The following is a 54824-nucleotide window of genomic DNA, read 5'->3' on the forward strand; positions in this document are numbered from 1 at the left end:
AAGAGCATCTTGAGCGTGCTGGCGGGCGGCAGCGGGAGGTGGGCGTTGCGGGCCGCGAGCACCTCGCCGGTCGTGGCGTCGGCGATCAGCCAGGACCGTCCGGTCAGTCCGGCGGGCAGCTCGGGCGCGCCGGTCCGGGGCGCCACCTGGACGGCCGGCCGGGCCAGCCGCTCGCCGCCGACCACGGTGCTCGCGTCCTGCGCGGCACCGGCCACGGCCGTCGCGGTGGCGGTGCTGCTGGCCGAGGGTGACGGGGTCGCGGTCAGGAGTCCGGCCGACGAGGCGGCGGGCGCACCGGCCACGAGGACCAGCACGGCGACGGCGCCGGCCGCCGCCGGTCTCCCGGCCCGGGCGTGCCTTCTGACGTGGGGTGACCTCTGCTGCACACCGCGAACGTACCCGGGTGGCCGCCGACCCGCCCTGCCCGTTGCTCCGTCCGGGGCCGCTCCGGGCCCCGCCCGGGCCGGTGGACGCTGCTCCGCACGCGCGACTTTGGTGGCCCCGGTCGCTCCGAAAGTCGGATCCCGGCGGCCACGGCAGTGGCGGCGGGCCGGGACGGGGGAACGAACCCTCGGACGCCGGCCGTTCCGCCGGTTGACGAGTCGTCGACGAGGAGGGCCGCATGACCAAGCAGGCGTACGGACGGATCGCGCACCGTCATGTCGAGGTGAACGGTGTCCGGCTGCACGTCGCCGAGCAGGGGGAGGGGCCGCTGGTCCTGCTGCTGCACGGCTTCCCGGAGAGCTGGTACTCCTGGCGGCACCAGGTCGCGCCGCTCGCGGAGGCCGGCTACCGGGTGGTCGCGGTCGACCAGCGCGGCTACGCCCGCAGCGAGCAGCCCGCGTCGGTCGACGCCTACACCCTGCTGCACCTGGTCGGCGACGTCACCGGGCTGATCCACGCCCTCGGCGAGGAGAGCGCCGTCCTGGTCGGCCACGACTGGGGCGCCCCGGTCGCGTGGACCACCGCGACCCTGCGCCCCGACCTGGTGCGCGGGGTGGCCGGGCTGAGCGTGCCGCCGCTGCCCACCCTCGGCCCGCCGCCGCTGGCCCAGGGCCGGGAGCGGTACGGCGACGGCTTCTACCAGAACTACTTCCAGCGCCCCGGTGTCGCGGACGCCGAGCTCGGCCACGACCTGCACGCGACGTTCCGCCGGATCCTCCGCGGCGTCTCCGGCGACCGTCCGCGGGGCGGCGGCGCGGGGCCGCGCGTCTGGGTGGTCCGCGAGGGGCAGACGCTGCTGGAGAGCATCCCCGAGCCGGAGAAGCTGCCCCACTGGCTCTCGGAGGCGGACGTCGAGGCCTTCGTCGCCGACTACGCCGAGCACGGCGAGCGGGCGTTCACCGGGGGGCTCAACTGGTACCGCAACATCGACCGGAACAACGAGCTGCTCGCCGGGCTGGCCGGCCGGCCCGTGGACGTCCCCGCGCTCTACGTGGCCGGGGACCAGGACATGGTCACGGCGCTGATCCCGGAGGAGGCGCTGCGCCGGCTGCTGGAGCGCCTGACACCGAAGCTGTACCGGCGTGTCACCCTCCCGGGCGTCGGCCACTGGACCCAGCAGGAGAGCCCGGCCGAGGTCAACGCGGCGCTGCTCGACTTCCTCGGGCACCTGGACGGCTGAGCCGGCGGGCGGGTGGCGGGCGGGGCCTTGTCGTCGGCCCGCCGCCGCGCCGCTCAGACCGGCAGGAGCCGGGCGATGAACTCGCCCAGCAGGCGGGCGTTGCGGCAGCAGTGCATCTCCACCGCCCGGGCGTAGGCGGGCGCGGCGGAGTCGCCGGTACCCCAGAGGGCGGGCTGCTCCGGGTTGAGCCAGTGCACCTGGCGGGCGCGGGCCGCGATCCGCAGGAGGGCGGGGACGTTGGCATCCCGGTAGTTGTTCCGGGCGTCGCCGAGGATCAGCACGCTGGTCCGCGGGCCCACGGCGTCCAGGTGGTGGTCGGCGAACTCGCCGAGGGCCGAGCCGTAGTCGCTGTTGCCGTGGTAGCCCATCACCTTGGCTTCGGTGAGGATCCGCCGGGCGAGCGCGGCCGGGTCGCCGCCGCCGCGGGTGAGCAGGTCCGTCACCTCGGCGGTGCGGTTGACGAAGGCGAACACCCGGACCTTGCTGAACTGGTCGCGCATCGCCTGGACCAGCAGCAGGGTGAAGTCGGAGAAGCCCGCCACCGAGCCGGACACGTCGCAGACCAGGACCAGTTCCGGCCGGGCGGGGCGGCGCAGCCGGTAGGCCGGGCGCAGCGGGACGCCGCCGGTGGAGAGGGAGCGGCGCAGGGTGCGGCGCAGGTCGATCCGCCCGCGGGCCGCCCGGCGCCGGCGGGCGGCCAGCCGGGTGGCCAGTTTGCGGGCCAAGGGGTGGACGGTGCGCCGTAGTTCGGCGAGCTGGTCGCGGCCGGCGGCGAGGAAGTCGATCCGGTCGGGGCTCGGGGCGACGGCCCGTTCGGCGAGGCGTTCGGTGCCGCGCAGTTCGGCCGCCCGTCGGCGTGCCTCGGTGGCGACGAGGGCGCGGAAGTCCTGGATGCGGCGGCGGATCTCGTCGGGGAGCAGCTGGTCGGCGAGGTCGGCGGCGAGGTCGTCTGCGGCGGTGCCGGCGCGCAGGGCCGCGAGGACGCGGGCCAGTAGGGTCTCGGGCGCGAGCCGGCCGAGGGTCTGGTAGGCCGACCAGCCGTCGGAGCCGGGTGTGCCGGCGGCGCCGGCGGTGCCGTACCGGCCGAAGGCGGCCACCGCCTCACCGGCGAGCCGGACCTGGGCGGCCCGGTCGTCGGCGGCGAGTGCGGCCGCGAGCCGCGCCCGGAGGTCCTCGCGCAGGGCGGCCGGGTCCATGGCGGCGGGGTTCGCGGCGGCGGGGTCGAGCGAGCCGCTCCCGGGGCCGGCCAGGTCGGCCGGGTCCGGCGCGGCGGCTCGGCGGACGGCCTCCGGATCGCCGACGCCGAGCGGGAAGAAGAGGTCGAAGGTCGCGTCGAAGACGCCGCGCTGCCCGTCCGTGCGCAGCAGCGCGGCGGCGAGGCCGGCCCGGACCTGCTCGCGTTCGGCGAGGCCGAGGACGTCCAGGACGGCCGCCGCGTCGACCGTCTCGGCGGGCCCGATCCGCAGGCCGTGGGTGCGCAGGGCGCGGACGAAGCCGGTCAGCCGGGCGGCGAGGTCCGCCGGGACGGTGCCGTGCCTGGGTCCAGGCCCGTCTCCGGGAGCGGACGGCGGCGGGACGGTCATGCGACGGTGAGCTTCTGCGCGGCCTTCAGCACGTCGTCCTGGTGCTTGAGGACGACGCCGAGGGTGGCCCGGACGACCGTCTCGTCCAGGGTGTCGGCGCCGAGCGCGAGCAGGGTGCGGGCCCAGTCGACGGTCTCGGCGACCGACGGTGCCTTGCGCAGCTCCAGCGCCCGCAGCGCGCCGACCACCCGGACCAGCGAGTCGGCCAGCGTCGCGTCCAGCCCGGGGACCCGCAGCCGGACGATCCGGCGCTCCAACTCGGCCTCCGGGTAGTCGAGGTGGAGGAAGAGGCAGCGCCGGCGCAGCGCCTCGGAGAGCTCCCGGGTGGCGTTGGAGGTGAGCAGCACGAACGGGCGGCGGCTCGCGGTGATGGTGCCCAGTTCGGGCACGGTGACCTGGAAGTCGCTGAGCACTTCGAGCAGCAGCGCCTCCACCTCGACGTCGGCCTTGTCCATCTCGTCGATCAGCAGGACGGTCGGCTCGTCGCCGCGGATGGCGGTGAGCAGCGGCCGGGTGAGCAGGAACTCCTCGCCGAAGATGTCGGTGCGGGTGGCGTCCCAGCCCTCGTCCCGCCCGGCGGTGATCCGCAGCAACTGCTTGGCGTGGTTCCACTCGTAGAGGGCGCGGGCCTCGTCGATGCCCTCGTAGCACTGGAGCCGGACGAGCCGGGCCCGGCCGATCGCGGCGACGGCCTTGGCGAGTTCGGTCTTGCCGACGCCGGCCGGGCCCTCGACGAGCAGCGGCTTGCCGAGCCGGTCGGCGAGGAAGACGGTGGTGGCGACCTCCGTGGAGGCCAGGTAGCCGGCCTCGGCCAGTCGGGCGGCCGTGTCGGCCACCGACTCGAAGAACTGCGTGCCCTCGCCGCCCATGTGTGCCCCGCATCCCCGTGGTCCGGTGTCTGTCGCCAGCACCCTACCCGCGGGTCACTTCAGCCGTGGGTGACTTCGCTGCCCCGGGCAATGCCGCACCCGGCGCCGGGTGCGGCATTGCCCGGAGGCGGGAGCGGTCAGTTGACGTAGACGTGCGGGCTTCCGGCCACCGAGCTGTCCTTCACCGGGCCGTAGGTGGCGCTGAAGTACCCGGTGGAGAAGCAGGTGCTGGGGCCGGAGACCTTCGGGAGCGCCTGGGCGTTGAAGCCGATGGTCTGGCCGACGTTGCCGGTGGTGCCGCTGATCCCGGCGGAGGCCCGGTAGACGCAGGTGATGGTGCCGAGGATGGTCTTCAGCACCACGGTGGTCTGGAGCGGCCCGGCGGCGGTGGGGTCGAGCGAGACCGGGTTGCCCGGCGCGTCACTGACCGAGTTGGTGTAGGGGAGGTTGTTGACGGTGATGCTCTGCACGCTGGTCACGCCGATCACGTTGGCGGTACAGGAGCCGAAGGTCTGGGTGTTGAGCTGCTCGGTCGCCACGCCGGGCGCGGCCGGGTTGCTGGTCACGGTGGCGGAGAAGGAGGAGGCGGCGCACTTGATGCCGCTCGTCCCGGTGGCGCTGGAGTAGAAGGTGGCGTAGCCGCCGGCCACCAGGTCGGCGGTGAGCACGTCGCCGACGGCGATGTCCGGTCCGCCGACGGCGGTGTGGGTGAGCACGGCGGAGCCGGCGGCCTGGGCGGGGGTCATGGTGCCGGGGGCCAGCACCGCGGCGGCGGCGAGGGCGGTGGCTCCGAGGGTACGGCGGATGCGCATGAGGGTGTGCCTCTCCGGGCGAATCGGGTGGGGGAGTCGCTGCGGTCGGTGTGGGGGAGCGCGCGGCGTCGTCGGCCGCGGCCCGACCGGGACGGGGGCGGGGCGGGGCGGTACGGAGTGGGGCTGGGTGGGGCGTCGCGAACGGCGACTCGGCGGGCCCGGCGCCACGGGCCCGCCCGTACCGTGTGCGGTGCCGGGTGCACGTCGGCGGCTGCCACCGTCGGGGATGCGTTCGCCATACTGAGCGGTCGGAACGCGTGCGGGCTTCCGGGGGACTCGGCCGCAGATTGGAAACCCGCCAGTGTTGTAAACCGGATGCCGCGTCAATGTCAAGACAAAGCACGGGAGTTGGTGGCGGAGGATGGCGATGGAGCCGGAGGTCCGGGCGAACGCGGACGTGGTCCTGATCCCCGGTGCGCGCACCGGGCGCGACCCGGCCCGCTCGATCAAACGCGGCCCGAGCCGGCTGCCGCCGGGGGTGGTCGCCGCGACCCAGCGGGAGCGCCTGCTCGACGGTCTGGTGCACACCGTGGCGCAACACGGCTACCAGCGCGCCACGGTGAGCGACATCTGTCGCGCCGCCGGGGTGACCAGGCCGGTCTTCTACGAGCTGTTCACCGGCAAGGAGGACGCCTTCCTGGCCGCCCACCGGCACGGCACCGGGGTGGTGATCCGGCGGATGGCGAGGGCGTTCGCGGCCTCGCCGGACTGGTGCACCGGCATCCGCGAGGCGCTGCGCGCGATGCTCGTCCTGCTGGCCGGGGTCCCCGCGTTCGCGACCATGGCGGTCATCGAACTGGACGCGGTCGGCCCGGCCGGACGCCAGGAGCGCGATCAACTCCTCACCCGCTTCCGGGCGTTCTTCGCGGAGATCCCCGAACTCCCGGACGGGGTGGCGGCCGAGGCGATGATCGACGCGGTGGTCGGCGGCGTCTACTGCACCCTGCAGCGCTGTATCGACACCGACCGGACCGCCGAACTCCCTGACCTGCTAGCGACCTTGAGCCTGTTCTGCCTGGCGCCCTTCCTCGGCCCGGCCGAGGCGGCGCGCCGTCTGGCCTAGGACGTACCCGGGTCGGGATGCCGTTCAGGACGCCGTGCCCGAGCGGACGATGATCCTTCGTGCACCCGTATTGACCCGCCCAATACTCGGCAGTAGCTTCCCAGTTACCCACCGTGGTCCGACCGGTCCGCCCCGCTGCCACGGGGCGGACCAGTCCGGTCGTGCCGCGGAACGCTGTCCGCGCCAGGACAACGTGCCAGTGCCTGCCCGTCCCCACCACCCGAGGGAGCACACATGGCCACGTCCGAGGACGCCGCCCACCCGACCGGGAGCACCGCGACTCCCGAGTCACCCGCCCAGGCGCGAGGCCGGGTCCGGCTGAAGCGCACCGCGCTGATGGCCGTACCCGCCGTCGTCGCCGGCGCCGTACTGATGACCCTGACCGCCCAGGGCGTGCTCGCCGCCCAGTTCGCCATCTCCGGCATGCCGTTCGTCGTCACCGCCGACAGCCTGGACGGCGTCGGCTTCGAGCAGTTCGGCAGCCTGGACCACATGATCGAGGGCAGCCCCAACAGCGGCGACACCGGCGGCCAGGTGCTCGTCGCGGTCTCCGCGATCAAGGAGGCCTCGCTCACCAAGCTGTGCCAGAGCGTCGATCTCGGCGGCATCAACCTGCTGATCAAGGCCGGCGACGCCGGGACGCCCGTCACCGCCACCGACCTCACCACCGACTCCGATCTGCTCTCCGGCGACGCGGAGTTCAAGAACATCGAGATCGGCGGCGACGCGAGCACCTACACCAAGGCCGGTGTCCAGGGCCTGCCCGGGGTCTTCGGCCAGCAGGCCGACACGGTCAAGATCCGCAACCTCCGGCAGCACAACTACGCCACCACCGCCGGGGCCTTCAAACTGCCCAACCTCCGGCTGAGCTTCAGCTCCGAGGGCTGCTGACGGTGGCCGCGCCCGAGACCGAGACCGAGCCCGAGCCCGCGCCCGAGTCGAAGCCGGATGCGGCCGGCGAGGCTGCCCGGACCCGGGGGTCCTGGCGCGGCTGGCGGGGCCGGCGGCCGTTCTGGGGCGGCACGCTCGTCCTGTTCGGCGGCGCGGAGATCCTCTTCACGCTGCGCGCCCCGTTGCCCGTCGTCCTGCACATCGGGATCCAGGGGCTGGCCGGCTACCTCGTCCCGTCGGTCATGGTGATCTGCGGCCTGCTGATCCTCTTCAACCCGGCCCAGCGGCTGTTCTACTCGATCATCGCCGTGCTGGCGTCGCTGGGCAGTTGGCTCACCTCCAATCTCGGCGGCTTCCTACTCGGGATGCTGTTCGGCGTGGTCGGCAGCTGCCTCGCCTTCGGCTGGCTGCCCGACCAGCCCCCGCGCCGCCGGTGGCTGCGCCGGGGCCGGGCCCGGCACAAGGCCGCCGACCCGGCCGGCGTCTGAGGCCCGGTCCGACACCGAGACCGGCACCGAGAGACCGGCACCGGCACCAGCACCGGCCCCGAAGCCGGCGCCCCGCCCCCGGCGTTGGGAGAGCACCGGGGACGGGGCGTCGCACCGGCCGGGGGGCCGGCGCCCGGCGACCGTGCGTCGCACGGGCACCGGGTCAGATGGTCGCCGCGTCGATGACGAAGCGGTAGCGCACATCGCTCTTCAGCACCCGCGCGTAGGCCTCGTTGATCCGGTCGGCGGAGATCAGCTCGATCTCCGCGCCGATCCCGTGCTCGGCGCAGAAGTCCAGCATCTCCTGGGTCTCCGGCAGGCCACCGATCATCGAGCCCGCGATCGACTTCCGACCGTTGAGCAGCGAGTGCGCGCCCACGGTGACGGGCTTCTCCGGCGCGCCGAGCTGGACCATCGTGCCGTCGGTGCGCAGCAGCCCCAGGTAGGCGCTGAGGTCGAGGTCCGCCGAGACGGTGTTCACGACGAGGTCGAACCGGCCGGCCAGCTCCGTGAACGTCGCCGGGTCGGAGGTGGCGCGGTAGTCGTGGGCGCCGAGCCGCAGCCCGTCCTCGCGCTTGCTCAGCGACTGGCTGAGCACGGTGACCTCGGCCCCCTTGGCCCGGGCGATCTTCACGCCCAGGTGGCCGAGCCCGCCGAGCCCGACGACGGCGACCTTCCGGCCCGGACCGGCCCCCCAGTGGGTGAGCGGCGAGTACAGCGTGATGCCCGCGCAGAGCAGCGGCGCCGCGACGTCCAGCGGCAGCGCGTCGGGGATGCGCAGGGCGTAGCCCTCGTCCACCACCAGCTGTCGGGCGTACCCGCCGTACGTCGGCGTGCCGTCCCGGCCGACGGAGTTGTAGGTGAACACCACCCCGCCCTCGCCCGTGCAGTACTGCTGGAGCCCCGCGCGGCAGTTGTCGCACGTCCGGCAGGTGTCGACGAAGCAGCCGACGCCGACCCGGTCGCCGGCCGACCACCGGGAGACCTCGGAGCCGACGGCCGCGACCACCCCGGCGATCTCGTGGCCCGGCACCATCGGGAAGATCCCCGGGCCCCAGTCCTCGCCGACCTGGTGGATGTCGGAGTGGCAGATGCCCGCGTACTTGACGTCGATCAGCACGTCGTGCGGGCCGAGCGCCCGGCGGGGCACGGTGGTCCGCTCCAGCGGGGCACCCGGGGTGGCGGCGGCGTACACCGCGATCCGGCCGGCGGCGGTGGAGTCGGCAGTGTCGGTGGTGTCGGTGGTGTCGGTGATGTCAGCGATGTCGGTGAGCGTCGTGTTCGTCATGGCTCAAGGCTCGGCGCTGCGGGCACGGCCAGCCAGGTCAGCAACGGTCGTACGTTTCCCGTTCCTACTACACGCAGTATCACCCTCGGCGCCGGTCCGCCCCGGAGCGCGGGCCCATACTGCTGGTATGGATCAGCGCACCGAGCTCAGCGAATTCCTGCGCTCCCGGCGGGCCCGGCTGCGGCCGGCCGACGTCGGGCTGCCCGACTACGGCGGACGGCGGCGGGTGCCCGGGCTGCGCCGCGAGGAACTGGCCCAACTGGCCGGGGTGAGCACCGCGTACTACGTCCGGCTGGAACAGGGGCACGGCGAGAGCGTCTCGTCGGCCGTGCTGGACGCCGTCGCCCGCGCCCTGCGGCTCGACGCCGCCGAGCACGAGCACCTGCGCCGCCTCACCGGACCCGTGCGCCGCCGCCCCGGACGGGTCCGTGCGGTGCGTCCGCAGCAGGTCCGGCCCGAGCTGCAGCAGCTGTTGGACGTGATGGAGGGCGTCCCGGCCTACGTCCTCGGGCGGCGGCTCGACGTGCTCGCCTGGAACCGTCTCGGGAACTCCGTGATCGGCGACATCGCCGCGCTGCCGCCGGAGCAGCGGAACATCGCCTGGCAGGTCTTCCTCGACCCGGCCGCCCGGGAGCTGTACCAGGACTGGGAGGGCAAGGCGAACGATCTGGTGGGGATGCTCCGGCTCGACGCGGGCCGCGATCCCGACGACCCCCGGCTGGCCTCGCTGATCGGTGAACTCTCGGTCAAGAGCGCGGACTTCCGGCGGCTGTGGGCCGCGCACGACGTCCTCGACAAGGGCCACGGTGTCAAGGAACTGCACCATCCGGTGGTCGGTGGGCTGACTCTTCGCTACGAGACCTTCCGTCCGTCCGGCGACCCGGACCAGGTCCTGGTCACCTACCACGCCGCGCCGGGCTCGTCCTCGGCCGAGTCGCTGCGCCTGCTGGCCAGTTGGATCGCCACCGGTCCCACCGTCCCCACCGGCCCCGCCGGCGACGGGGAGCCGTCGGCCGTACCGGAGTCCGCGCCCCAGCCGGACTTCGGGTCCTGAGCACACCCCCGACCACCAGCGCCCCCGACCACCCGAGCCCCGCGCCCCGGGCCGCCCGCGGCGACCGCCGCCGGGCGGCCCGGACCGTCCCGACTACCGGTAGCAGTACGAGTCCGAGGACGCGTCACCGCCCGCCAGGTGCGTCTGGTGCACCCGCAGCCCCCGGAAGTCCGCGCCGTGCGGGAAGAACCGCGGGTCGACGGTCATCCCGCCCGCCTCCGGATCGGCGTCCAGCTTGACGATCCACGGCTCGATGCCGTCCGGGTAGAACTGGTCGTCCCACGCCCCGTACAGCGAGTTGGTCAGGTAGAGCCGCCGCCCGTCCCGGCTGATCTCGACCATCTGCGGCGCGCCGCTCAGCGGACGGCCCGGCTCCGCCGGGTGCGGCGTCCGGGCCGCCACCCCGCCGAGCCGCACCGAGGCGGTGAGCAGCGGGCGGAACGGGTCCGACACGTCGTACTGGAGCAACTCGCCGGTGCCCCAGGCCGAGACGTACAGCCAGCGGTCGTCCACCGACAGGTTGATGTCGGTGATCAGCGGCGGCACGGCGCCGAACGGCTGGAGGACGGGCGGCAGGTCCTCGGCCTTCGCCGGTTCGGCGGGTATCTCGATCACCTTGCGCGCGGTGAACGCCTCGCCCTGCCGGTACCAGAGCCAGACCGAGGCCGAGAGGTCCTCCACATTGGTGACCACCCCGGCGAAGCCCCACTCGGCCTCCGGGTCGTGGGCCGGGCGCAGCTCCAGCACCATCTGGTACTGGTCGCCGAGGTCGATCCGCTGCAGGTGCCGCCCCGAGTCCAGCTCCCAGAAGTGCAGCGCGTGCCCGTACTTGCGGCCGAGCAGCAGCTCCGGCACCACACCGTCCTCGACCATCCACGGGGTGCCCCACTCGCTGGTCACGCCCACGTTGCTGCCCAGGTGCCACCACACGTCGTAGGAGAAGTTCTGCGACCCGCGCTCGGTCTCCCAGGGGCGCAGCACGTCGAAGGTGGTGTGGTCGAGCAGGGCGACCCCGCCGGGGCCGTCGCCGCCCGTCGCCGCGCCCAGGCAGGAGAGGAAGACGCCCTCCGGCCCGCAGTGCAGGGTGTGCGGGCGCGAGTACCCGGACCGCGCCGCCAGCTCCGCCGCCTCCACGGTCTTCACCAGTCTGGGCCGGACCGGGTCGGGCCGGGTGTCCAGGACGTGCAGCCGGGACGACCGCAGGCCGGGCAGCAGCAGGTAGCGCCGTTCGGGGCTGTCGTGGCAGGCGTGGGCGAGGGCGCTGGAGCAGGCGTTCCAGCCGAAGTGGTGCAACTCGTCGCCCAGGCCGGGCATGTCGGTGAAGTTGAGCACGCGCCCGTAGCTCGGCGACGCCGGGTCGGTGTCGACGGTGATCAGCGCGTCCGGCCGCCGCGCCGACCGGTCGAACCCGGCGACGTACGCGAGCTTCTCCGGCGGGGCGGCGATCGCCTCGGCGGGCGTGCGGTACAGCGAGGGATCGCTGTGGCCGGACTGCCGGTCGGTCTGCGGGCCGTGTCCGTGCGGCATGCTGGCTCCTCAACTCGCCTGTTCGGCAAGGTAAGTGACAAGGGCCCGGGTAGCCTTCCACAGACTCGCGGGCGCACAGCAGGCGCACGGGGAGCGGGCAGGGCGCCGGGGGCGGTGCGCCCCCGGCCCCCTGAAGAGAAGGTCTAGCTCACCGTGAGCGGGAAGTACGCGCCGATCCAGCGGTCGAGTTCGGCGAACACCTGGGTGCGGGCGGTCTCGCCGGACAGGACGAGGTCGTGCATGCCGCCCTTGATCCGGACGATCGTCACATGGCGGCCCAGGTGCGGCCCGGCGGCCGCGATGTCGTCGGCGCGCAGGACGGCGTCCGCGTGGTGCAGGGCGGCCTGCCAGCGGGTGGTGGAGATCGAGGCGGTGGAGGCCATCAGCAGCACCGGCACGTCGATGCCGAGCCCGCGCCGGACCTGCCGGTGCCCGCGCTGGACGGCGGCCAGCCAGCCGGCGAACAGCGGCACACCCTCGGCGGGCTTGAGCTTGAGGTCGAAGTCCCACTCGCCGCGGAAGTCCCGGTGGATGCTGTGCACGTAGTGCGGGTTGAGCGCGGACGGCAGGACGCGGGTGGGCGCGAGCCGGGCGATCGCCTCCAGGGCCGGGGCGCCGAGGGTGCGTACGGCGGGGGCGGCCGGCATGGTGAGGAACGGGCTGTTGAGGAACAGGGCGTCGATCAGGCCCCGCCCGGTGCGGCGGCCCGCCCACAGGGCGGCGATCAGCCCGCCGGTGGAGTGGCCGTTGACCAGCAGCTTGGTGTGGCCGTCCTCCTCGCGGATGATCCGGACCGCCTCGTCCAGCTCCTCGTCGTGGGCCGAGAGGTCGCGGACGAAGTTCGGCGAGTGGTGCGGGCGCAGCGAGCGGCCGTACTTGCGCAGGTCGACGGCGTAGAAGGAGAAGCCGGCGGCGACGTAGTGGTCGGCGAGGTGGGTCTGGAACCAGTAGTCGTTGTAGCCGTGGATGTAGAGGACGGCCCGGTCCGACCCGGGGACCAGCCGGCGGACCAGCGTCGCCGAGACCTCGCCCTCCTCGTCCGGACGGAGCGGCAGCTCGGCCGCCTCGTAGGGGGCACCCAGGATGTCTTCGCGGAACTCCATGGCCACTCGCACCCAATCTCTGCTCGGATTCCCGGATCCTCGGGACCTCACCGGCCCGGACCTCACCGGCCCGGACCCCACCGGCCCGGACCTCTGACCATACCGGCCAGTAGCCTAGGGCGTGACGGCGACTCGGGCCGGGCGCCTATGCTGCCGACATGCCCGAGATGCCCGACCCGGCTACCCCGCCCACGCCTTCTACCGCACCCGAGGACCACCCGGTCGACGAACCCGTCCCGGTGCTGCGGCAGACCGACCTCGGGCGGGCGAAGCTGCTCCCCGACGTCGACCACGACGGCGGCTGGCTGCTGACCCTGGACGACACCCCGCAGTCCTACGTCGACCTCGGCGACCCGACCCACCTGGAGTTCGAGTACGTCCAGCGCCTCGGCCACCTCGTCGACGCGCTCGACGGGCCCGGCCGCCCGGTCGACGCCCTTCACCTCGGCGGCGGCGCGCTGACCGTGCCCCGCTACCTGGCCGCCACCCGCCCCGGCTCGCGCCAGCGGGTGGTCGAGGTGGACGGCCCGCTGCTCGACCTGGTCGAGCAGCACCTCCCCTGGCAGGGGCCCGGCGTCGACATCACCGCCGAGGTGGGGGACGCCCGTGACGCCCTCGCCGCCGTCGCGCGGACCGCGCCCGGCACCCTCGACCTCGTCGTCGCGGACGTCTTCCACGGCTCGCGCACCCCCGGGCACCTGACCTCGGTGGAGTTCCTGCGACTGGCCGCGGCGGCGCTGCGCCCCGGCGGCTGCTACGCGGCGAACCTCGCCGACGGTCCGCCGCTCGCCTTCGCCCGCGCCCAGGCGGCGACGCTGCGCGCGGTCTTCCCGCAGACCTGTCTGATCGCCGAGGCGCCGGTGCTGCGCGGACGGCGGTACGGGAACATCCTGCTGGTCGGCTCGGCCGGCCCGCTGCCGGTGGCGGACCTCGCCCGGCGGCTGGCCGGGGACATCTTCCCGGCCCGGCTGACCGAGGGCGCCGACCTCGCCGCCTTCACCGCCCGCACCGCGCCGGTCACCGACGCCACCGCCACCGACTCCCCGCCCCCGCCGGACGGCGCGTTCAGCGTCGGCTGATCCTCGGCTGAGGCGGGCGTGACCCGCCCGCGGCCCTCGCGTGACCCGCGCGCGGGAGCGCGCCTCGGCGCGCCGGGCCGCCACGCGCCCGGTTCACGCCCCCGGCGGTGTCAGAATCGGCGGGTCCCTGCGGGACGCCCACCACCGAGGGAGTGAACGAGAGATGAGCAGCGCGGCGCGACCGGACCTGGCGGCGGTGCCCGAGACAATGCTGTGGACCCTCTGGCAGCGGGCCGTCGAGGCCCGCCGGCCGGACGCGCTGCTCCACGACCCCAAGGCCGTCGAGCTGGTCGACCGGATCGACTACCCCTTCGCCGAGCGTTTCGGCACGAGCGGCTTCCAGTCTCAGCTCCAGGCGCTGCGGGTGGGCTGCTTCGACCGCGAGGTGTCCGACTTCCTGGCCCGCGAGCCCCGCGGCACGGTCGTCTGCCTCGGCGAGGGCCTGGAGACGCAGTACTGGCGGGTCGACAACGGCCGGGCCCACTGGCTCACCGTCGACCTCCCCGAGGCGGTGGCCCTGCGCGAGGAGCTCCTGCCGCCCGGCCCCCGGCAGCGCTACCTGGCCGCCGACGCCACCGACCTGGCCGCCTGGGCCGACGAGGTGGACCGCGACCGCGCCGTGCTGATCACCGCCGAGGGCCTGCTGATGTACCTCCCGCCGGACCGGGTGAAGGCCCTGATCGCGGACTGCGCGGACCGCTTCCCGGGCGGCTCGCTGGTCCTGGACGCCGTGCCGCGCTGGTTCGCCCGCCTCACCCGGACCGGGAGGATGCGCACCGCCACCTACCAGGCACCCGCCATGCCGTGGGCGATGGACGCCCGCGAGCGCGACAAGCTCCGCACCGCGAGCCCGGCGGTCGCCGCCGTCCGCGACGTCCGCCCCGCCGCCGCCCGCGGCCTGCTGGGCGCCCTGCTGCCGTTCGCCCTGACCGCCCCGCCCCTCGCCACCCGCCGCCCGTCGGTCACCGTCCTGGACTTCGCCGCACCGGCGCGCTGAACGACGGCGCGCTGAACGACGACAGCGGCAGGGAGAACCGGTCCGCCGGCGGGTGACGGACGGATGTCGGCGGCGCCCGGAACCACCGGATGCCGCCACACGTCGTAAGCAGGGGTGATCGGCCGGGGGGACAGGCCGCCCGGCACGTTAGGCTGCCCTCTCGGGGAGCGGCCTGGTGCCGCCATTCGGACGACTGTCGAGACCGGGCGCGCCGGCCACGGGGACCTGATCGGGGACCTGAGCGGGCCTGCCGCGAGTCTCGTCCTGCCACGGAGGTACTGGCCTTGCTGCACATCGACGCCTGGATCGAGGGCGTGCCGCCGGTGGCGGTGTACGCCCTGGTTGCGCTGATCATCGGACTGGAGTCGCTGGGTATACCGCTCCCCGGCGAGATCGCCCTGGTCTCCGCCGCGCTGCTGGCCGCGCGCGGCGTGGTGAGCCCGCTCTGGGTGGCGGTCTGCGCGATCCTCGGCGCGATCATCGGTGACTCGATCGGCTACTCGATCGGCCGCAAGGGCGGCAAGCCGCTCTTCGAGAAGCTGGGGCGGAAGTTCCCCAAGCACTTCGGCCCCAGCCACCTGGCCAGCGCCGAGCGCTCCTTCCAGAAGTGGGGCATGTGGGCGGTCTTCTTCGGCCGCTTCATCGCGCTGCTGCGCATCTTCGCCGGCCCGCTGGCGGGCGCCCTGAAGATGCCGTACTGGAAGTTCCTGATCGCCAACGTGCTCGGCGGCGTCGTCTGGGCCGGCGGTACGACGCTGCTGGTCTACCAGGTGGGCAAGGTCGCCGAGCAGTGGCTGTCGAAGTTCTCCTGGATCGGCCTGCTCGTCGCCGTCGCGGGTGGCGCGTTCTCGGCCTGGTTCATGAAGCGCCGGGCCGCCAAGGCCGCGGAGGCCCACGAGGCGGCGGAGGCGGCCGCCCCGACCCCGACGGTCACCGCGCCCGCCGCGGACTGACCCCGCCGGGGTCCCGCCGGACCCCTCCGTGCCCGCCGCTGCCCGGACCTCGCTCCGGGCAGCGGCGTTCGCACTCGTACCGCACTCGTACCGTTCACCGGAACACACGCACACCGAACCACCACGCAGAGAAGAAGTAGGAGCACCATGCGGATCGGACTCCTGGGCACCGGCCCCTGGGCGGAGCGGGTGCACGCGCCCGTCCTGGCGAAGCACCCCGGCTTCGAGTTCGCGGGCGTCTGGGGCCGACGCCCCGAGGCGGCCGCCGCGCTCGGCGCGCAGCACGGCGTCCCCGGCCACGACGACCTCGACCGGCTGCTCGGCGAGGTCGACGCCGTCTCGATCGCCCTGCCCCCGACCGTGCAGGCGGACCTCGCGGTGCGCGCCGCCGAGGCCGGCTGCCACCTGCTGCTCGACAAGCCCGTCGCGCTCACCGTCCCCGACGCCCGCCGGGTGGTCGAGGCGGCGGAGGCGCACCGGATGGCCTCCGTGGTCTTCTTCACCGTCCGCTTCGGCGGTGAACAGCTGCCGTGGATCGAGGAGCAGGCCGCCGTCGGCGGCTGGTTCACCGGCCGCTCGGACTGGCTCGGCTCGGTGTTCGCCCCCGGCTCCACCAGCGCGTACGCGTCCTCGCAGTGGCGCAAGGACAAGGGCGCGCTCTGGGACGTCGGCCCGCACGCGCTCTCGGTGCTGCTCCCCGTCCTCGGCGACGCGACCGCCGTCACCGCCGTGCCCGGCCCGCTGGACACCGTCCACCTGGTGCTGCGCCACGCCGGCGGGGCCTCCAGCACCCTGGCGCTGAGCCTGACCACCCCGGTCTCCGGCGGCGGCACCGGCATGGAGCTGCGCGGCGAGGCCGGCACCGTCCACCTGCCGGAGCGCGGCGAGGGCCCGATCGCGGCCTTCCACCGCGCGCTGGACGCCCTGGCCACCGCCGCCCGCACCGGCGAGCCCCACCCCTGCTCGGCCGCCTTCGGCCTGCGCACCGTCGAGATCCTGGCCGCCGCCGAGCGCTCCCTCGCCACCGGCACCGCCGTCGAACTCTGAGCGCGATCGGGCGGCTGACGGCCCGGCCCGGCCGTCAGCTGCCCAGCAACTGCTCCGCGAAGGCGCGCACCCGCGCCTCGGTGATGCCCTCTCGCTGCTCCACGGCGAGCGGGTGGTCGGTGGGCTCCAGTTCGATCAAGGGGCGCAGGCCGACGGCCCGGGTGCGCACGTGCGTCTTGAGCAGCAGCGTGGACTGCGGGTAGACCGGCAGCTCGGTGACCAGCCAGCCGAAGTACGGCGGCTCCTGCTCCCGCGCCGGGTCCTCCCACAGCTCGTGCATCCGCGCGAAGTTCGGCTCGCTCAGCGACACCCAGACACCCCAGGAGAAGGTCTCGCCGAGCTCCGGCACCGGGATCTCGATCAGGCCGTGGACGTAGAACTCCCGGTCCTTGATCACGCACTGGTCGGGGGTGAGCTCGCTGTCCCTGCGCCGGGCGTAGCGCGGCTTCCAGTTCACCGGCGCCGGGGCGCCGTAGGAGAGCGGCGGGCCGTCGTGCGGCTCGGAGCAGCAGGCGCAGGTGTGGGCGTGGGCATCGGCGTGGGGGTGTGCGGCAGACATGGCGATGAGCATAAACGAGCTGGTGAGGTCCTCTGTCGCCGCCCTGTGCGAGGGTGGAGGGGTGAACCTGGAGGACCTCGTCCGGCTGCGCAGGGCCCGTGACGCGGTGGACCGCGACTACGCGCTGCCGCTGGACGTGCCGGCGCTGGCGCGGGTGGCGCTGATGTCGCCGGGCCACTTCTCGCGCAGCTTCCGGGCCGCCTTCGGGGAGACGCCCTACAGCTACCTCATGACCCGGCGGATCGAGCGGGCCAAGGCGCTGCTGCGGCGCGGCGACCTGTCGGTCACGGAGGTGTGCTTCGCGGTGGGCTGCACCTCGCTGGGGTCGTTCAGTTCGCGCTTCACCGAGCTGGTCGGGGAGAGCCCGAGCGCCTACCGGGCCCGCTGCCACGAGGACGGAGCGGCGATCCCGGCCTGCTACGCGAAGCTCTACACCAGACCGGTCAGGAACCGAGAAGCAGAACTCCCGCCCCGGTCGTAGCGTGAGGCGCATGGACATCACGCTTTCACAGTGCTTCATCGCCGTCGACGACCACGACAAGGCGATCGCCTTCTACCGGGACGTCCTCGGTCTGGAGGTGCGCAACGACGTCGGCTTCGAGGGGATGCGCTGGGTGACGGTCGGCGCCCCGTCGCAGCCCGACGTGAACATCGTGCTCGAACCCCCGCTGGCGGACCCGAACGCCTCGGCCGCCGACCGCCAGGCCATGGCGGAACTGCTGGCGAAGGGCCTCCTCCGGGCGGTCATCTTCGCCACCGAGGACTGCGACGCGACCTTCGAGCGGATCCGCGCGGCGGGCGGCGAGGTCCTGCAGGAGCCGATCGACCAGCCCTACGGGGTACGCGACTGCGCCTTCCGCGACCCGGCCGGCAACATGCTGCGCTTCACCCAGCGGAGGGCCGGCTAGATCCTGACACGGGTCAGCTCACGGACTGCGCGCTGTCGTGAGCCAACCGATCCAGTTCGGCGCCGATCGCCTCCCTCAGCTCGTCATGCTGCGACCCGAGCCTGAACTGCTCATCGCGCCAACGCTCGTGCGGATACAGCCAGACCGGCATGCCGACAAGATCGGCGGACTCCCACTCGTACCGCGGCCACACGTGCGCGTGCAGGAACCCGTCGGTGTTGCCGAGGATCTCCAGGTTGACCCGCCGGAAAGCCGGATCCATCCGTCGGCACGCCCGTTCGACCGCCTCCCCCAGCCGCTCCATGTCGGCCAGGAACGCCAGCCGCTGCGCCCGAGGGAGGTCCGACAGCCGCTGCACGTCAGGCTCGTCGGTCAGGAGCACCGAGTAGCCGGGGAGGAACTGGACATCCCCGATCACGGCGAACCCCGCGCCGAGCCGCCTCAGCACCGAGGGATTCTCTCCCCGCAGCGCGCTGCCGATCCTGTCCGTCCGCCAATCATCAGTCATGACGATGAACCTACCCGGCGATGATCAAGACCCTCGGCGTGCGGCGGAAGGTTCGTCCTTCGGCAAAGCTCCTGCCCGGACGGGGGTGCTCCCCTATTGTCGGATGGCATGGTGGGGGTTGCGGGAAATGACGGGGCAGGCCGCGCGATGCCGTACGCGGGGGATCCGCCGGTGTTCGACGACCGGATGCGGGACGCCTGCGTCGTCGTGCCGGGCATCATGGGAAGCGTTCTTCAGGACGCCGCGACGGGCCGCCCGCTGTGGGGCGCGGACCTGTCGATGCTCACCAACCCGCTGCTGGGCAGGGGTTTCCTGGGCGCGCTGCACGCCGACGCGCAGGAGCGGGCCGCCGACGCCGGCACCTTCCGGAGGGCGCCGCTGGCCCGGATCCGGGCCAGCGGGCTGGTGTCGAAGCCGTGGTGGCTGCCCGTGCTGGAGGGCCTGGAACCGTACACCGAGCTGACCGCGGCGCTGCGGAGAGTCACCCTCGCGCGGGAAGCCGTCCTGCCGTTCCCCTACGACTGGCGGCTGGCCGTCGCCTACAACGCGGCGGTGCTGGCCCGTGCGGCCCGCGCGCACCTGACGCGGTGGCGGCAGCAGGTCGCCGCCCAGCCCGGGTGGCGTGCGGCGGGGGAGCGGGCCCCGCGGCTGCTGTTCGTGGCGCACTCGATGGGCGGCCTGGTGGTGCGGGCCGCACTGGAGCAGGACCCGGAACTCGCGGCCGACACCCGGGCGGTGATCACCGTGGGGACGCCGTTCCTCGGTTCGGCGAGTGCCGTCCTGACGCTCAACCTCCTGCACGCCGACGCCAGGCCGGCATGGCTTCAGCGGCATGTCCAGGCGATGGCGGCGACGCTGCCGGGCCTGTACGACCTGCTGCCCGGCTACCGGTGCCTGGACCGCGGCCTCGACGTCGAACGGCTCACCCCGGCGGATGTGGCCCGGTTCGGCGGCGACGCGGACCTCGCGGCGCGCTCCCTCGCCGCGCACACCCGCCACTGGGAGCAGCCGTTCCAACTGCCCGGGCACCGGGCGATCGTCGGCGTGGCCCAGCCGACCGTGCAGACCCTGGACGAGCAGGAGCGTGCCGGCCTCGCGGTCGTCGTGGGGCGCCAGCACGCCTTCGACGTCGACGACGACGGCGAACTCCTCCGCGACCCGGCCACCGGCATCCCCGCCCGCCGCAACACCTACGGCGACGGCACCGTCCACACCCCCTCCGCCCAGGTCGGCACCGGCGCCGTCGCCTATGTGCACGGCCAGCACGGCACCCTGACGTGCCACGACGAAGTCCTGCGCCAGGTCCGCAACATCGCCCTGGAGCGCCGGCCGGGCGGCCGCCTGGCCGGCGACGGTCCGCAGCCCGGCCTGGACGTGCCCCGGCTCGGCGGGACCTTCGGCGAACCGCTCGCCCTCGCGGTCACCGGCCTCGCCACCCCGGCCGGGGTGACCCTGAGCGTCCGCTCCGCCACCACCGGCCGCCCCGGCCACCCCCTCACCCTGACCCGCGACCCGGACCGGGCGGACGGCGCCCTGACGGCCCGGTTCACGGCGGACGCGCCGGACCTGTACCGGGTCACCCTCGACACCGGTACCCATCCGCCGATCTCCCAGCTCGTCCTCGTCAGCCCGCCCGACACCGGGCGGCGGTAGCCGGCCCATGACCGCATCCGGCACCCCGGCCGACACCTGGGACACCTCGGACACCTTCGGCCCGAACGCGGAGACCGGAGGCGGGGTCGAGCTGTTCCCGGTGAACTTCACCGCCTACCGTCACCACCCCGACCTCGACACCGACCGGCACGTCAAGGCGATCGCGGACCTGCTCGCCCCGTTCGGCCCGCACGTCCGGCCGTGGACGGTCCCCGGCCACGAGCGGAACCGCCAGGCGGTCGAGGACCGGCTCGGCACCTGGAAGCGGCCCGCCGCCTCCCACTACGGCAACTCGGTGCTGTACTGGGCCGGCCACGGCAGCGCCGACCACCTCGCCCACCACCGCACCCCCGCCCCCATCGACGACGGCATCTTCCCCGAAGAGGTCGCCCACGCCATCGGCGGCCGCCAACTCCACCCCGACGCCGCCCACACCTGGGTGATCGTCGTCCTCGACGCCTGCTTCTCCCACGAGTTCGCCCAGGACGTCCACCTCGCGCTCCTGCGCCGACACCGCGCCGCCAAGCGGTACCTGCTGCTGTCCACCGCCGCCCAGGGCTACGCCGAACTCGGCGCCTTCACCCACGCCCTGCAGCGGGCCCTGACCGTCGCCTTCCGCGGGAGGAAGGCCGTCGGGCTGGTCGAGCTCGGCCAGGAGCTCGCCCGTGACCTGGGCGGCTACAGCGGCACCAGCGCCGACGACCACCGCGACCGACTCGTCCGCCTCGACGAGGACATCGCCTCCGCCGTCTCCGCGCCGTTCGACCAGCTCGACGAACTCCGGTCCTTCATCGACCAGTTGCCCCCCGACGAGCGCCGCCACTTCGTGCCCAAGGCCTCCGGCGCCGAGTTCGGCGAACTCGCCTGGTACTTCCACGGCCGCACCGTGCAGCGCGACCACATCCTGCGCTGGCTCACCACCATCCACCAGGGCACCCTCGTCGTCACCGGCCCCGCCGGCGCCGGAAAGTCGGCCCTCCTCGGCCACGTCCTCCTCCACACCAGCAGCCTGCTGCGCGACCTGCTCGTCCGCCACGAGCACCTGGACGCGCTCCCGCCCGGAACCCCCTGCCCCGACGACCCGTTCGACCTCACCGCCCACCTCGCGGGCCTCACCCTCAACCGCACCGTCCAGCTCATCGCCGACGCGGCCGGCCTGCCCGACCTGGCCCAGGAAGCCGCCGAGGGAGGGCCCGCCGCCGACCTCACCGGCCGCCTGATCACCGAACTGCGGGCCCGGCGGGCCCGGTTGACACTGCTGTTCGACGCCCTCGACGAAGCCGAACAACCCCTGATCATCGCCGACACCCTCCTCCGCCCCCTCGCCGCCGTGCCAGGCATCCGCCTGGTCGTCGGCACCCGCCGCTCCACCCGCGAAGGACCCGACCGGCCCGCACCCGCCGACACCGACCTCCTCGACGCCCTCCAGCCCCGGCCCCATCCCCTGGGATGTAGCCGGGTAGCGGGCCTGGAGGTGGTCGAGGTCGGCCAGGACCAGGAGGCCCTCGCCGGGTACCTGCGGACCAAGCTCACCGCGGCCAAGCACCGCGGCACCCTGGACGCCGACGACACCGACATCACCGCCGCGGTCCACCGCCTGGTCGTCGACCACCCGCGAGGCGACGGCGAGCCGCAGCAGTTCCTCTACGTCCGCCTCGCCGCCCACGAACTCCTCAACGACCCCCGCCTCCTCCACGACCCCACACCGCTGATCGGCCGAACCCACCGCGAGCTCTTCACCCGCGCCCTTGAACGCCTCCACCGCACCAACCCCCGCTACACCCCCCTCCTCCAGGCCCTCGGCCTGGCCCAGGGCCGCGGCCTGCCCGACCAGGACGGCATCTGGGCCGCCATCGCGAACGCCCTCGCGCCCCTCCCGACCGAGACCCGGAACGCCATCCCCGGCCTGCTGCGCGACGCCGCCCCCTACCTCGCCCTCGACCAGGAGCACGACCAGAGCGTCTACCGCCTCGCCCACCGCACCTTCACCGAACACTTCACCGCCGCACCCGACGCCGCCCGGGCCCACGCCGCCGTCACCACCGCACTGATCCACCACGCCACCTCGGCCTTGGGGCCGTCGAACACCCACGACGGCGACGGGCCCCATGTGGCCCCGGCGGCCGTCAGCCCCTACATCCGCCACCACCTCGCCGCCCACGCCCGCCTCGGCCACTCCGCCGGAGCCCTCGACGCGCTGGGCGAAAACCCGGATGTGCTGGACACGCTCGACCTCACCAGCATCACCACCGCCGTCTTCGGCCACGGCCTGCCCACCGGAGCACTGCCACCCGCCATCGCCGGAACCGTCCTCCTCCAGCACGACGCCCGCAGCACCATCCCCGATGAGCCGACCGCCACCGCCACGGCCTGGCGCCGATGGTCGCGCCGGCTCGGCACCACCTACATCCAAGGCACGCCGCCCCCCAGCGAACCAGCCCTCCAGGGCCCCGGAACAAGGCTCCCCGACCTGGTCACGGGCTCCGTCCGCCGGCGCCGGCTCCACCTCCAACTCACCGGTCACCCCGGCTGGGTGAGCGCGATCGCGGTGTTCGCCGCGCCCGACGGCACCCCTCGCCTCGCCACCGGAGGCGTCGATAGGTCGGTGCGGATCTGGGACCCCGCCACCGGCAGCCAGACCGGCGAGCCCCTCACCGGCCACACCAACGTGGTGAACGCGGTGGCGGTGTTCGCCGCGCCGGACGGCACCCCCCGCCTCGCCACCGGAGGCGTCGATGGGACAGTGCGGATCTGGGACCCCGCCACCGGCAGCCAGGCCGGCGAGCCCCTCACCGGCCACACCCGCGAGTTCGACATCAGCCACATCCGCGGGGTGCGGGCGGTGGCGGTGTTCGCCGCGCCGGACGGCACCGCCCGCCTCGCCACCGGAGGCGGTGGCGGGTCGGTGCGGATCTGGGACCCCGCCACCGGTACCCAGATCGGCGAGCCCCTCACCGGCTACATCGGCTATCTGCGGGCGTTGGCGGTGTTCACCGAGCCCGACGGCACCCCTCGCATCGCTTCGGGCGGATATGACGGGTCGGTGCAGATCTGGGATCCCGCCGCCGGTACCCAGATCGGCGAGCCCCTCACCGGCCACGAAGAATCGGTGCTGGCGATTGCGGTGTTCGCCGCGCCCGACGGCACGCCCCGCCTCGCCACCGGCGGCGGTGACGGGACGGTGCGGATCTGGGACCCCGCCACCGGCTCCCAGATCGGTGAGCCCCTCATCGGCCACCCCGGCTGGGTGTACGCGGTGGCGGTGTTCACCGCGCCCGACGGCACCCCTCGCGTCGCTTCGGCTACCGGTAGGACGGTGTGGATCTGGGATCCCGCCACCGGTACCCGGATCGGCGAGCCCTTCACCGGCCACACCGGAAATGTGGGCGCGATGGCGGTGTTCACCGCGCCCGACGGCACCCCCCGCCTCGCCACCGGAAGCGACGACAAAACGGTGCGGATCTGGGACCCCGCCGCCCAGACCCGGATCGGTGAGTCCCCCACCGGCCACAGCGGCCGGGTGTACGCGGTGGTGGTGTTCGCCGCGCCGGACGGCACCGCTCGCCTCGCCACCGGAGGCGTCGACGGGTCGGTGCGGATCTGGGACCCCGTCACCGGTACCCAGATCGGCGAGCCCTTCACCGGCCACACCGGCCATGTGCTGGCGGTGGCGGTGTTCGCCGCGCCCGACGGCACGCCCCGCCTCGCTTCGGGCGGAAATGACGGATCGGTGCGGATCTGGGATCCCGCCACCGGTACCCAGATCGGCAAGCCCGTCACCGGCCACGGAAGAGCGGTGTACGAGGTGGCGGTGTTCGCCGCGCCCGACGGCACCCCCCGCATCGCTTCGGCCAACAACGAATCGTTGGTGGGGATCTGGGACCCCTCCACCGGCACCGAGACCGGCGCGCTCATCTTCGGCCACGAAGGAGCGGTGAGCGCGGTGGCGGTGTTCGCCGCTCTCGACGGCACCCCCCGCCTCGCCACCGGAGGCGTCGACAGGACGGTGCGGATCTGGTTCCCCAGCAGCGGTACCCAGACCATCGAACCCCTCACCGGCCACACCGGCCGGGTGAACGCGGTGGCGGTGTTCACCGCGCCCGACGGCACCCCCCGCCTCGCCACCGGAAGCGATGACAGGACGGTGCGGATCTGGGACCCCACCACCGGCACCCAGATCGGTGAGCCCCTCGTCGGCCATACCGACCGGGTGAACGCGGTGGCGGTGTTCGCCGCGCCCGACGGCACCCCTCGCCTCGCTTCGGCCGGCCATGACGGGACGGTGCGGATCTGGGGCCCCGCCACCGGTACGGGAACCGCGCTACCCCTGGCTTCAGTGATCTACTCCCTGACAGCGGGCCACGGTCTCCTCATCGCGGGCACCGAAGACGGCTTCCTCTGCCTCGACATCTCCTCGATGTACGACCACCCGGCGGACGCCGAATCCGAGGAGGCTCAACGGGGCGCCCGAGACGAGCCGTAGGGAAACGCCAGCACAGTGCCCACCCCACCTCACCCCCCGTGCCCGGACGGTGGGCGGCGGTCGGCGGGGCGGGCCGGGGGGATGACCGGGGCGCGGAAGTCGCGGGGGCCGGTCCACAGGGCGGGGACGGCGTCGCTGCGGCGGGCGAGTTCGTAGGCGAGCGGTTCGTAGTTGACCCGCCAGCCCTGGAAGTGCGGCCAGGCCTCCGCGGCGGGTCGTTCGTGCGGGAAGCCGGCGGCGGCGATCATGGAGACGGCCGCGTCGAACTCGGTGTAGCCGAGCCGGATGGGGGTGTCCGGGGACGGGTCGGGGTCGAAGCCGACCCGCATCGAGCGCCCGATGTCGCGCAGCGCGGTGAAGCCGGCGCGGAGCACCAGCCGGGCCTCGGGCGGGGCGCTGCGCGGGCAGATGGCCAGGTGGACGGCGGCGGCGTCCATGACGGCGATCAGCCCGACCACCCAGCTGCGGTTGGGCTGCGGGGAGCGGAAGGAGATCAGCACCGGGTAGTTGGAGTGGCTCTCGCCGAGGTCGGCGGCGAGGCGTTCCCAGTCCCGGTAGAGCTGGGGGAGGGCCGTCTCGGTGTCCACCAGGGACTGCCGGGCGAGCAGTTCCGGGCCCCAGGCGGGCTCGCCGGCCCGGGACTGGAGGAGGGTCACCTCCAGTTCGCGCCGGTTGTACGCGGCGTAGAGGGTGGGCAGGTAGGCGATCTGGAGGGCGATCACCAGGGGGCCGCTGGCGGCGGCGACGAAGTCGATCAGGGAGAGGTGGAGCCGGTCGCCGCTGGCGAAGCCGAGGGTGAAGAGGCTGGAGCCGGCCTCCCGGAGGGCGACCTCCCAGTCCAGCTCCGAGGTGCCGTGCAGTATCAGCGTGTAGGAGATCAGCATGCCGCCGAGCCAGACGCCGAGCATGCCGGTGAGCATCAGCGGGGCCAGCCAGGTCTGGGCCCGGTCCTGCGCCCGGTAGGTGCCGAACGGTGCGGCGGCGAGGCGCAGCGTGGTTCGCAGGGCCCGCCAGAGCCCGTGCACCAGGGAGCTGTACAGGCCGCGCGGGACGACGAGCGTGCGCAGGATGCTGCCGATGGTGAGCAGCAGGAGCAGCACGCCGACGACGGTGTGGATCAACCTCATGGCGCTCATTGTGACGTCACGTCGGCATTGACAGGGCACCGCCGTCGGCTGAATGCTGAGCAAGCGCTTAGTCATCGAAGGCGCGGTCGGCGGACGAAGGGAGAGTGCCCGTGCCGGAGAGCACACCGGAGCACGCGCCGGAGCACACGCTGGGGGCCTCGGCCGTAGCCCCGCCGGGGCTGGACCTGGAGCGGTTGCGCGCCCGTCTGGAGCGGGCCCTGCCCGGTACGGTGGCCGGCCCGCTGCGCGCCGAGCTGATCGAGGGCGGCCGCTCCAACCTCAGCTACCGGCTCACCGACGGCGTCACGGACTGGGTGCTGCGCCGCCCCCCGCTCGGGCACGTGCTCGCCACCGCGCACGACATGGGGCGCGAGTACCGGGTGATGACGGCGCTGCGCGACACCGGGGTGCCGGTGCCCGGCACCGTCCACCTCGATCCCGGTACGGAGGTGCTCGGCGCCCCCTGGTACCTGATGGCGTACGTGCCCGGCGTCGTGCACCGGGATGCCGCAGCGTTCGCCGCCCTCGGTGAGCGCCGGGTGCGGGCGATCGGCGAGGCCTTGGTGGACACCCTCGCGGCCCTCCACCGGGTCGACCCGGCGGCCGTCGGGCTCGCCGACTTCGGCCGGCCGGACGGCTATCTGGACCGGCAACTGCGGCGCTGGTCGGCGCAGTTGGACGCCTCGCGGAGCCGTGAGCTGCCCGGCATCGACCGGCTGCACGAACTCCTCGTCGCCCGCCGACCCGCCTCCCCGGCCCCGGCGCTGGTGCACGGGGACTACCGGCTCGACAACGTGCTGCTCCAGGAGCGCGGGGAGCGGGAGCGCGACGGGCGGGACGTCATCGCCGCCGTCCTCGACTGGGAGATGTCCACGCTCGGCGACCCGCTCACCGACGTCGGGCTGCTGGTGATGTACACCGAGCTGGCCGGCGTCGGCGGCGGCCTCATCCCGTCCGCCGCGACCGCCGCCGGCTTCCCGCGCAGCGCCGAACTGGTCGACCGCTACGCCGAATCGACCGGGCGGGACGCCGCCGAACTCGACTGGTACGTCGCCTTCGCCTCCTACAAGCTCGCCGTCGTCGCCGAGGGCATCCACTACCGGTTCCGGCAGGGGCGGACCCTCGGCTCCGGCTTCGAGCGGGCGGGCGCGATGGCGCCCGTGCTCATCGAGCACGGCCTCACCACGCTGAAGGGACACTGACCGATGGACTTCGCCTACGACCGGCGCACCCTCGAACTCCGCGAGCGGCTCCTGGAGTTCATGGAACAGCACGTCCACCCCGCCGAGCCGGTGCTGGCCGCCCAGCTCGCCGACCCGGCGCGGCCGGTCTGGAAGATCCCCGCGGTCATCGCCGACCTGCGGGTGGAGGCGCGCAAGCAGGGGCTGTGGAACCTCTTCCTCCCCGGCGAGCACGGCGCCGGACTGACCAACCTCCAGTACGCGCCGCTCGCCGAGATCACCGGCCGCAGCCCGCACCTCGCCCCGCCCGCCCTCAACTGCGCCGCCCCCGACACCGGGAACATGGAGCTCCTCGCCGAGTTCGGCAGCGCCGAGCAGCGCGAACGCTGGCTCGAACCGCTGCTCGACGCGCGGATCCGCTCCGCCTTCGCGATGACCGAACCGGACGTCGCCTCCGCCGACGCCACCAACATCGCCACCCGGATCGAGCGCGACGGCGACGAGTACGTGGTCAACGGCCGCAAGTGGTACATCAGCGGCGCGATGAACCCGGAGTGCCGGATCCTCATCGTGATGGGCAAGACCGACCCCGCCGCCGAACCGCGCCGGCAGCAGAGCATGATCCTGGTGCCGCGCGACACCCCCGGGGTGACCGTGCGCCGCGGCATGACCGTCTTCGGCTACGACGACGCCGACCACGGCGGCCACGCCGAGATCACCTTCGAGGACGTCCGCGTCCCGGTCGGGAACCTCATCGGCGAGGAGGGCGCCGGCTTCGCCATCGCCCAGGCCCGGCTCGGCCCCGGCCGGATCCACCACTGCATGCGCGCCATCGGCATCGCCGAGCGGGCGCTGGAGCTGACCTGCCGGCGCGTCCTGGACCGGGTCGCGTTCGGCGGGCCGCTCGCCGACCAGGGCGTGATCCAGGACTGGATCGCCGAATCCCGGGTCCGCATCGAGCAGTTGCGGCTGCTGGTGCTGAAGACCGCCTGGCTGATGGACACCGTCGGCAACCGCGGCGCGCACACCGAGATCCAGGCCATCAAGATCGCCACCCCGCGTACCGTCGAGTGGATCCTGGACAAGGCCGTCCAGGCGCACGGCGCGGCCGGGGTCAGCCAGGACACCCCGCTCGCCCAGCTGTGGGCGTTCAACCGGACGATCCGGCTCGCGGACGGGCCGGACGAGGTGCACAAGCGCTCGCTCGCCCGGCGGGAGCTGCGCCGCCACCGCTGACGGCCGAGCAACCCCTGGCACCCGCTTCCCTGGCACCCCGGTGCGACACCCCCGCCCGCGTCATACCCGGGTAGCACCCGGCGGGTTGGCACCGCGGTATGACGTCCACGCACCGTCCCGGCCCGTACTGTCGCCGTACGGGCCGGCCGGAGGGCGGCGGGCCGACACGGCGCGGGGAGTCGGGAACATGCGCGAGCGGGTGCACGGGTGGGGTGCGGCGGACCACGGGCGGGGTCTGCGGACGGGCGTCGCCGTCGCCCTGGCCGCCACCGCCGTCCTGGGCGGCGTCGGAGCGGCGGTCGCCCCCGCCACCGCGGTCCCGGCGGTCGCCGAACGCCAGGCGCGGGCCGGACTTCCGCAGCCCACCGGCCCGTACGCGGTCGGCACCACCGCGCTGCGCCTCGTCGACCGCGGCCGGCCGGACCCCTGGCAGCCGGAGCGGGCCCGGGAGCTGATGATCAGCCTCTGGTACCCGGCCACCCGCCCGGCCCACGGCGACGAGCGCGCCCGCTACATGGAGCCGCCCGCCGCCGAGCACTTCGGCGGCCCGGACGGCGCCGGTGTCTTCAACTACCGGACGGACCCGGGCCGCACCGACTGGTCCGGCGTCCGCACCCACGCCCTGCGGGACGCCCCGGCGCTGCCCGCCACCCGGCCGCGCCCGGTGGTGCTCTACTCGGCCGGGCTCGGCGACCCCCGCACCTGGGGGACCGGCCTGGTCGAGGACCTCGTCTCGCGCGGCTACCTCGTGGTCACCGTCGACCACCCCTACGACGCCTCCGAGGTGGCCTTCCCGGACGGCCGGCTGGCCACCTCGGTGCTCCCCACCCTGGCCGGCCAACCCGGCCTGGACATCGGCGCGTTGCTCCGCAAGGCGCTGGCGACCCGGGTCGCCGACACCCGCTTCGTCCTGGACGAGCTGGCCGCGCTGCGCACCGACCGGCGGCTCCCGGCGGCCCTGGCCGGCTCGCTGGACCTCGACCGGATCGGCATGGTCGGCCACTCCGCCGGCGGCTTCACGGCCGCCCAGGCGATGCACGACGACCCCCGGATCAAGGCCGGCGTCAACCTGGACGGCCAGCTGCACTTCCCCGGCCCGGACGGCACCGGCGTCCAGCTGAGCAGCGTCGCCGAGGAGGGCCTGGACCGCCCGTTCCTGCTGATGGGCACCCAGAGCGAGGACTCCGGCGACTACCGCGGCCAGCCCGGCTGGGCGGCGTTCTGGCAGCACACCCGCGGCTGGAAGGCGGACGTCACCCTGCTCGGCTCCCGGCACGGCTCGTACACGGACGCGCAGTCGCTGCTGCCGCAGCTCGCCCGCCAGGGCGCCGTGCCGGAGGAGGCCGTGCGCGGCGACGTCGGCGACGTCCGGCCGGAGCGGGCGGTGCTCGCCACCCGCGCGTACGTCGGCTCGTTCCTCGACCGCTGGCTGCGCGGCCACGACGACCACCTGCTGGACGGGCCCTCGTCGCGCTTCCCGGAGATGCGCTTCGAGAGCTGACGTAGCGTCATGTGGCGTTGGTGTTCAGCGGATTTCCGACTCCGGGTTGGCCGCGTCCCAGCTCTGCCGGGAGTCGACGATCGCGTCGTGGTGGTCGTAGGACCAGTCGGCCATCGCGCGCACCAGATGGGTCAGGCTGTGCCCGAGCGGCGTCAGCTCGTACTCCACCTGCGGCGGGATCGTCGGGTGGACGGTGCGCGAGACCAGGCCGTCGCGCTCCAGGCGGCGGACGGTCAGGGTCAGCATCCGCTGCGAGATCCCCGGCACGGCGCGCTGCAGCTCCCGGAACCTCCGTACGCCCTGGGCGAGTTCGACCACGACCAGGACGGTCCACCGGTCGCCGAGCCGGTGGAGCAGGTCGCGGATGCCGCAGTCCACGCCCTCCTCGCACCAGACCACCGGCCGCGTCTCCTCGGCCGGGGTGGTTACCGCAGTGTGCCCCACTGACATCGAAGTGCCTCCTTATGTCGAACGCCCAGGTTATCGAGGATGGGCGTCGGGCCACTGAGCAGGGCGAGTGGCCGTGGGCGGGGCGGACGGACCGCCGGCCCGGTGCGGATCTCTGGAGGAACGATGCTTCTCGTGACGGGCGTCAACGGCGGTCTCGGCTCGCTGGTGCTGGAGCGGCTGGCCGAGCGGCCCGGCGGGCTCGACGGCGTGGTGGCGGGCAGCCGGACGCCGGAGCGCGCGCCGAAGCTCGGCGTCCCGGTGCGGACGGTGGACTTCGACCGGCCGGAGACGCTGGCCGAGGCCTTCACCGGAGTCCGCACCCTGCTGCTGATCTCGGCCGGCTACGGCGAGGACGACGTGGTGATCGCCCGGCACCGGGCGGCCGTCGAGGCGGCCGAGCGGGCCGGGGTGGAGCACGTGATCTACACCAGCCTCTCCGGCGACGGCGACCACCTCACCTACGCGCTCGCCCACCGCTGGACCGAGCGGCGGCTGCGCGCGTCGGCCACCCTGCGCTGGACGATCCTGCGCAACGGCCTCTACGCGGAGCTGCTGGGCTTCGTGGCCCAGCCCGACGCGGACGGCGCGATCACCGCCCCGCTCGGCGACGGCCGGCTGGCGGCGGTCGCCCGGGAGGACCTCGCCGAGGTCGCGGCGGGCGTCGCACTGGCCCCGGCCGGGCACGCGGGCCGGGTCTACGAGCTGGTCGGCGAGGAGGCCGTGGGCGGCGCCGAGGTCGCCGCGGCGCTCACCCGGGCCACCGGCCGCCCGATCGAGTACCGCCCGGGCACCCTCGCCCAGGGGCGGGCGGCGATCGCGGCCTCGGGCGCCGAGTCCTTCCAGGTCCCGATGGTGGCGAGCACCTGCTCGGCGATCGCCCACGGCTTCCTGGCCGGGCCGGGCAAGCCCGGCGACCTCGCCGCCCTCCTCGGCCGCGCCCCGCGCCCGGCCCTCGACGTGATCACCGGCGGGATCGACGCCGCCTGGTGACGGCCTGCGGGAAGGGGTGCGGCCTGGTCCCGGTCAGGGGGTGATCACCAGCCGGCCGGTGGTGGTGCCGTCGGCGACCCGCTGGACGGCGTCGGGAACGGCGTCGAACGGCAGACGCGCGGTGACCAGGGGCCGGACGACACCCTTGGCCGCGAGGTCGGTCAGCTCCCGGTGGACGGCGCGGACGGCCCGCGGGTCGCGGGTCTGGTAGAGGCCCCAGTGCAGCCCGAGGATCGCGTAGTTCTTCACCAGGGCGTGGTTGAGCGCGGGCGCCGGGATCTCGCCGCCGGCGAAGCCGACCACCACGATCCGGCCCTCGAAGGCGACACAGCGGGTGGAGCCGGTGAAGGCCGCGCCGCCGACCGGGTCGAAGACCACGTCGGCACCCCGGCCGCCGGTGGCGGCCTTGACCGCGGCGACGAAGTCCTCGGAGGTGCGGTCCACCACCAGGTCGGCGCCGAGCGAGCGGGCGGTGGCCGCCTTGCCGGCGCCGCCGACCACGGCGATCACCCGGGCGCCGGCCGCCCGGCCGAGCTGGACGGCGGCGCTGCCGACCCCGCCGGCCGCCGCGTGGACCAGCAGGGTCTCGCCGGGGCGCAGCGCGGCCCGCCGGTGCAGGGCGAACCAGGCGGTCTGGTGGCCGATGTGCAGGGCGGCCGCCTCGGCGTCGTCCAGGGCCTCGGGGGCCGGGAAGGCGGCGGAGGCGTCGAGCAGCGCGTACTCGGCGAACGCGCCGTGCGGGAGGACGGGCGTGCCGACCACCCGGTCACCGGGGCGCCACGGCTCAGCCGGGTCGCTCGCGGAGTCCGCTGTGCCGTCCACCGCGTCGTCCGCCGTGGGTCCGCACGCCTCGATCACGCCGCACAGCTCCACCCCGGGGGTGAACGGCAGCGGTGGCCGCACCTGGTACTGGCCCCGGACGAGCAGCGCGTCCGGGAAGTTGACGGCCGCCGCCCGGACCCGGACCAGCAGCTGTCCCGGGCCCGGCACCGGGCGCGGCGCGTCCTCGACCTGCCGCAGTACCGCGCGCGGCTCGCCCGTCTCGGGTACCTGCCAAGCCCTCACAGTGCTCCCTCCTGCTCCAGCTGCCGCTGGAGACGGTTCATCCCGGCCAGCCAGCGGTCCGGGTCCCCGGCGCGGGCGGTGGAGTAGTCGGCGACCTCGGGGTGCGGCAGGACCAGGAAGCGGTCCGCCGCCAGGGCGTCCAGCAGTGCCGCCGCGACCTGCTCCGGCTCCAGGGCGGTGGGCGCGAGCAGCGTCTCGCCGACCGCGCCGGTGCTCGCCAGCATCGCGGTGCGCACGCCCTGCGGGCAGAGCGCGTGGACCCGCAGCCCGCGGTGGCGGTAGGTGGCGGCGAGCCACTCGGCGAAGGCGAGCGCGCCGTGCTTGGTGACCGCGTACGGGGCCGAGCCGAGCATGGTGAGCAGCCCGGCCGCCGAGACGGTGGCGACGAACCGGCCGCTGCCGCGCTCCAGCCAGCGGGGGAGGAGCAGTTCGGCGGCCCGGACGTGGGCCAGCACATTGACCTCCCAGGCGGAGCTCCAGTCGGCGGCCGACGCGTCCGCGCCGCCGATCGGGGCGACGCCCGCGTTGGCGCACCAGATGTCGAGTTCGGTGCCGTGCCCGGCGAGTACGGTGCGGGCGGCGCCGACCAGGGCGGCGATCCCCTCGGCGGAGGCGGCGTCACCGGGCAGGGCGGTGCCGCCGCAGTCGGCGGCGACCGCGCGGGCGGCGGCGCCGTCGAGGTCGTTGACCACCACCCGGGCGCCGGCGGACGCGAAGGCGCGGGCCACGGCGGCGCCGATGCCCCGGCCGCCGCCGGTGACCACCACGCCCTGCCCGGCGAACGGCGGGGCGGCGGGGGAGGTGCTGCTGCTGGTGCTCACAGGCCGCCGCCGAGGGTCACGCCGCCGTCCACGACCACGGTCTGCCCGGTGATCCACGCGGCGTCGGGGGAGAGCAGGAACGCCACCGCGCCGGCGACGTCCTCGGGCACCCCGAGCCGGCCCAGCGGGTAGGCGGCGGCGACCTGCTCCACGCGGCCCTCGTACAGCGCCTCGGCGAACTTGGTCTTGACGACGGCGGGGGCGACCGCGTTGACCCGGATGCCCTGACCGCCCAGCTCGGCGGCGAGTTCGGCGGTGAGCCGGATCAGCGCGGCCTTGGAGACCCCGTACATGCCGATGCCGAGTGAGGCGCGGATGCCGGCCACCGAGGCGACGTTGACCACCGAGCCGCCGTGCTCGCCCATCCAGGCGGCGTGCGCGCGGCGGGTCCAGGCGAGCGGCGCCAGCACGTTGACGGCGAGGATCTTGGCGGCGGCGGCCTCGTCGACGGTGAGCACCGGGCCGTAGACCGGGTTGATGCCGGTGTTGTTGACCAGGTGGTCGAGCCGTCCGAAGGCCTCCAGGGTGCGGGTGACGGCCTCCTCCTGGTGGGCCGGGTCGTCGGAGCGGCCGGCGACCCCGATGGCGACCTCGGGGCCGCCGAGGTCCTGGACCGCCTCGGCGAGCGGTTCCGGGGTGCGGGCGGTCAGGCAGACCTTGGCCCCCCGGGCGACCAGCTCGCGCGCGATGCCGAGGCCGATGCCCCGGCTCGATCCGGTGACGACGGCCACCCGGCCCTTGAAGGAGTGCACCACGGGGGTCCTCTCGGCGTGGAGGGCGGCCGACCGGCTGACCGGGCCGCTGACGGAGCCACTGACTAAGCGCTTGCTCAGCATGGTGTCGGTGCGGGACCCTGTCAACAGCCGTGCTCGTCGTCCGTGCCCGCCGTCCGTGCCCCTCGGATCACGCGCCCGACGGGCCTGCGTGGGCTCGACGGGCCCGCGCGGGCCGAATGCCCGTACGACTGCCCGGACGACCGATCTGCGAGGATGGCGCCATGACCAGCACGCCCATCGCCGAGCTCTGGCCCACCCTGCCCGGCGGCGCCGACACCCGCCCGGAGGCGGTGTACCGGCTGCTCGGGGCCGCCGTCGAGTCCTTCGCCGAGCGCGGCTTCCACGCCACCACCACCCGGGACATCGCCACCGGAGCCGGGATGAGCCCGGCCGCGCTCTACATCCACTACCCGTCCAAGGCGGCCCTGCTGGCCGAGATCAGCCGGGCCGGGCACGCCGCGGCGCTCGCCCTGGTCCGGGCGGCGGTGGCCGGCGGGGGCGACCCGGTGGCCCGGATGCGGCGTCTGGTCGAGGACTTCACCGCCTGGCACGCCCGGGCCCGGACGGTCGGCCGGGTGGTCAACTACGAGCTGCACGCGCTCCCCGAGGAGGACTACGTGGCGGTCGCGGCCCTGCGGCTGGACATCGAGCGGGAGGTCAGCGCGCAGATCGAGGCGGGGCTGGCGGCCGGGGTCTTCGAGGTCGCCGAGGTGCGCACCGCCGCCCGCGCGATCACCTCGCTCGGGATCGACGTGTCCCGCTGGTACACCGACCGCAGCAGCGAGACGCCCGAGGAACTCGGCCGTCGCTACGGGGAGTTGGTGCTGCGGATGCTGGGCGCCGCGGGCTGAGCGCGCGGCCGGTCAGCCGTCCTTGACGGCGGTGTGCACCATCCACGCGACATGGTGGCGCAGTTCGTACATCTCCACCGTGGAGCGCAGCCCCAGCCAGTGCTCGGTCACCCCGAGCCGCCGCAGCGCCGCGTACGGCAGCCGGAAGTACGCGTACAGCGCCTCCGTGGTCGGCAGGTAGTACGGCGTGGCGTCGAGCTCCTCCTCCAGTCGGAAGCCGGCCCCGGTGATCAGCCCGCCGATCGTCCGGGTGGTGTAGCGGCGGGCGCCGGGCAGCACCATCGCGTCCAGGTACGGCTCCAGCAGCGCCTGCTGCGGGTCGGGCATCTCCGCGCGGGGGACGGCGGCCGGGCCGAGCAGCACCAGCCGCCCGCCGGGCCGCAGCAGCCGGTGGAACTCCGCGAGGGCCCGCGCCGGGTCGTAGGCGTGGCAGAGCGTCTCCATCGAGTAGACGCCGTCGAAGGAGGCGTCGGGGTACTCCAGGTCGTGGAAGTCGCCCCAGGCGAAGGTGGTGCGGTCCTCCAGGGCGGCCCGGGCGCTCAGTCTGCGGGCCTCGCGGACGTGGAAGTCCATGAGGTCGACGCCGGTGACCCGCAGGCCGAAGCGGGCGGCGATCTGGCGTGCCACCACCCCGGAGCCGCTGCCGGCGTCCAGGACGCGGGCGTTGGGCGGCAGGGCGAGCTTGCGGCCGAGCACCCCCTCCAGCTGGCGCTGCGCCCGCCAGCAGCGCCACTTGGACTGGCCGGGCTCGGTCCAGCCCCAGTGCCGGGCCCGTCGGCAGACGAGGGTGTAGAAGAGCCGGTGGCCGACGGTGCCGTAGACCCGCCGCAGCCCGCCGAGATCGAGTTCGCCACCGAACTCGCCGCCGGCCGCGCCGCCGATCTCTCCGATCATCGCACTCGCCCGGCCTTCCGCTGGTCCGCGCCCTTGCCGTCCCGGTCACGCTACCGAGCGGGCGGCGCCGGCGCCGGTCCGGTGCGGCCGGACGGGCGGTGGGGTGGTTCCGTTCCGCCCGTGGGTTCAACCGGTTCGTTCAGCCGGTGGTGGCCTGGGTGGCGGCGAGCAGGGCGTCGAGCAGCCCGGGGAAGCGGATCAAACAATCACGTCCGGTGATGTCCACGCCACCGCACTCCTGGGGGATCGACGTGCCCGTCCGCCTGCTCCTGCTCGCCCTCGGCACCTTCGCCGTCGGCACCGACACCATGGTCATGGCCGGCATCCTCGGCCCGATCGCCGACGACCTCGGGGTCTCGGTCACCGCCGCCGGCCAGCTGGTGACCGTCTTCGCCCTCGGCTACGCCCTGCTCGCCCCGCCCCTCGCCGCGCTCACCGCACGCTGGCCGCGCCGCCGGCTGCTGCTCACGGCGCTCGCCGTGTTCGGCGCCGCCAACGCGCTCAGCGCGCTCGCCCCCTCGTACGGCACCCTGCTCGCCACCCGAGTGCTGGCTGCCGCGGGCGCCGCGCTCTACACCCCGACCGCCAACGCCGTCGCCACCACCCTTGTCACCCCGGAGCGGCGCGGCCGGGCGCTGGCCACCGTGCTCGGCGGCATGACGGTCGCCACCGCCCTCGGCGTCCCGCTCGGCACCTGGATCGGGCGCACCGACTGGCGGCCTCGACGACGCTGGTCTTCTTCCTCGCCTTCCAGACCGTCTACATCTACCTCGCCACCGCGATCGCCCCGGCCACCGGCGGGCGCGCGGACCGGCTGAGCCTGGTCCTGCTGGTCTCCGGCCTCGCCTCGGTGGCGGGCAGTTGGCTGGGCGGGCGGCTGGTGGACCGGGTCGGCGTCCGGCGGGTGCTGCTCGTCGGCAGTTCGGTGGCGGCGGTCGCGTTTGCCGCGCTGCCGTGGGCGGGGCGCTCGATGCCCGGCGCGCTGGCCTACGCCGTGGTCACCCCGCTGGCCGGCTGGGCGGTCTCGGTCGCGCTGCCGCACCGGCTCGCCTCGCTCGACCCGGCCAACGCGCAACTGCTGATCTCGCTCAACAGCAGCGCCCTCTACCTGGGCACGGCCGCCGGCGGCGCGGTCGGCAGCGCCGCCATCGCGCTGTTCGGCGGGCGCTGGTTCCCGCTGGCGGCGGCCGGGCTCGCCCTGGTCGCCGCGGCCACGGCCCGGGCCGCCACCCGGGGCACGGCGTCCGGTGTGGTGTCCGGCACGGCGTCCGGGCGCCCCGGCGCGGTGGGGGTGCCGGCCGCTTCGGCTAGGCCCTGATCGCGCGGAACAGCAACTCGGCCGTCTCCGACCAGCGTTCGACGAGGTCAGCCCGCTCGTGCAGGCCGTCCGAGACCTGCTGGGTGCCGAAGAACGCGGCCACCAGCGACCGGGCCGCCGCCTGCGGCGAGACGCCCGCGCGCAGCTCGCCCGCCGCCTCGGCGCGGGTCAGCAGGCTGCCGAGCAGCTCGGTCCAGTCCACGTACGGGTCCGGCAACTCGGCGTCGATCTGCGGGCGTTCGATCTGCAGCCGGGCACCGGCCCGGGCGACGATGTCGTCCCGGAAGGCGGTGGCCGCGCCCGTCAGCAGGCGGACGGTGGTCGCCAGCGGTCCGTGCCCCTCGGCGGTGACCTCCGCCAGCAGCAACGGCCAGCGGGCGTAGTGCTGTTCGACCACGGCTACGGCCAGCGCCTCCTTGGTCGGGTAGTGGAAGTAGACGGCGCCCTTGGTCATCGCCACCCGGTCGGCCACCTCCTGCACCGAGGTGTGACGGAAGCCCCGGGCCGCGAACAGCTCGGCGGCGGCGGTGAGCACCAGGAGTCTGGTGCGGGCCGCCCGGTCCTGCTTGGGGTCGGGGCCCCGCCGGGTGGCGATGGGCCGGACCCGGAAGGGGCCGGCCGGTTCGGGATCGGACATGGTCGGCTCCTCGGTGGTGGGGGGTGAGCGCGGTGGGGGTGGGTGGTGCGATGGGTCAACACGCTGTGGAGAAGGGCGTGTTGGAAAGATCCGGGGGGAAGATCCGGCGCGATGCCAAACCTTCCGGAAGGTATGTTCCTGGGCTGTCGCACGATAGGGGCACCGCAATGTAGCGGGCCCGCCCAGGCCTTCGCGACCTCCGGGGGAGGGGGATTCGTGAAGGGGCCACCGCCCTGGCGGTGGGCGAGAACCGCCGCCGCGCCACCCTCGGCTGCCCCCGGCCGCGCGGCCGCGGTTCTCGGCATGGCTTTTCTATCGTCGGCAAGTTGACTGATCGTCACCGATCGATTTCCGTCCGATTTCGTCGGATGCGCGGCGGACATGAGGCCGTACTGAGAACATTCCTTCAGAAAGGAATCTTCTCGTTCCAGGGAGGGCCGCATGATGAAGCAGCAGCGGGCGCGGCGCACGCGGGAGAAGGTGCTCGACGCCGCGGCCGAGGAGTTCTCCACCCAGGGCTACAGCCGGGCCACCCTCAACGCGGTGGCGCAGCGCACCGGCATGACCAAGGGCGCGCTGTACGGGCACTTCGCCTCCAAGCGCGCCCTCGCCGGGGCGTTGATGTCGCAGTCGCGGCAGGTCTGGGAGGAGATGCGACTGGCCCGCGACGTCCCGGGCGTCGAGGCCACCGCCGTCCTGGAGGGCCTGGTGCTGGACCTGGCGGTGCGGCTGAAGGAGGACGTCCGCCTGCGGGCGGCGCTCCGGCTGGCCACCGACTGCCCGGACCCGGTCGGCCCGGCACCGGCCGTCGCGGCACCCTCCGGCGCGCCGGACATCTTCGAGGACGTGCAGCGCGGCCTGGTCACCCTGATCCGCCGCGCCCAGGGCGAGGGCACCATGGCACCCCGCCCGCCCGAGCTGGTCGCCCAACTCCTCCTGGCCGTCCTCCACGGCGCCCCGCACGTCGCCTTCGGCCCCCCGGGCGCCCCCGACGACCCGGCCGCCTACGACGCGGCCTGGCGCCTCCTCCTGGACTCCCTCACCGCCGTTCCGGCGGTCGGGGCGGCCCGTGCGACCTAAAACCCGTGCGGGGCCGGGCGGGCGGAGCGATGCTTCGCCCGCCCGGCCGCGGGGTGGTACGGCTACCTCGGGACCGTCACCGCAGCCGCCCTCGTCGGCCGGCTCCGCGCATGATCGACCGGAGAAGTCCCAGCCGCCACGGCCCGGCGTGGGAGCTCCTGGCCCGGTGCGGGCGGCAGTCCGATCCGGGCCAGGTCGGTGCGTTCGGCGTCGGGCGCGTCGAGGGACTTCGCGTGCTTGGCCGCGTCGACGGAACCGGGTCCGTGGATGGTGAGTTCGAAGTCCTGGTGGGCCTTGGCGTCCGGCGCGAACGGCAGGCGGATCCGCCCGTCCGCGACCAGACGGCGCACCTCGGACCGGCTCAGGCCGAGACCGAGCCGGAGCAGCCGCTCCACCCGGACCGGCGCGGGCAGCTCGAAGCGCACCCGCACCGAGAGCGGGTTCGGGTCGTCGAGCGCGTACAGCGGCATGCGGGCCTCCAGCTCCCACGTCCCGGTCCAGTCGAGCCGGTACCGGTTCTTCGCCGCGAGCGACGCGCTCATCACCAGCTCACCTACGGCTGCCGGGTCGTTGTTCTCGTACGCCACCAGCCGGGCCGGCTCCAGCGTCGAGACGTGGGCGCGCTCGTGGACGGGCACCTTCGAGGTCCGGTCGCACGTCGCGCAGCTCAGCAGCAGCCAGACGTCGAGCAGCTTGCCGTTCGCGTTGACGCGGATCTTCCCCGAGGCGCGGTGCCGCGTGCCGGGGCAGTCCGGGCAGGACCGGACGACGGTGGGCAGGGCGGACTGACGCACGGCCCACAGGGCCTTGCGGTCGGTATTCATATGTGTGCTGGGTGCTTTCAGGACTCAGCAGGAGGGCATGCCGAACTCACTCGGCGGCTCCCGCTCTCTGACGGATGCTCACGAGGGGCGCGACCCATCGCCCCGGGGCCGGGTCGTCAGGCTCCGAGGTCGATCGCGCGACAGGTACGTACTACGTGGCAGTCATCAAAAGTCCATGCGGCAGATCATGATCGAGCCGGCGGCTCGCGGCAACCGAATTTCCCCGCGCCCTCGTTGCCGGTGCGGGCGGCGAACTCCGGACCCGGTCAGCCGCCCGTGGCCCGACGCAGCGCACCGTACGCGGCCCAGGCGTCCAGCAGCGGCGGCACCACCGTCCGGCGCCGCCCGGTGCCGGTGCGCAGGACGGCCGACCGCACCTCGGCGGGCGAGGCCGCCGGGAACTCGGACAGCAGGAGGGCGACGGTGCCGGCCACGAACGGGGCGGCCGCGCTGGTGCCGGTGAGCGCCAGCGGGCGGCCGTCGGTGCCGAGCCCGGCGACCGCCTCGCCGGGTGCGCCGACGCCGCGTCCGCCGATCGATCCGCCCAGGTTGGAGAGGCCCATCGGCCGCCCCAGCCGGTCGTACGCGACCACGGGGACGGTCCACGGGTGGCGGGTGAGCACGGACGAGCCGATCGCGCCCTGGTTCCCGGCGGCCACGACCGTGATCGCGCCCCGGTCGGCCGCGTGGTCGAGCGCCCACTCCAACTCGCGGTGGCCGGCGCTGGAGGGGCGTTCGGGCGCGACGCTCAGGTTCAGCACCCGGGCGCCCGCGTCGACGGTCTCCACGATGGCGGCGGCGAGGTCCTCCGGCCACGCGGCCGGGGCGACCCGCGCGGCGCCCCCGTCGGCCGACCGGCCGCCCCCGAAGATGGGGCGCAGTAGGAAGGTGCAGCCCGGGCAGATGCCGGGCGGCTCCGACGTCCGGCGGGCGCCGAGCAGGCCGGCGACGAAGGTGCCGTGACGGCAGGAGAGGTCCCCGTCCGCGCGGCGGCAGTCGGCCCGGTGCCCGCGCTGTCCGCCCCCGACGCCGCCGGGCAGCAGGCGTAGCCGCCCGCCGGCCAGCCCCGGGTGGTCGAGGGCGACGAGGCCGTCGACCACCCCCACGGCGACCTCCGGCCGGCCGGCGCTGCGCGCCATCAGGGACGTCAGCCCGACCTGGTCCAGTGGCCCCGTCATCGCACCCTCCTCCGCGTCGTCGGTCGTCGGCCGCGGGCCGTCAACAGACCTTCACGGCACGGCGGTTGGTGGCCGGACCGTAGTCCTCGGCGTGGCAGTCCTTCCGGCACTGCGTCAGGCATGTCTGGCACTTGGCGCTCTCCAGGCCGCCTTTGCACGCGGAGCGGCATTCCACCGGGCACTCGATCAGACTGCAGAACCCGTCCTGCGGGGTGATGGCCTGCCGGTGCCCGGCGAAGCCGCTGCCGGACGTCGTCCGGTAGTGCCCGTTCGTCCGGTAGACCGCCGAGTCGGCGGTGAAGCCCGGAACACTCATTTCTCGCACCTCCTTGGTCCGCGCCGGTCGGACCCTAGGCGTTGCAGCCCGTCATGCACTCCCACTTGCAGTCCTCGCAGTCGGAACTGAAGGGGTTGCCGTGGCAGTAACGGGAGCAGAGGTGGCCGCACTCCAGCGCGCAGAGCCCCTGCGGGGTGATGGCCGATCGACGGCCGGGGAAGTCGCTGCCGGACGTCGTCCGGTAGTGCCCGTTCGTCCGGTAGACCGTCGAGTCGGCGGTGAAGCCCGGAACACTCATCTCTCACACCTCCTTGGTCCCGCGCCGGTCGGGCGCGAGGTCAACGGTCGTAGAAGGGGCACAGCTTGTTGGCCAGGAAGGGGAACAGTTCGCTCGTGTCCACCCGGACGAAGAACTTCTCACTCACGTCCGTCCGGCGGTCCGTGTAGCAGAGCACGACGTCGATGATCCGGCGGGCGCCGCTCAGCCGGGACTCCTGGAATCTCACCCCGCTCAGCGAGGAGTCGGCGGCGAAGGCCTCCACGGTCTTCTCGTAGATCCGCGGGTAGCGGACGGCGAGGTAGTTGATGGCGCGGTGCTCGTCGGTGTCGCCCGCGTTGTCGGCCAACTGCATGACGCTGCGCAGCAGTTCACGGGACGAGGACTCGAACCGCTCGTCGCTCATCCCCGGGGGCCTGCCGATCGAGGCCACCAGTTCGTCGCTCGTGAAGGAGTAGATCTGCTCGAAGCTCACGACCGGGATCGTCAGGCCGTTGCAGAGGGAGGGCGGGGCGAGCGGCCCGCGGTGTCCGATGACCACGTCCAGGTCGGTGCACTTGGGCTCCGGGCGGACGGCCTCGACCAGCCGGTCGAACTCCACCGGGTCCCTCGGCCGGAGGATGTAGGTCTCCATCCCCTGCACGCTCAACACGTAGCACAACTGCCGTGCGAGGTAACGGTTCTCCGGATCCGTGATCACCGCGTGCACAGCCTGGCGATCTGTCAGGTCGGCGCTCTCGGACCGGCCCACCGCCTGGGCGAGCTCCTTCTCGACCGCCAGGCTCGGGATCCGGTAGTCGATCTGGCCGAGCACGTACACGTAGTTGTTGGCGGGCTCGGGTCCGCCGCCCCGCTCGGCGGGCGGCGCGGCCTCGCAACCGCAGTGCGCCGTGGAGATGGTGGCGGCGGCGGAGGCGGCCGGTGCGAGGACCGGTTCGAAGCGGTCGGGCTCGGCCGGCGGCCGGTTCTCCACCGGGGGCTCCGGCTGTGCCTGGAACTCCTGGTCCATCGGTTGGTCCATGGATGACTCCTCACGCCTTGCGTCACGCCTTGCGTGCCGTGCGGGACGCGGACCTGTCACGCCGGGTGATCGCCACAGGAGGTCACGATCGGTGTCCGTTCCCGTTTCCCCTGGACAGCACCAGCCGGCGGTTGAGCGCGGCCGCTCGCCGTTCGCAGCCGCCGCAGGGCCTCCTGATCCCCATCGTGCTCGTCACGCGCCGGACGGCGTCCCCGAGGCCGATGTCCTCGTCCGTGACGAAGCCGGGAACGCGCACCCGGCGCGGCCGACGCTCACCGTCACCACGACGGGCGTCGTCCCGCTTCTCACCCTCGGTCATCTCTCTCACCCCTCGGTTGGCGGCGGGCGCAGGCCGCGGCCGTCCGCCCGGGACTCCATGGGAACGGACAGTGATGAACAGCTGCGGAGAGTGGACACTTGGGCACGAGGATCCACCCACGCGAGCTGTTTCCAGCCTGCTCCCGTCCGGACCGGACTGCACCCCGGCACGCAGCCCGGACGCCGCGGGCCGTCATGAACCAGTGCCGCGCGGGGTGGGCCCCGCCGGTGCGGGGCCCACCCTTGGTGGGGCGCTAGCCGTTGGCGAGGGCCTGGAGGCGGTCGTAGGCGCCGTTGAAGAGGTTCTGGTCGCCGGGGAAGGTGCCGGAGTCGGCGTGCTGCCAGATGGTCTGGTAGCTCCAGCCGGCCGGGAGGGTGCCGACGGTGGAGGCGTAGCGGGCTATCCAGAGGGGGTTGGTGGCGCCGAAGGAGGAGTTGTTGCCGGTGCAGGTGGTCCACCAGTTGGTGGTGGTGTAGATGGTCGGGTAGCGGCCGGTGCCGGTGTGGACGGTGTTGCTGAAGGCGCGGATCCAGCTCACCATCGCGCTCTGGCTGAGGCCGAAGCAGGTGGCGCCGTAGGGGTTGTACTCGATGTCGAGGGCGGGCGGGAGGGTCTTGCCGTCGCGGGACCAGCCGCCGCCGTGGTCGACGAACCAGTTGGCCTGGGCGGTGCCGGAGGAGCGGTCCGGCAGGGCGAAGTGGTAGGCGCCGCGGATCAGGCCGGCGTTGTAGGAGCCGTTGTACTGCTGGGTGAAGTAGGGGTTGGTGTAGGTGGTGCCCTCGGTGGCCTTGACGTAGGCGAAGCGGGCGCCGTTGGCGCGTACCGAGGACCAGTTGACGTTGCCCTGGTAGCTGGCGACGTCCAGGCCGGGCGTCTGGGTGACGGCGAGTTCGGCGAGGGGGGCGGTGCCGTCGCGGCCCTCGTGGGCGGCCACGGTGGAGCCGGCGAAGTCGAGTTCGGGGTGGATCGGGGGCAGGTGGCCGCCGGCCGCGTGCGCGGGGGCGGCGCTGCCGACGGCAAGGGCGACGGCGGTGGCGACGGCGGCGAACGTGCCGAGCCGGCGCTGCCGACGCTGCCGGGGCTTCCGGAGGCCGGTGGTGCCGGAGGGGCCGGCGGAGGGGCTGGCGGAGCGTGAAGTGCTGGGCATGACACTCCTCTGGTCCGGTGCTGACGACCCGTGGGGTGGGTGCGGACTGCCGGGACTGCCGGTGACGGCGTCCGGCCGCAGTAGGGTAGCCATGTACGTGCCAGCCCGCCAGTATCGGTGGTCACATTCTGACCGGCGGTCACAGCGGAATGGTTCCGACCACCTGGACGACTCACGACGCGCCGCCGGGTGGGAGCAGCACCGGGGCTCGTTGCGGGCTCTGACCCCGGGCCCCCTGCCGCACACAGGCGAACGCCCGGCCGGGTAGCCCCGGCCGGGCGTTCCACCGGACTCCTCGTGGGCTCGGAGCGGCGGTGCTTCCAGTCGTTCTCTGCGGGATCAGCCGATCAGGTGGGAGACGCCGCCGTCACCGGAGGACTGGGTGTTCTCGCCGACGTTGCAGATCTGCTTCGGGGTCTTGTTGAGGATCGGGACCTCGATCGGGACGGCGACGCCGATGACGGCGCCGACCGCGATGTTGTGGACCTCCGGGAGGCAGATGTTCGGGTTGTTGAGGGTGTGGTAGTTGGCGCTGTGGTCGCCGTCGGTGCCGGTCTGGTTGGTGCCGCCGTTGCCCTGGGCCGAGACGGCGGAGCCGTCCGAGTCGGCGATGGCGAAGGCCGACCCGGCGGACATCGCGATGACAGCGGCGGCCAGGCCGGCGGCGGCGAGGGAGTTCTTGAACATTTCCGCATTCCTCTCAAGATGAATTCGAAGCACTGGTCGACCCGTTGGCGGTCGAACGGGCGCCGGCTGAAGGTGGTGCACACGCCCTGAACCGGTTGCCGTCACTGCTGCCCGGACCAAAGAACGACGGTCCGGAAAGTTACGACCTCCGGCCAAAAGCGGCCGCCACCGACACCCGCACGGCCGAGCCGCGCCAGTGATTCCCCCGAGGGTCAGCCGGTGGCCGTCCACTCCTCGCGCAGGCGCCCGAACACCTCGTGGAACTCGGGGAAGGTCTTCCGTACGCAGCCGGGGTCGTCGAAGGTGATGCCGGGCGTCCGCAGGCCGGTGACGGAGAAGGACATCACCATCCGGTGGTCGCCGTACGAGGCGAGTTCGGTGCCGCGCGGGGTGCCCGGCCGGATCTCGATCCAGTCGGGCCCGGTGGCGACGTCGACGCCGAGCCGGCGGAGGTTCTCGGCGCAGGCGTCCAGCCGGTCGCACTCCTTGATCCGGGTGTTGGCGACGTTCTCGATCCGGACCGGCCCGTCGGCGAACGGGGCGACGGCGGCGAGCGTCGGCATGGTGTCGGAGATGTCGCGCATGTCGACGGTCAGGCCGGAGAGCCGGCCGCCCGCGGGACCCTCGACGGTGACCCGGTCCGTGCCGATCTCCACCCGCGCGCCCATCCGGGCCAGCACGTCGACGAACCCCAGGTCGCCCTGGAGCGCGTCCTTGCCGAGCCCCGGGACGGTCAGCCGGCGCCCGGTGAGCGCGGCGGCGGCGAAGAAGTAGCTCGCGGTGGAGGCGTCCGGCTCGACCGGGTACGCGGTGGCCCGGTAGCCGTCGGGCGCGACCTCGAAGACCTGGCCGGTGCGGGTCACCGTGGCGCCGAAGGCCCGCATCATGGCGACGGTGATCTCCACGTACGGCGCGGAGACCAGCTCGGTCACGGTGATCCGCAGGCCCTGCTCGGTGAGCGGGCCGAGCAGCAGCAGCGCGGTCAGGTACTGCGAGGAGAGGCTCGCGTCCAGGGTCAGCTCGCCGCCCCGGACGCCGGCGGCGGCGATCCGCAGCGGGTGGTGGCCCTCGGCCTCCTCGTGCCGGAGGTCGACGCCGAGGGTGCGCAGCGCCTCGGTGAGCGGGCCGAGCGGGCGGCGGCGCATCTGGGCGGAGGCGTCGAAGCGGAAGTCGCCGCGGCCGGCCGCGGCGAGGACGGGCAGGAAGCGGGCCGTGGTGGCGCCGTCGCGGCAGTAGACGTCGGCGTCGTGGGCCGGGCCCTGCGGGCGGCCCTCGACCGTCCACCGGCCCTCTTCGCGGGTGAGCGCGTAGCCGAGCGCGCCCAGGCCCTCGGCGAAGCCCTCGGTGTCGTCGGAGCGCAGCGGGCGGAGCAGGGTGGTGGTGCCGTCGGCGGCGGCGGCGAGGAACAGCGCCCGCGCGGTCACCGACTTGGAGCCGGGGATCTCGACGGTCGTCATGGGGCCTCCGGTGTGAGTGGTTCGGGCGTGAAGGGCGGGGTTCGGCGCCCTGCCATCCTGCCGGAGGGGGCGCTGTGCGGGGGAGGGCGTCCGGCTTTCGGACGGCGGCCGGGCGGTTCGGGGCGACCTTTGGCCGGATGCAGGCCGGATGCAGGCCGGATGCACGGCCGGACGCCGGCCTGGACGCCGGGCCGCCCGCCGTCCCTGTCCGGGCAGGTCGGGGGCCCGGCGGCCTGTGGCACCATGCGAGGGATCGGCCGAACGGCCGCCGCCCCCCGCCCGGGCCACCCCCCGTCCGGGCCGCGCCGAGAAGAGGGTCCCGTGCCCGAGAGCAGCACCCGCGCGGACGCCGAGGCCGCCGCCACCGACCGGCTCGGCTTCCGCGCCGCGACCACCGCCGACGTGCCCGCCCTGCTGGAGCTGGTCGAGTCCGCCTACCGGGGCGACACCAGCCGGGCCGGCTGGACCACCGAGGCCGACCTGCTGGCCGGGCAGCGCACCGACACCGAGGGCGTCACCGCGGCCGTCACCCACGCCGAGGGCGTGGTGCTGCTCGCCGAGCTGGACGGCGAGCTGCTGGCCTGCTGCCAGCTGGAACGCCGGGGCGGGCGCGCCTACTTCGGCATGTTCTCGGTGCGTCCCGGCCGGCAGGGCGGCGGCCTCGGGCGGGCCGTACTCGCGCGGGCCGAGCGGTACGCGGCCGAGGAGTGGGGCGTGGCCGAGATGGAGATGACCGTGATCGAGCAGCGCGCCGAGCTGATCGCCTGGTACGAGCGCCGGGGCTTCCGCCGCACCGGCGACTACTCGCCGTTCCCGTACGGCGACGAGCGGTTCGGCATCCCGCTCCGCCCCGACCTGCGGTTCGAGAAGCTGATCAAGTCCCTTACTGTCCGGTAGCGGTAGCGGTAGCGGTGGCGGTGGGTCAGGTGGTGCGTGAATTCCGCGACACCGGGCACTTCGCCGACACCCTGGCCCGGGTCCTCGCCCCGTGCCTGGACCACGCCCTGCTGGGCGCCGGCGCCGTCTCCTGACGGACGCGGCGGTGCCCGCCCGCCCGCCGCCCGGCCGCCGACGCCCGGTCAGCCGTAGATGCTGCGGCAGATGCGGGCCTGCTCGGAACCGGCCGGCCAGCGGCCGAAGCGCTCCGCCTGGTCGCAGATCGTGCCCGCCCCGGGCACCGACCCGGCGGGCGGGCCGCCCGGGGCGGGGGAGTGCGCGGGCGCTGCGGCCCCGGGTTTCGCCGCAGGGGCCGGCGTGGACGCCGGGGCGGACGCGGTGCCGGCCCCGCCCGTCGCGCGGGTGGGCGCCGGACGCGGCGAACGGCTCGGCCTCGGCCGGGGGACGGCCGAGGCCGAGCGGTCGCCGCCGTCGGCCCGAGGCGCGGCTTCGGCCGGGGGGCCGCCCGCGCCGGTCGGGCCCGGGTCCGCCACGGCGGGTGCCGCGCCGGGCGGCGGGTCCTCGTTGCTCGTCGGCGACGGCAGCGGGGACGGCGCCGGGACCGGCAGCAGACCGGTGGTCGGCGAGACGGCCGGGGTCGGTGCGAGCGGCGGTGCGAGCGGCGGTGTGGCGGAGGGGCCGGAGAAGGCCACGACCCCCGACGTCTCCTCGCCCGACCCGGGCCCGCACATCGTCAGCACCGCCGCCAGCCCGGCGACGATCCCGACCGCGCTCACCACCCACGTCCGGCGCCGTCGTCGCCGGTCCGCCGCGGCGGCCTCCGCCATCGCCTCCCAGGGGGGTGTCGCGACGGGCGCCGGGGGCGGGACCGGCACCGGCGGAGGCTGCCACGCGGGCGTCGGCCACTGCCACTGCGGGGTACCGCCGTTCGGTGCGCTCCCGTCGCCTGCCGCCTGCCCGCTCATGTCCTCGTCCTCCTGCGTCGCGTCCACCATCGCCTGCCGAGGCTCCGCGGGCCCCCGCCGTGCTTCTCCGGCGGATCCTCCACGGCCCCGGCCGGTCCACCCGCCGACGCGGGACTCGCCGTACTCAACGAGCGCGCCGACGCCGGGACATGACCCGGTGGCGGTTCCGGGCGGGCCGCCCGCCCGCGCCCGCGCCCCCGCCGTACGCTGCCTGCCGTACCCCGGGTGCGCTCCCCGGAGGTCCGCCACATGCTGGGGAACATGGAAACCAACAGCACGTCCGGTACCGCGAAGCCCCTGGTCGAGGTCGCCGAGTTCCGCACCGACAGCCGCTACCGGCTGGTCCACTTCGAGGGGCACGGCTGGGAGCCCCTCGGTCCGGAGGAACTCGAACCCCGGATCCATCAGCTCTTCCCCGACCTCGATCCGCGCGACCCGGACCGCGTCCACTGGGCCGACCGCCCCTGGGAATGGCCCGCCTGGCACCCGGGCGAAGCCTGACCGTAGGTGTGATGATCACCGGGGTAGGGTTGACGCGGCCCCTTGACGCGACGTGTTGACTCCCCGCCCGCTGCCGGTGCCTCAGCGGAGGCGCGGGGGTCGTCCGCCTGCGGGGCCGACCGGACGACCCAGGGGGAGGGCCCGTGGAAGCACAGCAGACCGACCGCCCGGCGAGCACCGCCGGCTACGGCGAGGCCGCCGAACAGCTCGCCGCCCAGTACGAGGCCGTGACCTTCGCCGAAGTCCACCGCGAGGCCCTCCACCTGTTCCCGGAGCGGCCGGTGGACGTCCTCGACGTCGGCGCGGGCAGCGGACGCGACGCCGCCGCTCTGGCCGGGCTCGGCCACCGGGTGGTCGCCGCCGAACCGACCGCCGAACTGCGCCGGATCGGCGAGCGCCTGCACGCCGGCAGCGGCGTCCGCTGGGTGGACGACGCCCTGCCCGCCCTGCCCCGGCTCGGCGCGACCGGCGAACGCTTCGACGTGGTGCTGCTCACCGCCGTCTGGATGCACCTGGCCGCCGACGAGCGGACCCGGGCGATGGCGGCGCTCACGGGACTGCTCGCGCCGGCCGGCCGCCTCTTCCTCTCGCTGCGGCACGGCCCCGTCCCGGCGGGGCGGCGAATGTATGACGTGTCGGCCGAGGAGACCGTCGAACTCGCCGGCACCTGCGGGCTGCGCCCCGTGCTGCGCACCGAACGCGCCGATCTGCACGGCCGCTCCGGGGTGCACTGGACCGTCCTGGTCCTCGAACGCGAATCTGCGGTCGGATAGGCGGACAAGCGGCCGGAGCCGCCGCCGTCACCGGCCGAGCACGGCCTTGAGGGTCCGCGCGGTGGCCCGGGGGAAGGCGGTGTTCCCGTTGTGCCCGCCGGGGAAGGTGACCGGTTCCGTGCCGAGCAGTTCGGCCAGGGCCAGCGCGCAGCGGTAGGTGTGCACGGTGGGGCGGGTGGTGCGGCCGGTGGCCGGGAGGATGCGCGTGCCGGAGCTGCCCGCGGCCGCCGCCAGCTCGGCCGGGGCGAGGCCGTCCGTGGTGACGGCGGCGAACTCGGTGCCGATGAAGAAGTCGAAGTTGGCCAGTCGGCGCGGCGTCAGCGGCTGCGGGGTGAGCCCCTCCTCGGTGTCGTCGTGCCGGGGGTCGATCCCCAGGTGCCGGGCGATCGCGGGGAAGGCCGCCGCCGCGCCGCCGGTGGCGTGCGCCTCCCTGATGGCCAGCAGTTCGGTGACGTGCTCGGTGCGGTCCGCCGGGGGCAGCAGGTTCGGCATCACCGGCTCGTGCGCGATCAGGGTGCCGAGGACGCCCGGATGGCGGACCACCACCTGGAGGCCGATCGCGGCGCCCATGCTGAACCCGACCATCACGGCCCGCCCGGCCGTCCCGTCCGAACCCGTGATCCGGGCGACCTCGGCGAGCAGCCGGGCGACGTCGTCGGCGTGGTCGGCCATGGTGACCGGCCGGGCCGGGTCGTCGAGCGTGCTGCGGGAGAGGCCGCGGCGGTCGTAGGTGACCACGGTGAAGCTGTCCGCGAGGTGCGGGACGAGGTCGACGGTGCGGTCCGCGTCGCCCTCGCCGCTCTGGGCGAGCAGCAGGACGGGGCCGCTGCCCGCGAGCTGGTAGTGGAGGGTCGCGCCGGGGACGGTGAGCGTGCGGTGGAGGGCGGTGGCGGTCATGGCGGTGGTCCCTTCGGTGGTGGTGGCCGGTGTCCTGCCCGGCACGACAGACAGTAGAGCATCGAAATAGATACATCAATGGAGATGCATCAATCTCAATGCATCGACGGCGATGTAGCCTGTCGGCCATGAACGGAGTCGAGCTGTTCCTCCTGGGCCGCACGCTGATGAAGATCGGCGAGCAGGCCATGCCCGAACCGGCGACCGGCTCGCGCGGCTCGATCCGCTCGGTGCTGGTCACCCTCGGCGAGATCGTCGCCAACCCGGGGACGACCGTCGGCGAGATCGCCGCCCGCACCGGCCTGCCGCAGAGTCAGGTCTCCACCGCCGTCGCGCGCCTGGTCGAGGCCGGCTCCGTCGAGACCGAACCCGACCCCGCCGACCGCCGCCGCCGGCTCGTCCGCCCCGCCGCCGACCCCTCGCGCCGCGTCGCCGAGGTCCGCACCACCACGGCCGACGCCGCCCTCGCCGCGGCGCTCGCCGGACCGGACGGCGGCACCCCGGACCCGGCCGCGCTGAAGGCCGTCACCGACGCCCTGGCGACCCTCGCCCACCACCTCACCCCGTCCGCCCGTCCCCGCTGACCGGAGGGGCGAGCCCGCCCCCGCTGACCGGACGGCGGCCGTCCGCGCGGCCGTCCGTGCGACTGTTCGGGCCGGGAGGGTTTCCGTCGCGGGCCTTGATCCCCTAGCGTGCCGCGCATGACCAGCAGTCACCTCTCACACCCGGCCGGGCCGGACCACGGGCGGCGCACCGCCCGCACCGGCCCGCTCGCCGCCGCGCTGCTCGCCGCCGTCCTGGGCCTCACCACCGTCGTGCTCACCGCCCCGCACGTGGCCTCCGCGGCGCCGGGCACCCCGGCCGCGCCGGCCGACCAGGCCGACCAGGTCGCCCCGGCACCCGGCGCCGGTGAGGTGGTCGTCGACGAGCACTTCACCGGCCCCGGCCTGCCGGCGGGCTGGGCGGCCGTCGAGGGCTCCTGGAAGGTGGAGAACGGCCGCCTGGTCGGCGCCTCCGCGAACTGGAACCAGCAGACCCGGATCACCTTCGGCCGCCACCTCACCGACTTCCGGATCGAGGCCACCGCCCGCTTCGAGAGCGTCGTCGACGCCGCCCGCTGGGCGGCGCTCGGCCTGGACGTGCCGGCGAGCGGCGCGCCGCCGTGGTCGATCGCCACCATGCGCTCGGGCACCACCGCCGCCAACGGCCTGGAGTTCGCCCGGCGCACCCCCGCGGACACCTGGGACGTCACCGACACCGCCCTGGCGCCCTCCGCCGCCGGCACCGGCCGGGACGTCCGGATCGCCGTGGAGGTGCACGGCACCGCCGCCCGCTGGAGCTTCGACGGCCGGGAGGTCATGCGTACCACCCGGCTCGCCCGAAGCGCCGACGGCGGCCAGGCCCTGCTGGTCAACGGCGCCACGGTGTCCTTCGACGACCTCAAGGTGACCGCCCTCGCCCCCGGCGCCTTCCTCCGGCAGCCCGGCGCGCCGGTCACCGTCCTCGCCCACCGCGGCGCCTCCTCCGCCGCGCCCGAGAACACCCTGCTCTCCGACGAGGTCGCCCGCCGCGCGGGCGCCGACTGGATCGAGAACGACGTCCAGCCCAGCAAGGACGGCGTCCCCTACGTCCTGCACGACGACACCGTCGACCGCACCACCAACGGCACCGGCCGGATCCGCGACCTGACGGCCGCGCAGCTGGACGCGCTGGACGCCGGCTCCCGGTTCGCCCCCGCCACGGCCGGAGCCCGCGTCCCCAGCCTCGCGGCCCAGCTCGACGACCTGCGCACCCGCGGCGGCAGCCTGCTGCTGGAGATCAAGGGCCCGCACACCCGCGCCGAGGTCGCCAGGATCGTCCAGGACGTCCGCGACCACGGTATGAGCGGCCGGGTGCTCGTGCAGAGCTTCGAGGTCGACGCCCTGCGCTTCACCCGCGAACTCGCGCCCGAGCTGCCCCTCGGCCTGCTGCGCTCCACCCTGGACGCCGACCCGGTGGCCGTCGCCCGGGACCTCGGCCTGGCCGCCTACAACCCCGCCGACGCCGCCCTCGCCGCCCGCCCCGAGGTGGTCGCCGCCCTGCACGCGGCCGGCGTCGCGGTCAACGTCTGGACGGTCGACGAGCCCGCCCGCTGGAAGGCCCTGGACGCCGCCGGCGTTGACGGCATCATCACCAACCGCCCGGCCGAACTGGCCGGCTGGACCGCCGCCCGTCAGTGACCGAACGCCTCGTCCGCCCCGAAGGCCCCGTCCGCCCCACCCGGCACCGAGGTGAACACCTGGCACAGCGTCAACAAGTGTGATCAATCGGCAGATCCACTTCATTCGCCGACCCCCGGCGGCTATCCTCGCCCTGCGGTGGATCACACCGACGTGGGCCTGGGGCGTGGATCGCCGGGGTGGGGGAGAAGTGGCGGACGAGGTGGAGTCCTTGGAGTCCCTGGAGTTCTGGGTGACCGAGGACGACGAGGACGGCGGCGACACCATGGGCGTCTTCCGGCGCGACCGCGAGGCGGTGCTGCGCCGGGTGCCGCTCGGGGCGCTGCGCACGAACCTCGCGGAGACGGTGGACGCGCTCCAGACGCTGTTCGAGCAGGTCGCCGAGCGCGGTGGCCCGCTGCCGCTCAAGGAGGTCCAGCTGAGCTTCCAGGTGTCCGCCTCCGGCGGGGTCCAGCTGGTCGGCAGTTCCCAGGTCCAGGGCACCCGCGGGATCACCTTCGTCTTCGGCAACTAGCCGTACGGCATGGGCGGGTTCGCCGCACTGCTGATCGGCGCGAGCGACTACGGGCGCGTGGGCTTCACCCCGCTGCCCTTCGTCCTCCGGGACCTCGAACGGCTGGACGGGGCCCTGCGGGCGCGCGGCTTCCGGGTCGAGCGGCCCGAGGCGGGCACCCAGATCAACTGGAACTACGTGAACGGCGAGGTCTCCCGCTTCCTGGCGCACGCCCGCCACGGTGAGACGCTGCTGATCTGCCTGAGCGGGCACGGCCTGCACGCCGACGGCGTGGACTACCTGGTCCCGGAGGACCTGCACCGCCACCGGTGGCCGCTCTCGGCGGGCTGTGTCGCCATCGACTGGCGCAACGAGATCGAGAACACCCCCGCCGCGCAGGTGCTGTTCCTCATCGACGCCTGCCGGGAGGGCGTCCGGAACGACACCATGGGGGGCGCGGCCGGCTGGGCGAGCCGGAAGGCCATGAAGGTCAGGGAGCGGAGGGTCGCCCACCTGTACGCCTGCTCGCCCGGTGGCTACGCGTACTTCGTCGGCCCGGGAGACCCGGGAGAGGCGGAGCGCGGTCCGGGGGACGATTCGTTCAGCCTGTTCTCGCGTGCCGTCCTGGAGGTCCTGCTCTCGCACGACGGCCGGCTGACCCTGGCACAGCTGCGAAGCGCGGTGCAGCCCAGGATCGAGGAGCTCCACCGGGCGTACGGCAAGACGGGCCCCGCGCAGGACATCCGGGTCCTCACCGATGCCGACCAGACGACGTTCCTGGTCGCGGACCGGCGCACGCCCGTCGCCTCCGAACCCACCGAGCCCCCAGAGTCCCCCTCGCTCCCCGCGACGAGCGAGCCGGATCGCGCCCTGAACCTGCCGAAGCTCCTGGCCGACGCCGTCCACCAGGTGCAGACCACCGGGAGCACCGAGCTCCTGGCCGAGTACGCCGTCGTCGGACCGGCGGACGAACTGCTCCTCCTGGGCGTCCAGCTGCCGGCCTCGCCGGTCGCCGCGATGTGGGCCGCCGCCGCCCGGCGACCCCTCGCCCCGCTGATGGAGCTGGTCGCCGCCCTCTGCGCGGCCGACCGGACCGAGGTCGCGCACCGGCTGCTGGAGTCCGCGGCGGCCTGCCGCCCGGCGGCCGAACTGCCGGCCGCGCTCACCGCCGCCGGACTGCCGTCCGGGACCGCCGAGGAGCTGCGGGCGACGATCCTCCGGGCGCTCGCGAAGCTCCCGGCGGACGCGCTCGCCGCGGCCGTCGTGGACCTGCACCGGGCCGGGCTCGTCGCCGAGGCCGCCCAGGTGGCCGGGGAGCCCCGACCGCCGGAGGACCTGCCGCCGCTGCTGGCCGCCCTGGACGCCGAGGGCCTCCGGCCGGAGGCACGCCGCGTGCTGCTGGCGACGGTGGACCGGCTCGGCCCCCGGTCGGTGGACGGGCTCCTCGCCGAGCTGTCCCGGGCCGGCCAGGCCGATCCCAGGGCGGCGGTGCTGACGGCGACGGCGGCGTGGCCGGTGGACGGGATCGTCGACTGGCTGCGGTCCGCGGGAGCACGGGAGGGCCTGGAAGGGGACGCGGCCCTCGTCATTCGGACCGTCGTGGCCGGGCATCCCGAGTGGCCCCGCCTGCCGGCCGCGCTCCGCCGGGCCGGTCTGTCGAGGTACCTCGGCCTGTTCCACGAGGCGTGCGTCCGGCCGGATCCCCGGGCCCTGCTCCGGGCGCTGCACGACCTGGCGGACGCCGGCGCCGCCGAGGACGCCGTGGCCGTCGCCCGTCTGGCGGCCGGGCGGTGGGGCTCGCGCGCGACGGCGGAGCTGGCCGTCCTGCTCTGCGACCACGGGCCGGCCGACCTGCTGCCACCCGTCCTCGCGGAGCTGCGCGAGGAGCCGCCGGACCGGGTGGCGGACTTCCTCGCGGGGGTGTGGGAGCTCCCCACCGAGGGGCCGGCCGAGCGCGATCCGGTCGACGCCGCCGTCTCGTTCCTGGGCGGGGGCGGGGGCGGGGGCTATCCGGCGGAGCGGCTGTGGCCGCTGCTCGCGGCGCTGGAGCAGCGGCGCCTGCCCGCCGTGGCCGCCCGGCTCCGGGACGCCCTGGCGCGCGACCGGCCGGCGGCGGAGCTGCTGACCGTGCTGGCGGGCACCCCGGTGACGGCCCGTCCGGCGCTCCTGCGCCGGATCGCCGCGATCCGGCGCGGCTCGGACCAGCTCGTCGAGCTGCTCGACCTGTGCGCCGACGAGCCGTTCGCGTTCCTGGCCGAGGCGCTGGTGGCGGCCGTCGCCGCCGAGCACGACGACGCCGCGCTGATCGGTGTGCTGGCCGAACTCCGCGCCCGGGACCGGCCGGTCGTCGCCCAACTCCTGAGCGACCGGCTCCGGCCCCCCGTCCCGGAGGACACGTCGGAGGTGGAGCGCGCGTCCACGTCCGGCGGCCGATCGTCCACCGACCAGGAAGCCCCGGCCGAGGACCGGTCTCTGC

At 74.5% G+C, this 54824-nt stretch carries 54 protein-coding genes (2 of these 54 cut by a window edge); 28 read left to right on the top strand and 26 right to left on the bottom strand.

Annotated features, from left to right (window positions below; all coding sequences use genetic code 11):
* Positions 1-386, bottom strand: the beginning of a protein-coding gene (locus ACFP3U_RS00620) for a D-alanyl-D-alanine carboxypeptidase family protein (RefSeq protein WP_380223038.1). The gene continues 1102 nt to the left of window position 1, outside the view; only the first 386 of its 1488 coding nucleotides appear in the window; the start codon lies at positions 384-386; its stop codon lies off the left edge, out of view.
* A gap of 236 nt (positions 387-622) precedes the next feature.
* Between ACFP3U_RS00620 and ACFP3U_RS00625 the strand changes: the two genes are divergently transcribed.
* A complete protein-coding gene (locus tag ACFP3U_RS00625) occupies positions 623-1624 on the top strand; it encodes an alpha/beta fold hydrolase (protein ID WP_380223039.1) in 1002 nt (333 codons plus the stop codon).
* Between the two features lie 53 nt (positions 1625-1677).
* Here ACFP3U_RS00625 and ACFP3U_RS00630 read toward each other — a convergent pair whose 3' ends face one another.
* The 3 genes from ACFP3U_RS00630 to ACFP3U_RS00640 form a co-directional block, all read right to left on the bottom strand.
* Complete coding sequence (locus tag ACFP3U_RS00630) at positions 1678-3207, bottom strand: vWA domain-containing protein (RefSeq protein ID WP_380223040.1); 1530 nt, start codon at positions 3205-3207, stop codon at positions 1678-1680.
* Complete coding sequence (locus ACFP3U_RS00635; RefSeq protein ID WP_380223041.1) at positions 3204-4076, bottom strand: AAA family ATPase; 873 nt, start codon at positions 4074-4076, stop codon at positions 3204-3206. The genes ACFP3U_RS00630 and ACFP3U_RS00635 overlap by 4 nt, the downstream gene beginning before the upstream one ends.
* Before the next feature lie 137 nt (positions 4077-4213).
* Positions 4214-4888: a Tat pathway signal sequence domain protein gene (locus ACFP3U_RS00640; RefSeq protein WP_380223042.1), complete on the bottom strand. Its 675-nt coding sequence runs from the start codon at positions 4886-4888 to the stop codon at positions 4214-4216.
* Positions 4889-5249: 361 nt separating this feature from the next.
* Here ACFP3U_RS00640 and ACFP3U_RS00645 point away from each other — a divergent pair, with 361 nt between their 5' ends.
* The 3 genes from ACFP3U_RS00645 to ACFP3U_RS00655 all read left to right on the top strand — a co-directional run bounded on the left by ACFP3U_RS00645 (position 5250) and on the right by ACFP3U_RS00655 (position 7330).
* The gene (locus tag ACFP3U_RS00645) at positions 5250-5951 is read left to right on the top strand and encodes a TetR/AcrR family transcriptional regulator (RefSeq protein WP_380223043.1); all 702 of its coding nucleotides are present in this window, start codon (positions 5250-5252) and stop codon (positions 5949-5951) included.
* Positions 5952-6185: 234 nt separating this feature from the next.
* Positions 6186-6842: a DUF6230 family protein gene (locus tag ACFP3U_RS00650; protein ID WP_380223044.1), complete on the top strand. Its 657-nt coding sequence runs from the start codon at positions 6186-6188 to the stop codon at positions 6840-6842.
* Positions 6843-6844: 2 nt separating this feature from the next.
* A complete protein-coding gene (locus tag ACFP3U_RS00655) occupies positions 6845-7330 on the top strand; it encodes a DUF6114 domain-containing protein (protein ID WP_380223045.1) in 486 nt (161 codons plus the stop codon).
* 163 nt (positions 7331-7493) lie between these two features.
* Here ACFP3U_RS00655 and ACFP3U_RS00660 read toward each other — a convergent pair whose 3' ends face one another.
* Positions 7494-8618 (bottom strand): NAD(P)-dependent alcohol dehydrogenase, encoded by a 1125-nt coding sequence (locus ACFP3U_RS00660; RefSeq protein WP_380223046.1) that lies wholly within the window; start codon positions 8616-8618, stop codon positions 7494-7496.
* A gap of 127 nt (positions 8619-8745) precedes the next feature.
* On the opposite strand from ACFP3U_RS00660, the gene ACFP3U_RS00665 reads away from it, so the two are divergent.
* Positions 8746-9672 (top strand): helix-turn-helix domain-containing protein, encoded by a 927-nt coding sequence (locus ACFP3U_RS00665; RefSeq protein WP_380223047.1) that lies wholly within the window; start codon positions 8746-8748, stop codon positions 9670-9672.
* Positions 9673-9765: 93 nt separating this feature from the next.
* Here ACFP3U_RS00665 and ACFP3U_RS00670 read toward each other — a convergent pair whose 3' ends face one another.
* Positions 9766-11199: a selenium-binding protein SBP56-related protein gene (locus ACFP3U_RS00670; protein ID WP_380223048.1), complete on the bottom strand. Its 1434-nt coding sequence runs from the start codon at positions 11197-11199 to the stop codon at positions 9766-9768.
* A 143-nt stretch (positions 11200-11342) separates the two neighbouring features.
* Positions 11343-12302 (bottom strand): alpha/beta hydrolase, encoded by a 960-nt coding sequence (locus ACFP3U_RS00675; RefSeq protein ID WP_380223049.1) that lies wholly within the window; start codon positions 12300-12302, stop codon positions 11343-11345.
* 167 nt (positions 12303-12469) lie between these two features.
* On the opposite strand from ACFP3U_RS00675, the gene ACFP3U_RS00680 reads away from it, so the two are divergent.
* The 4 genes from ACFP3U_RS00680 to ACFP3U_RS00695 all read left to right on the top strand — a co-directional run bounded on the left by ACFP3U_RS00680 (position 12470) and on the right by ACFP3U_RS00695 (position 16378).
* Entirely contained in the window at positions 12470-13381 is a 912-nt protein-coding gene (locus ACFP3U_RS00680) for a spermidine synthase (protein WP_380223296.1), read from the top strand.
* Between the two features lie 163 nt (positions 13382-13544).
* On the top strand, positions 13545-14378 hold the full coding sequence (locus ACFP3U_RS00685) for a class I SAM-dependent methyltransferase (protein WP_380223050.1): 834 nt from the start codon (positions 13545-13547) through the stop codon (positions 14376-14378).
* A 287-nt stretch (positions 14379-14665) separates the two neighbouring features.
* On the top strand, positions 14666-15331 hold the full coding sequence (locus ACFP3U_RS00690; protein WP_380223297.1) for a DedA family protein: 666 nt from the start codon (positions 14666-14668) through the stop codon (positions 15329-15331).
* 147 nt (positions 15332-15478) lie between these two features.
* On the top strand, positions 15479-16378 hold the full coding sequence (locus tag ACFP3U_RS00695) for a Gfo/Idh/MocA family protein (RefSeq protein WP_380223051.1): 900 nt from the start codon (positions 15479-15481) through the stop codon (positions 16376-16378).
* A 34-nt stretch (positions 16379-16412) separates the two neighbouring features.
* Here the strand turns inward: ACFP3U_RS00695 and ACFP3U_RS00700 are convergent, their stop codons facing one another.
* Positions 16413-16937 carry a DUF2199 domain-containing protein gene (locus ACFP3U_RS00700; protein ID WP_380223053.1) on the bottom strand — a complete coding sequence of 175 codons (525 nt, stop codon included), beginning with the start codon at positions 16935-16937 and terminating at the stop codon, positions 16413-16415.
* A gap of 61 nt (positions 16938-16998) precedes the next feature.
* Here ACFP3U_RS00700 and ACFP3U_RS00705 point away from each other — a divergent pair, with 61 nt between their 5' ends.
* Both ACFP3U_RS00705 and ACFP3U_RS00710 read left to right on the top strand, forming a co-directional pair.
* A complete protein-coding gene (locus ACFP3U_RS00705; protein WP_380223298.1) occupies positions 16999-17418 on the top strand; it encodes a helix-turn-helix transcriptional regulator in 420 nt (139 codons plus the stop codon).
* A gap of 10 nt (positions 17419-17428) precedes the next feature.
* Complete coding sequence (locus ACFP3U_RS00710; RefSeq protein WP_380223054.1) at positions 17429-17845, top strand: VOC family protein; 417 nt, start codon at positions 17429-17431, stop codon at positions 17843-17845.
* A gap of 13 nt (positions 17846-17858) precedes the next feature.
* Here the strand turns inward: ACFP3U_RS00710 and ACFP3U_RS00715 are convergent, their stop codons facing one another.
* Complete coding sequence (locus tag ACFP3U_RS00715) at positions 17859-18353, bottom strand: HIT family protein (RefSeq protein WP_380223055.1); 495 nt, start codon at positions 18351-18353, stop codon at positions 17859-17861.
* Positions 18354-18524: 171 nt separating this feature from the next.
* On the opposite strand from ACFP3U_RS00715, the gene ACFP3U_RS00720 reads away from it, so the two are divergent.
* Positions 18525-20006 carry a lipase/acyltransferase domain-containing protein gene (locus tag ACFP3U_RS00720; RefSeq protein WP_380223057.1) on the top strand — a complete coding sequence of 494 codons (1482 nt, stop codon included), beginning with the start codon at positions 18525-18527 and terminating at the stop codon, positions 20004-20006.
* A 7-nt stretch (positions 20007-20013) separates the two neighbouring features.
* Positions 20014-24489: a hypothetical protein gene (locus ACFP3U_RS00725; RefSeq protein WP_380223058.1), complete on the top strand. Its 4476-nt coding sequence runs from the start codon at positions 20014-20016 to the stop codon at positions 24487-24489.
* Positions 24490-24518: 29 nt separating this feature from the next.
* Here the strand turns inward: ACFP3U_RS00725 and ACFP3U_RS00730 are convergent, their stop codons facing one another.
* Positions 24519-25616: a hypothetical protein gene (locus ACFP3U_RS00730; RefSeq protein ID WP_380223059.1), complete on the bottom strand. Its 1098-nt coding sequence runs from the start codon at positions 25614-25616 to the stop codon at positions 24519-24521.
* A gap of 110 nt (positions 25617-25726) precedes the next feature.
* Here ACFP3U_RS00730 and ACFP3U_RS00735 point away from each other — a divergent pair, with 110 nt between their 5' ends.
* The 3 genes from ACFP3U_RS00735 to ACFP3U_RS00745 all read left to right on the top strand — a co-directional run bounded on the left by ACFP3U_RS00735 (position 25727) and on the right by ACFP3U_RS00745 (position 29534).
* Entirely contained in the window at positions 25727-26818 is a 1092-nt protein-coding gene (locus ACFP3U_RS00735; RefSeq protein ID WP_380223060.1) for a phosphotransferase family protein, read from the top strand.
* A gap of 3 nt (positions 26819-26821) precedes the next feature.
* Positions 26822-28033, top strand: a complete 1212-nt coding sequence (locus ACFP3U_RS00740; protein WP_380223061.1) for an acyl-CoA dehydrogenase family protein — start codon at positions 26822-26824, stop codon at positions 28031-28033.
* Positions 28034-28220: 187 nt separating this feature from the next.
* Positions 28221-29534, top strand: coding sequence for an alpha/beta hydrolase family protein (locus tag ACFP3U_RS00745; protein WP_380223063.1), 1314 nt, complete (start codon positions 28221-28223; stop codon positions 29532-29534).
* A gap of 24 nt (positions 29535-29558) precedes the next feature.
* On the opposite strand, the gene ACFP3U_RS00750 is transcribed toward ACFP3U_RS00745, so the two are convergent.
* Positions 29559-29984 (bottom strand): winged helix-turn-helix transcriptional regulator, encoded by a 426-nt coding sequence (locus ACFP3U_RS00750; RefSeq protein WP_380223064.1) that lies wholly within the window; start codon positions 29982-29984, stop codon positions 29559-29561.
* A 123-nt stretch (positions 29985-30107) separates the two neighbouring features.
* Between ACFP3U_RS00750 and ACFP3U_RS00755 the strand changes: the two genes are divergently transcribed.
* On the top strand, positions 30108-30974 hold the full coding sequence (locus tag ACFP3U_RS00755; protein WP_380223065.1) for an NAD(P)H-binding protein: 867 nt from the start codon (positions 30108-30110) through the stop codon (positions 30972-30974).
* A 33-nt stretch (positions 30975-31007) separates the two neighbouring features.
* Here ACFP3U_RS00755 and ACFP3U_RS00760 read toward each other — a convergent pair whose 3' ends face one another.
* Genes ACFP3U_RS00760 through ACFP3U_RS00770 form a run of 3 tightly spaced genes read right to left on the bottom strand, consistent with a single transcriptional unit; the run spans position 31008 to position 33615 of the window.
* On the bottom strand, positions 31008-32039 hold the full coding sequence (locus tag ACFP3U_RS00760; protein WP_380223066.1) for an NADPH:quinone oxidoreductase family protein: 1032 nt from the start codon (positions 32037-32039) through the stop codon (positions 31008-31010).
* Positions 32036-32860, bottom strand: coding sequence for an SDR family oxidoreductase (locus ACFP3U_RS00765; protein ID WP_380223067.1), 825 nt, complete (start codon positions 32858-32860; stop codon positions 32036-32038). Before ACFP3U_RS00765 ends, ACFP3U_RS00760 begins: the two co-directional genes overlap by 4 nt.
* Entirely contained in the window at positions 32857-33615 is a 759-nt protein-coding gene (locus ACFP3U_RS00770) for an SDR family oxidoreductase (protein WP_380223299.1), read from the bottom strand. Before ACFP3U_RS00770 ends, ACFP3U_RS00765 begins: the two co-directional genes overlap by 4 nt.
* 242 nt (positions 33616-33857) lie before the next feature.
* On the opposite strand from ACFP3U_RS00770, the gene ACFP3U_RS00775 reads away from it, so the two are divergent.
* Positions 33858-34487, top strand: coding sequence for a TetR/AcrR family transcriptional regulator (locus ACFP3U_RS00775; RefSeq protein ID WP_380223068.1), 630 nt, complete (start codon positions 33858-33860; stop codon positions 34485-34487).
* Between the two features lie 12 nt (positions 34488-34499).
* On the opposite strand, the gene ACFP3U_RS00780 is transcribed toward ACFP3U_RS00775, so the two are convergent.
* Positions 34500-35381, bottom strand: a complete 882-nt coding sequence (locus ACFP3U_RS00780) for a class I SAM-dependent methyltransferase (protein ID WP_380223069.1) — start codon at positions 35379-35381, stop codon at positions 34500-34502.
* Between the two features lie 218 nt (positions 35382-35599).
* Here ACFP3U_RS00780 and ACFP3U_RS00785 point away from each other — a divergent pair, with 218 nt between their 5' ends.
* Both ACFP3U_RS00785 and ACFP3U_RS00790 read left to right on the top strand, forming a co-directional pair.
* On the top strand, positions 35600-36199 hold the full coding sequence (locus tag ACFP3U_RS00785) for an MFS transporter (RefSeq protein WP_380223070.1): 600 nt from the start codon (positions 35600-35602) through the stop codon (positions 36197-36199).
* Positions 36163-36699: an MFS transporter gene (locus ACFP3U_RS00790; RefSeq protein ID WP_380223300.1), complete on the top strand. Its 537-nt coding sequence runs from the start codon at positions 36163-36165 to the stop codon at positions 36697-36699. Before ACFP3U_RS00785 ends, ACFP3U_RS00790 begins: the two co-directional genes overlap by 37 nt.
* On the opposite strand, the gene ACFP3U_RS00795 is transcribed toward ACFP3U_RS00790, so the two are convergent.
* Entirely contained in the window at positions 36689-37336 is a 648-nt protein-coding gene (locus ACFP3U_RS00795) for a ScbR family autoregulator-binding transcription factor (RefSeq protein WP_380223071.1), read from the bottom strand. The genes ACFP3U_RS00790 and ACFP3U_RS00795 overlap by 11 nt on opposite strands.
* A 441-nt stretch (positions 37337-37777) precedes the next feature.
* Between ACFP3U_RS00795 and ACFP3U_RS00800 the strand changes: the two genes are divergently transcribed.
* Positions 37778-38416 carry a TetR family transcriptional regulator gene (locus ACFP3U_RS00800; RefSeq protein WP_380223072.1) on the top strand — a complete coding sequence of 213 codons (639 nt, stop codon included), beginning with the start codon at positions 37778-37780 and terminating at the stop codon, positions 38414-38416.
* Between the two features lie 62 nt (positions 38417-38478).
* Here ACFP3U_RS00800 and ACFP3U_RS00805 read toward each other — a convergent pair whose 3' ends face one another.
* The 8 genes from ACFP3U_RS00805 to aroA form a co-directional block, all read right to left on the bottom strand.
* On the bottom strand, positions 38479-39240 hold the full coding sequence (locus tag ACFP3U_RS00805; protein WP_380223073.1) for a DUF1062 domain-containing protein: 762 nt from the start codon (positions 39238-39240) through the stop codon (positions 38479-38481).
* Positions 39241-39506: 266 nt separating this feature from the next.
* The gene (locus ACFP3U_RS00810) at positions 39507-40418 is read right to left on the bottom strand and encodes a S8 family serine peptidase (RefSeq protein WP_380223074.1); all 912 of its coding nucleotides are present in this window, start codon (positions 40416-40418) and stop codon (positions 39507-39509) included.
* A gap of 40 nt (positions 40419-40458) precedes the next feature.
* A complete protein-coding gene (locus ACFP3U_RS00815) occupies positions 40459-40734 on the bottom strand; it encodes a hypothetical protein (RefSeq protein ID WP_380223075.1) in 276 nt (91 codons plus the stop codon).
* A 34-nt stretch (positions 40735-40768) separates the two neighbouring features.
* Positions 40769-40993 carry a hypothetical protein gene (locus ACFP3U_RS00820; protein ID WP_380223076.1) on the bottom strand — a complete coding sequence of 75 codons (225 nt, stop codon included), beginning with the start codon at positions 40991-40993 and terminating at the stop codon, positions 40769-40771.
* 40 nt (positions 40994-41033) lie between these two features.
* Entirely contained in the window at positions 41034-41993 is a 960-nt protein-coding gene (locus tag ACFP3U_RS00825; RefSeq protein WP_380223077.1) for a cyanobactin maturation protease PatG family protein, read from the bottom strand.
* A gap of 572 nt (positions 41994-42565) precedes the next feature.
* Positions 42566-43459: a lysozyme gene (locus ACFP3U_RS00830; protein ID WP_380223078.1), complete on the bottom strand. Its 894-nt coding sequence runs from the start codon at positions 43457-43459 to the stop codon at positions 42566-42568.
* A 339-nt stretch (positions 43460-43798) separates the two neighbouring features.
* Positions 43799-44146, bottom strand: a complete 348-nt coding sequence (locus ACFP3U_RS00835; protein WP_380223079.1) for a rodlet layer protein — start codon at positions 44144-44146, stop codon at positions 43799-43801.
* Between the two features lie 212 nt (positions 44147-44358).
* Positions 44359-45603: a 3-phosphoshikimate 1-carboxyvinyltransferase gene (gene aroA / locus ACFP3U_RS00840; protein ID WP_380223080.1), complete on the bottom strand. Its 1245-nt coding sequence runs from the start codon at positions 45601-45603 to the stop codon at positions 44359-44361.
* Positions 45604-45924: 321 nt separating this feature from the next.
* Here aroA and ACFP3U_RS00845 point away from each other — a divergent pair, with 321 nt between their 5' ends.
* On the top strand, positions 45925-46500 hold the full coding sequence (locus ACFP3U_RS00845; protein ID WP_380223081.1) for a GNAT family N-acetyltransferase: 576 nt from the start codon (positions 45925-45927) through the stop codon (positions 46498-46500).
* Positions 46501-46682: 182 nt separating this feature from the next.
* Here the strand turns inward: ACFP3U_RS00845 and ACFP3U_RS00850 are convergent, their stop codons facing one another.
* Positions 46683-47495 carry a hypothetical protein gene (locus ACFP3U_RS00850; protein ID WP_380223082.1) on the bottom strand — a complete coding sequence of 271 codons (813 nt, stop codon included), beginning with the start codon at positions 47493-47495 and terminating at the stop codon, positions 46683-46685.
* 231 nt (positions 47496-47726) lie between these two features.
* Here ACFP3U_RS00850 and ACFP3U_RS00855 point away from each other — a divergent pair, with 231 nt between their 5' ends.
* Positions 47727-47966: a hypothetical protein gene (locus ACFP3U_RS00855; RefSeq protein ID WP_380223083.1), complete on the top strand. Its 240-nt coding sequence runs from the start codon at positions 47727-47729 to the stop codon at positions 47964-47966.
* A gap of 143 nt (positions 47967-48109) precedes the next feature.
* Positions 48110-48739 (top strand): class I SAM-dependent methyltransferase, encoded by a 630-nt coding sequence (locus ACFP3U_RS00860; RefSeq protein ID WP_380223084.1) that lies wholly within the window; start codon positions 48110-48112, stop codon positions 48737-48739.
* Between the two features lie 27 nt (positions 48740-48766).
* On the opposite strand, the gene ACFP3U_RS00865 is transcribed toward ACFP3U_RS00860, so the two are convergent.
* Complete coding sequence (locus ACFP3U_RS00865) at positions 48767-49636, bottom strand: alpha/beta fold hydrolase (RefSeq protein WP_380223085.1); 870 nt, start codon at positions 49634-49636, stop codon at positions 48767-48769.
* A gap of 128 nt (positions 49637-49764) precedes the next feature.
* Between ACFP3U_RS00865 and ACFP3U_RS00870 the strand changes: the two genes are divergently transcribed.
* From ACFP3U_RS00870 to ACFP3U_RS00885, 4 genes are all read left to right on the top strand, one after another.
* Positions 49765-50220: a MarR family transcriptional regulator gene (locus tag ACFP3U_RS00870; RefSeq protein ID WP_380223086.1), complete on the top strand. Its 456-nt coding sequence runs from the start codon at positions 49765-49767 to the stop codon at positions 50218-50220.
* 117 nt (positions 50221-50337) lie between these two features.
* Positions 50338-51855 carry a glycerophosphodiester phosphodiesterase gene (locus ACFP3U_RS00875; RefSeq protein ID WP_380223087.1) on the top strand — a complete coding sequence of 506 codons (1518 nt, stop codon included), beginning with the start codon at positions 50338-50340 and terminating at the stop codon, positions 51853-51855.
* 190 nt (positions 51856-52045) lie between these two features.
* Positions 52046-52369, top strand: coding sequence for a Pepco domain-containing protein (locus ACFP3U_RS00880; protein WP_380223088.1), 324 nt, complete (start codon positions 52046-52048; stop codon positions 52367-52369).
* Between the two features lie 9 nt (positions 52370-52378).
* Positions 52379-54824: the 5' portion of a caspase family protein gene (locus ACFP3U_RS00885; RefSeq protein ID WP_380223089.1), read on the top strand. 2033 nt of this gene lie beyond the right edge of the window; the window shows 2446 of its 4479 coding nt (coding positions 1-2446); the start codon lies at positions 52379-52381; the stop codon falls past the right edge of the window.

The organism is Kitasatospora misakiensis (genome assembly GCF_042656005.1).
Taxonomy (GTDB): Bacteria; Actinomycetota; Actinomycetes; order Streptomycetales; family Streptomycetaceae; genus Kitasatospora; species Kitasatospora misakiensis.

Excerpts from the sequence above, each read along its gene's own strand:
- ACFP3U_RS00685 (WP_380223050.1), top strand. The coding sequence starts at position 13,545 with ATGAGCAGCGCGGCGCGACCGGACCTGGCGGCGGTGCCCGAGACAATG.
- ACFP3U_RS00665 (WP_380223047.1), top strand. The coding sequence starts at position 8,746 with ATGGATCAGCGCACCGAGCTCAGCGAATTCCTGCGCTCCCGGCGGGCC.
- aroA (WP_380223080.1), bottom strand. The coding sequence starts at position 45,603 with ATGACGACCGTCGAGATCCCCGGCTCCAAGTCGGTGACCGCGCGGGCG.
- ACFP3U_RS00820 (WP_380223076.1), bottom strand. The coding sequence starts at position 40,993 with ATGAGTGTTCCGGGCTTCACCGCCGACTCGACGGTCTACCGGACGAAC.
- ACFP3U_RS00715 (WP_380223055.1), bottom strand. The coding sequence starts at position 18,353 with ATGACTGATGATTGGCGGACGGACAGGATCGGCAGCGCGCTGCGGGGA.
- ACFP3U_RS00670 (WP_380223048.1), bottom strand. The coding sequence starts at position 11,199 with ATGCCGCACGGACACGGCCCGCAGACCGACCGGCAGTCCGGCCACAGC.
- ACFP3U_RS00740 (WP_380223061.1), top strand. The coding sequence starts at position 26,822 with ATGGACTTCGCCTACGACCGGCGCACCCTCGAACTCCGCGAGCGGCTC.
- ACFP3U_RS00780 (WP_380223069.1), bottom strand. The coding sequence starts at position 35,381 with ATGATCGGAGAGATCGGCGGCGCGGCCGGCGGCGAGTTCGGTGGCGAA.
- ACFP3U_RS00870 (WP_380223086.1), top strand. The coding sequence starts at position 49,765 with ATGAACGGAGTCGAGCTGTTCCTCCTGGGCCGCACGCTGATGAAGATC.
- ACFP3U_RS00865 (WP_380223085.1), bottom strand. The coding sequence starts at position 49,636 with ATGACCGCCACCGCCCTCCACCGCACGCTCACCGTCCCCGGCGCGACC.
- ACFP3U_RS00855 (WP_380223083.1), top strand. The coding sequence starts at position 47,727 with ATGGAAACCAACAGCACGTCCGGTACCGCGAAGCCCCTGGTCGAGGTC.
- ACFP3U_RS00830 (WP_380223078.1), bottom strand. The coding sequence starts at position 43,459 with ATGCCCAGCACTTCACGCTCCGCCAGCCCCTCCGCCGGCCCCTCCGGC.
- ACFP3U_RS00675 (WP_380223049.1), bottom strand. The coding sequence starts at position 12,302 with ATGGAGTTCCGCGAAGACATCCTGGGTGCCCCCTACGAGGCGGCCGAG.
- ACFP3U_RS00785 (WP_380223070.1), top strand. The coding sequence starts at position 35,600 with ATGTCCACGCCACCGCACTCCTGGGGGATCGACGTGCCCGTCCGCCTG.
- ACFP3U_RS00795 (WP_380223071.1), bottom strand. The coding sequence starts at position 37,336 with ATGTCCGATCCCGAACCGGCCGGCCCCTTCCGGGTCCGGCCCATCGCC.
- ACFP3U_RS00695 (WP_380223051.1), top strand. The coding sequence starts at position 15,479 with ATGCGGATCGGACTCCTGGGCACCGGCCCCTGGGCGGAGCGGGTGCAC.
- ACFP3U_RS00680 (WP_380223296.1), top strand. The coding sequence starts at position 12,470 with ATGCCCGACCCGGCTACCCCGCCCACGCCTTCTACCGCACCCGAGGAC.
- ACFP3U_RS00660 (WP_380223046.1), bottom strand. The coding sequence starts at position 8,618 with ATGACGAACACGACGCTCACCGACATCGCTGACATCACCGACACCACC.
- ACFP3U_RS00755 (WP_380223065.1), top strand. The coding sequence starts at position 30,108 with ATGCTTCTCGTGACGGGCGTCAACGGCGGTCTCGGCTCGCTGGTGCTG.
- ACFP3U_RS00835 (WP_380223079.1), bottom strand. The coding sequence starts at position 44,146 with ATGTTCAAGAACTCCCTCGCCGCCGCCGGCCTGGCCGCCGCTGTCATC.
- ACFP3U_RS00630 (WP_380223040.1), bottom strand. The coding sequence starts at position 3,207 with ATGACCGTCCCGCCGCCGTCCGCTCCCGGAGACGGGCCTGGACCCAGG.
- ACFP3U_RS00745 (WP_380223063.1), top strand. The coding sequence starts at position 28,221 with ATGCGCGAGCGGGTGCACGGGTGGGGTGCGGCGGACCACGGGCGGGGT.
- ACFP3U_RS00750 (WP_380223064.1), bottom strand. The coding sequence starts at position 29,984 with ATGTCAGTGGGGCACACTGCGGTAACCACCCCGGCCGAGGAGACGCGG.
- ACFP3U_RS00635 (WP_380223041.1), bottom strand. The coding sequence starts at position 4,076 with ATGGGCGGCGAGGGCACGCAGTTCTTCGAGTCGGTGGCCGACACGGCC.
- ACFP3U_RS00710 (WP_380223054.1), top strand. The coding sequence starts at position 17,429 with ATGGACATCACGCTTTCACAGTGCTTCATCGCCGTCGACGACCACGAC.
- ACFP3U_RS00725 (WP_380223058.1), top strand. The coding sequence starts at position 20,014 with ATGACCGCATCCGGCACCCCGGCCGACACCTGGGACACCTCGGACACC.
- ACFP3U_RS00850 (WP_380223082.1), bottom strand. The coding sequence starts at position 47,495 with ATGGTGGACGCGACGCAGGAGGACGAGGACATGAGCGGGCAGGCGGCA.
- ACFP3U_RS00810 (WP_380223074.1), bottom strand. The coding sequence starts at position 40,418 with ATGACGGGGCCACTGGACCAGGTCGGGCTGACGTCCCTGATGGCGCGC.
- ACFP3U_RS00645 (WP_380223043.1), top strand. The coding sequence starts at position 5,250 with ATGGCGATGGAGCCGGAGGTCCGGGCGAACGCGGACGTGGTCCTGATC.
- ACFP3U_RS00800 (WP_380223072.1), top strand. The coding sequence starts at position 37,778 with ATGATGAAGCAGCAGCGGGCGCGGCGCACGCGGGAGAAGGTGCTCGAC.
- ACFP3U_RS00625 (WP_380223039.1), top strand. The coding sequence starts at position 623 with ATGACCAAGCAGGCGTACGGACGGATCGCGCACCGTCATGTCGAGGTG.
- ACFP3U_RS00815 (WP_380223075.1), bottom strand. The coding sequence starts at position 40,734 with ATGAGTGTTCCGGGCTTCACCGCCGACTCGGCGGTCTACCGGACGAAC.
- ACFP3U_RS00825 (WP_380223077.1), bottom strand. The coding sequence starts at position 41,993 with ATGGACCAACCGATGGACCAGGAGTTCCAGGCACAGCCGGAGCCCCCG.
- ACFP3U_RS00640 (WP_380223042.1), bottom strand. The coding sequence starts at position 4,888 with ATGCGCATCCGCCGTACCCTCGGAGCCACCGCCCTCGCCGCCGCCGCG.
- ACFP3U_RS00730 (WP_380223059.1), bottom strand. The coding sequence starts at position 25,616 with ATGAGGTTGATCCACACCGTCGTCGGCGTGCTGCTCCTGCTGCTCACC.
- ACFP3U_RS00700 (WP_380223053.1), bottom strand. The coding sequence starts at position 16,937 with ATGTCTGCCGCACACCCCCACGCCGATGCCCACGCCCACACCTGCGCC.
- ACFP3U_RS00650 (WP_380223044.1), top strand. The coding sequence starts at position 6,186 with ATGGCCACGTCCGAGGACGCCGCCCACCCGACCGGGAGCACCGCGACT.
- ACFP3U_RS00875 (WP_380223087.1), top strand. The coding sequence starts at position 50,338 with ATGACCAGCAGTCACCTCTCACACCCGGCCGGGCCGGACCACGGGCGG.
- ACFP3U_RS00805 (WP_380223073.1), bottom strand. The coding sequence starts at position 39,240 with ATGAATACCGACCGCAAGGCCCTGTGGGCCGTGCGTCAGTCCGCCCTG.
- ACFP3U_RS00775 (WP_380223068.1), top strand. The coding sequence starts at position 33,858 with ATGACCAGCACGCCCATCGCCGAGCTCTGGCCCACCCTGCCCGGCGGC.